The sequence below is a fragment of the Synechococcus sp. LTW-G genome, assembly GCF_054459035.1.
This window is the reverse complement of record NZ_JBTKYW010000002.1, coordinates 115343-168528: the sequence shown is the minus strand read 5'-3', so window position 1 is coordinate 168528 and position 53186 is coordinate 115343. Positions and strand designations below refer to the sequence as shown.

Sequence of the window (53186 nt, the reverse complement as noted above, 5' to 3'; positions counted from 1 at the left end):
GACCCATTCCCCTGCTTCGGCATGCGTCTTTCCCTGTCCCTCAACGGCCGGCTGCTTCGGCTGGCTGCAGCCCTTCCGCTTGCTGCCCTGGGCTGGTCTGCGCTGCCGACCGCCGCTCTGGCCGGCAATGAAGCCGGTTCCAAGGGAGCACAGATCTATTGCTTCATGCGCAGCAGCGGCAACAATCACGAAGTGAGCTGGAAAGCGGCCTACGCGGTCATCAAGCGTCAGAGCGCCTCGGTCTTCAAGACCTCGCCTGAACACGCCGCGGTGATGATCACCGAAGCCGTCGTCGCCGATCCCGGCAAATACAACGACTGCGGTCGCTACCTGGGCGATCTCTACGTCAAGGCGGTGGACACCAACGAAGAGAAGAGCCAGTCCACTCACCCCGACAGCACCAACCGAACCAGCACCAGCTCCGGCATCACCAGTGGCACCGGCGCCGGCGGCAGCTCGAACCGCTACGCCTACTGAGGCTGATGGCAACCCGCACCCGCTCCTGGCTACCGCCATCCCTGGGGGCGGGTCTGCTCTGGCTCGTCCTCAGCAGCTGCAGCGCTCCACCCGAGCCCGGCCAGAGTCAAACCAAGGTTGATGACTGCCTACGCAACGTCAACCTTGATCGGTTGCCGGCCTTGCTGAAGCACTGCGATGCGGTAGTGGTGGCCTTCCCTCAACACCCGCAACCCCGCAATGAGCGGGCCCTGCTGCTGAAATTGGCGGGCAAGCCACAGGAGGCCTGCCGCGACAGCCTCAAAGCCGCGGCCCTGGTGAAAGAAGGCAAACACCCCGTCGACGCCCTGATGCGCGACGAGATCGACTTGCGGCGGCGCAACTGCATCCGCCTCACCACTGATCGAGCAGCTGCTGCACCATCCGCGGCAGCGGCTGACGCTCCAGCTGAGCCTGGCCGCGACTGAGCAACAGGGCAATGCGCTCGGCCTTATCGGCAATCAGTCCGTCCACCAGCTGATCCGCGACGCCAAGCTGAAGCCAATGGCACTCCAGGGTCCCCTGCATACCAATGCGGTGGCAACGGTCCTCGGCCTGCTCGGCATCGCCGGGGGTCCAGGGTCTCTCCAGCAGGACCACATGCTTGGCCCGATGCAGGGTGAAGCCCAGGCCTCCAGCGCCGTAGGTGCTGATCAGCAGCTGCTCGTGGCCACCCTGAAAGCGATCCACCACACCTTGGCGCTCTGCGGCGGCCAGGCGTCCGGTCAGCAGGGCACCCCCCAGTCGCTGCTGCAACAACTGGGCCGCCGCCACAAAGGCCGTGAAGACCACAACGGCCTGCCCCTCGGCCTGCAGCCTGGCCAGCAGGGCGGCGGCGGCGGGGAGCTTGTACTCCGAGCCGATCTGACGCAGGGCGGTCAGTACGGCTAGGGCCTCGGCATCGCGGCGCACCAAACCCGCAGCGGCGCGGCGGCGATAGTCATCGACCTTCAGTTGCAGGCGGTGCTGAAAGCCCTGACCCTCCGACTCCGACAGGCTGACGGGAAGCATCTGCCGGCGTTTCGGGGGGAGATCCAGACAGTCCTGTTTGCGGCGATGCAGCAGCAGGGGCCTGACCAGGCGCTGCAGCTCCGGCAGGTGGGTGGCCCCGGTCGCACTCCACTGCCGGGTGCCCGAGCGTTCATGCCAATGGCCAAGGCAGTAGCGCTCCTCGAAGGCGCGCTGGTCCTTCGCCAGGGGGTGGCCGATGGCCGCCAGCAAGGGGAACAGCTGCGCTGGGCGGCCGTTTTTCATCGGAGTGCCGCTGAGCAACCACGCCACCCGCAGCCGCGGATGGCGCGCCAGACGCAGGAAGGCCTGGGTGCGCGCAGCGGACAAGTTCTGGGCGTAGTGGGCCTCGTCCGCGATCAGAACCGTGCCGGCCTCCGGCAGCTCCTGTGGGAGCGCCGCCCAACTGAGCAGGGTGACCTGCAGTTGCAAGGCCGCCGCCTCCTGGCGCCAATGGCGATGGAGGCCCGTGGGAGCGATCACCACCACGCAGCAATCCGCCGCCCGGACCATCGCGCGCGCGGCCACGAGCGCCGTCAGGGTTTTTCCCAAGCCCATGGCATCGGCCAACACCGCACCACGGCGCGCCAGCAACCAGCGCACCGCCGCCCGCTGATGGGCAAACAACTCCCGGCCGTCCGGCAAGGGTTCCCCTAGCCCGGCGCTGGCAATCAGCTCGCGATGGGGCGGCAGAGGGGGCAGAGGCTGCTCGAGCCAGCTGCACCACTGGGGCAACGGCGGCTCCATCGCGAAGCGCTTGCCGAAGTGCTGACGCAGGACCAAGGCCGCTTCCAGCGGGAACTCCCAGCAGCCCTGCTTCGAGCGCCAAAAGCCTCGGGGGCGCACCGCCCTGAGCTGGGCCTGGGTGACCGCATCAAAGGGCAGAACCAACTCGATGGCCCCTGATGCTCCCAACCGCATCAGGCAGCGCGAGGTGCGTTGCTGGGCCGTCTGAGCTGGGGCAGCAACTCATAATTTAGCGAAGCTCAGGGCGGGCGCAACAGCTGCAATAAGCCTTGCAAAATGCATCGTTCGACACATTGACATCCCAGCCACTCAGGTCAGACTCCCTGCAACCGAATTGTTCGGATGCACAGCAGGGATGCCGTTTTCCTTGAAGACTTGTGCCCCAAACTTCGTGTTCGCAGATGGAGACAATCCCTCCACACTTACACCGGAAAAACGTGCATCTACTGCGGCAAACCTTCTGAGTCTATTGATCACGTTTTTCCGCAAAGTCGCGGTGGCTTAAGCGTGACAGAAAACTGCGTTCCCGCTTGCCTGGCCTGCAATGGCCGCAAGAGCGACGCTGACGCGTTCGAGTGGTACCGGCAGCAGCGCTTCTACGACCCCCGCCGAGCCATGGCCATCCGCGCCTGGACCGACGGTGACCTGCGCCTGGCCCTGCGCCTGCTGCAGTGGGCGAGCCCAGGCGCCATTCCCGCGCCCGCAGCGCCGGACTCCGGCTTCAATCCCATGCAGCCGTACCTGCAGGCCGCCTAAGTCACCAGATCCGGCAGGCCGCAGCGCCGTTATGGCGCTGGCAAATCTCCGCCTGAGCCTGGGGCTGATCGGGAGCCAGCAGCAGGGCCGAGAACAGCGTCAGCGCCAAAGCCGTCAGGCCAATCAGGCGACGCGGGGCGCCAACCTGCGAACGCCGCCGAGGACGCACACGCCCAGGGACCTGGCCCACGAAGGAGGACCCAAGAGGGGCGGGGAAGCAAGATGCAGTCATTAATCAGCGGGCGAGTAATACAGGTGTACTCATGACGGCTCGCGGTGTCAACCCCTCCTCCCGCGTGCTGGTCCTCGGCGGGGGATACACAGGCCAGCGCTTTGCCGATGCAGCCAGAGCGCGCGGGGCCCAGGTCTGGCTGACCTCACGCTCGATCAAAGAGGGATCTCAATGGCTGCACTTCAATGCGGGCGAGGGGGCCGTCCCGCAGATTCCTGAAGGCCTCAGCCATGTGCTGATCACCCTTCCGCCCAACAAGAACGGCGACGACGACGCCTACAACCTTCTGGGGGAGTCCCTCCGGCACCAGCCCCTCCAGTGGGTGGGTTACCTATCGACCACGGGGGTCTACGGCGACACCCAAGGACGCTGGGCCGATGAACAGAGCCCGACAGAGCCAAGCCTTCGCCGCAGCCAATCCCGCCTGCAGTGCGAGCAACGTTGGCTGGCCAGCGCTCTCCCCCTACAGAGTTTTCGGCTGCCCGCGATCTACGGACCGGGTCGTTGCCCCTTCCAGCAGCTGCAACAAGGCCAGGCCCGCTTGATCCACAAGCCCAAGCAGGTGTTCTGCCGGATCCATGTCGATGACATCGTTGGCGCCTTGCTGCACTGCTGCGGCCTACCCCCGGAGGCCAGGCCAGCGGTGCTCAACGTCAGCGACGATCTGCCCTGCCCCTCGAGTGAAACGCTCGGCTATGCCGCCCACCTGCTGGGTTGCAAATTGCCGGCCGTACGCAACTTCCGCGACGCCCAGGCAGAGATGAGTGCGATGGCCCTGAGCTTCTGGGCCGACAACCGCCGCGTCAGCAATGCGCGGCTGTGCCAGGACCTGGGCTACCAACTGCGTTACCCCAGCTATCGGGAAGGATTTGCCGCCAGCTGGGAGGAGGAGCAGAACCGTCCCAAGTGATGGAATAACCCTTAGATGCGGTTTGCGCCTGAACCCGCCGGACCTTGATCCGGGTCCGGAACGAACGGCACCCCGGCATCGTGGAAGAGACGATTCCAGTGCAACTCCACCCAGCCGTTCTGCACACCCTTCACCAGGGCAAAGCCCATCCCGATCAGCAACAGCCAACGCAACATGGGTGATCCGCCAAGCGACAGCAACGCTAAGCGCCCCCGCTTGATCGTCTCCCTTGGCGATCCCGCCGGCATCGGAGGCGAGGTCACGCTCAAAGCCCTGGCCCGCTGGACCCCCGCTGGCCAACCGCCGCTGCTGGTGGGTTGCCGCCGCTGGCTGGAGGAGACCTACACGCAACTCAAGGGGCAAACAGACGCCCCCCTGGCGGACCCCGCCCAGCTCGAGATGGTGGATTGCCCGCTCGAGCAACCCGTCAAACCAGGGACCCCCAGCGCCATCAGTGGTGAAGCCAGTTTCCGCTGGCTCACCCAGGCCGTTGAGCTGGTGCAACGGGGCTCCGGCCAAGCCCTTGTCACTGCCCCGATCGCCAAACAGCACTGGCACGCGGCAGGCCATGACTACCCCGGCCAAACCGAACGCTTGGCTGAGCTGGCTGGAGCCAAGGAAGCCTCGATGCTCTTCACCGCCCGCTCCCCCCAGAGCGGCTGGCGGCTCAACACCCTGCTCGCCACCACCCACATTCCGCTTCAGCAGGTTCCCCAAGCCCTAAACCCTGAGCGGGTGCGCGCCAAGCTCGACGTCTTACTGGCCTTTTGCCGTCGCTTTCGCCACGAGCCGACCCTGGCCGTCGCAGGACTCAACCCCCATGCGGGCGAGGCCGGACGTCTTGGACGAGAGGAGCGGGACTGGCTTGAGGCCACGCTTGAAGAGTGGAGCGCGCGGCACCCTGAGGTGACCCTGCTGGGGCCACTTCCACCTGACACCTGCTGGCTAAGCGCGGGCATGGCCTGGCAGCAGGGCGGACGAGCTCCCGATGGCTTCCTCGCGCTCTACCACGATCAGGGCCTGATCCCCGTCAAGCTGCTGGCCTTTGACCAGGCGGTCAACACCAGCCTGGGCCTGCCCTTTCTTAGGACCTCACCGGATCACGGAACCGGGTTCGACATCGCCGGCCTTGGCATTGCCCGCGCAGCCAGCATGGTGGCGGCCTTGGAGGCCGCTGAGGACTTGGGCTAGGCGGGTTTCACCCGCATCAGCACCTGGCCAAATTCAACCGGGGTGCCGTTCTCGACCAGGATCTCCACCACCTCACCGCTCACCTCGGACTCGAGCTCGTTCATGAGCTTCATCGCCTCGAGGATGCAGACGGTCTGGCCGACATTGATCTTGGCGCCGAGCTCCACGAATGCCGACTCGCCGGGAGCAGGGGAGCGGTAGAAGGTCGCCACCATCGGAGCGGTGATCTCAATCAGATCACTGCGGGCCGCAGCGGCGGCCGGGGGAGCCGCGGAGGGGGCAGCGGCAGGTGCGGCTGCAGCGGGAGCCGTAACCGGAGCGGCAGCTTGCATCACAACCTGGGGCTGGACCCCCGGAAGATTGCGACGCAATTCCAAGCGGAAGTCATCACCTTCGAGCTTGAGCTCTTGGATGTCGCTGTCCCCAAGCAGGGCAATCAGCTCACGCAGCTGGTTGTGGTCAAGTTGCATGGGATCAGTTCTCGCGGCCCAGGTAGCTGTCGGTGCGGGTGTCGATCTTGATCTTTTCGCCGATCGAGAGGAACAAGGGAACCATCACCTGAGCGCCGGTCTCGACGATGGCGGGTTTTGTGCCGCCCGTGGCGGTATCGCCCTTCACACCGGGGTCAGTTTGGGTGATTTCCAGAACAACGGAATTCGGGAGTTCCACTTCCAAAGGCTTCCCGTTCCAATAGACGACATTCACCTCCATGCCTTCCTTGAGGTACTTGCGCTGATCGCCGATCTGCTTGGCGGTCAGACGGGTCTCCTCATAGGTGGACATGTCCATGAAGACAAAGTCATCAGCCTCCATGTAGGTGTGCTGAAGCACAGCCTTCTCGAGAACCGCCTGGGGAACGGTTTCACCAGCGCGGAAGGTTTTCTCAACGACGTTGCCGGACTGCACGGCCTTGAGCTTGGTGCGGACAAAGGCGGAGCCCTTGCCGGGCTTCACGTGCAGGAACTCAACAACGCGCCAGACCTGACCGTCGATCTCGATCGTCGTGCCGGTACGAAAGTCGTTGCTCGAGATCATTCCGGCATAACGGTTCAGGCGGGATTGTACGGCTGTGGCAGAGTCCCGGCAGAGACAAGGCTGCAGCATGGATCTGAAGCGCTGGCTGGATCGCTGGGTGCCCGCCCTGCTGATCGCAATTGCTTTCGCTGCCTTCCCGCTGGTGCCACCGGCCCAGGCTGCGCTGCCGCCTGGCAATGCCGTCAAGGATCCCGCTGCCATCCTTCGTAACGCTCTGCCGATCGACCAGTCGGATCTACAGACGTTGCAGCACAGGCTGGAGAGCACCAGCGACGACCTCAGAGCCAAGCGCTGGAGCGCCCTGGTCAATACGGTCAATCGGAGTCAGGCGCTGCTCAAGACCCGCGCCGACTCCATCGTGGCAAGCCTGCCGGAAGCCAAGCAAGCCGAGGGGAAGACCTTGATGGCCGCCCTGCAAAGCCAGATGGAGACCCTCGTGGAGAGCAGCGAGAGCTCTGACCGCGATCGATTCCTCGATGACCGGCGCGCTGCCCTCAGCACCGTCGGGGACCTGGAGGCACTGCTCGTGGGTGACTTCCCTTTCCAAATCCCCAGCGAGTTCGACGCCCTGCCCAGGCTGCTGGGCCGCGCCACCGTTGAGATCGAGACCACCAAAGGGATGCTTACCGCTGTGGTGGACGGCTACAACGCACCACTGACTGCCGGAGCCTTTGTGGACCTGGTGAAGCAAGGCTTCTATGACGGACTGCCCTTCACCCGAGCCGAGGACTTCTACGTTCTCCAGACCGGAGACCCCAAGGGTCCTGAGACCGGCTACATCGACCCCAAGACCAAGGGCGAGCGCCAGGTGCCGCTGGAGATCAAGGTGCCCGGTGAAGCCGAGCCCTTCTACAACGCCACCTTTGAAGACCTGGGCCGTTTCGAAGCCACGCCGGTCCTTCCCTTCGCGACCCTCGGGACCATGGGTTGGGCCCACTCGGATGAATCCCTCGCCGATGGTTCCTCCCAGTTCTTCTTCTTTCTCTACGAGGCCGAACTAACCCCCGCAGGCCTGAACCTCGTCGATGGCCGCTACAGCGCCTTTGGTTACGTGGTGGATGGGTTTGAGGTGCTCGAGGAACTGGGCATCGATGACGGCATCGTCCGCGCCCGACTGCTCGACGGAGCCGAGAACCTCAAAGCCCACGCCTAGATGCGACTCGATCAGCTCGGCGAATGGGAGCTGATCGACCGGCTCTCGGCCTACGCGCCCCCCGGCCAGCTGGCTGACGACGCGGCGATCTTGCCGGGAGCCGTGGTGGTCAACACCGACGTCCTGGTGGACACGGTCCACTTCAGTGACGCCACCATGTCGGCCCAGGACTTGGGCTGGCGGGCGGCAGCGACCAACCTCTCCGACCTAGCGGCCATGGGATGCAGCGACGTGATCGGCCTCACGGTTGGCCTCGTGGCACCAGGAGCAACCCCCTGGAGCTGGGTCGATGGGGTCTACCAGGGACTCTCCGAAGCCCTGGCTCGTTTTGGCGGCACCTTGCTCGGCGGTGACTGCAGTAGCGGCAGCCAGCGCCTCCTCGCCATCACGGCCCTTGGCCGGCTGGGGCCTGGCGCCATCCGCCGCGGCGACGGCCAACCGGGCGATTGGCTCGTGAGCACTGGCCCCCATGGCCTCAGCCGCTTGGGGCTAGCGCTGCTGCAAGGCGAGCGCATTGCAGCGATTCCTGAGGCCCTGCGGGAGCGCGCCATACAAATCCACCAAAGGCCGCTCCCTCGGCTCGATGCCATCCCAGCCCTCGAAGCAAGCCAGCCCCAGGGGACCCCATGGCGGGTCGCTGGCACCGACAGCAGCGATGGCCTGCAGCGCGCGCTGCTGAACCTGGCCAAGGCCAGTGGCTGTGGGGCACAACTACGGCGCACAGGCCTGCCCCTGGACCCCGCCATGGCGCCGCTCGCCGATGCAGAGCGCTGGTGCCTGAATGGGGGCGAAGACTTTGAGCTGGTCCTCGCCCTGGAGCCGACCTGGGCCGAGCGGCTCTGCGCTGCACTACCGGGCTGCCAGGTGATTGGCGAACTGGTGGAGCACTCCTCCCCAACCCTGACCTGGAGCGAGACCGGGCTGCCCCTTCAGGAGAGCGATCCGGGCTACCGGCACTTCAGCTGATCGCACAACCATCAAAAAGCCGCCCCGAAGGGCGGCTGATGGAAAGAGGTTGAGCGGGCGCTCAGATCACTTCCAGTTCTTGGCAACGATCTCGGCCAGATCAACGACGCGCTGGCTGTAACCCCACTCGTTGTCGTACCAGCAGATGACTTTGACCATGTTGCCGCCCATCACCAGGGTGAGGTCGGAGTCAACGATGGTGCTCTCATCGGTACCGGCGTGGTCGCTGGAGACCAGGGGCAGGTCGGTGTACTTGATGATGCCCTTCATGCCGTTCTCGGAGGCGGCCTTGAGCACTGCGTTGACCTCCTCTTTGGTGGTCTCGCGGCTCATCTCGAGCACCATGTCGACGACGGACACGTTGGGGGTGGGGACGCGCAGGGCGATGCCGCTGAGCTTGCCCTTCACCTCGGGGTAGACCAGAGCCACGGCCTTGGCTGCACCGGTGCTGGTGGGAACAATGTTCACAGCAGCAGCGCGGGCGCGGCGCAGGTCACGGTGGGAGGCATCGAGGATGCGCTGGTCACCGGTGTAGCTGTGGGTGGTGGTCATCGTGCCTTTGACGATGCCGAAGGCCTGATCCAGGACCTTGACCACAGGCGCCATGCAGTTGGTGGTGCAGCTGGCGTTGCTGAGGATGTCGTAATCCTCGTGGCGGTACTGATCGGCGTTCACGCCCACCACAAAGGTGCCGACCTTGTCGCCCTTACCAGGGGCGGTCAGGATCACCTTCTTGGCACCGGCTTCAAAGTGCTTGCTGGCGCCGACGTCGTCGTTGAAGACACCGGTGGATTCGATCACCAGATCCACGCCCCACTCCTTCCAGGGGAGGTTGGCGGGGTTGCGGTCATAGAAGGTCTTGATCGTCTTGCCGTTGATGACGATCGTGTTCTCGGTGGTGGTCACCTCTGCATTACGCAGTGGGCCGAGCATCGAGTCGTACTTCAGCAGGTGCGCGTTGGTGTTGGTGTCACCGGAGCCGTTGATGCCGACAATCTCGATACCGGTATTGCTTCCGCGGCTCAGCCAGCAACGCATGAAGTTGCGACCGATGCGGCCGAATCCGTTGATCGCAACCTTCAGGGTCATGGCGTATGGCGGGCGAACCCGCTAGCAAGGAGGATTTGGCCGCCGATCATACCGAAATTGCCTGACCCTCCCCATCTGGGGACAAAAGGTCACCACCTGTCAAAAGCACTCAAATCGTGCTTGAGAAGAGGACAAGCGACCCGTTCGGTCTTAATTTCTGGCCAGGCTTGGATACGCCATTGGTCCTGACGCTTGATCGCCACCAACCTCTCCATTTCATTGGAGTTGGCGGCATCGGCATGTCTGCCATCGCCGGGATCCTGGCGGACCGCGGCCACAGCATCAGCGGCTCCGACCCCAGGGACAACGCCGTGCTGCAGAACCTGCGCAGCCGCGGTGTCCGGGTGTTTCGCGAGCAAAGCCCCGCCACCATCGACGCCATTCGCAGCGGCACCTCCTGCCCACCTGCCGTCGTCGTCAGCTCTGCTGTGCCGGCGAACAACCCAGAACTATTAGAAGCCGAGCGCGCCGGGCTGAAGGTCTGGCACCGCTCAGATGTCCTGGCGGCTTTGATTGCCGCCCAGCCCTCGATCTCCGTGGCTGGCAGCCACGGCAAGACCACCACCAGCACCCTGGTGGCCAGCCTGCTGCACGCCACCAACCACGACCCCACGGCCGTCATTGGTGGGGTGGTGCCCGCCTTCGCCAGCAACGGCCGCAATGGCGATGGCCCCTTGTTGGTGGCGGAAGCGGATGAGTCGGATGGCTCCCTGGTGAAGTTCCAGTCCTGGCTTGGTGTGATCACCAACCTCGAGCTGGATCACACCGACCACTACAGCGATCTGGCCTCCCTGATCACCACCCTCCAGCGCTTCGCCAAAGGCAGCGAACAGCTGCTGGCCAACCGCGACTGTCCGGTGCTGCGGGAACACTTTCAAGCCCACCACTGGTGGTCCATCCAGAGCAGCGAAGGGGTGGACTTCGCGGCTATCGCCGATGAACTCGATGGCGACGGCACCCTGGCCACCTTCTATGAGCAGGGAGAGGCCCTCGGGCAATTCCGGCTGCCCTTGCCCGGGCTCCACAACCTGAGCAACGCCGCGGCCGCCATGGCCGCCTGCCGTCTCCATGGCGTCTCCTTTGCCGAGCTGCAACGGGCCGTGGAGGGCCTCCAGGCCCCTGGACGCCGTTTCGACTACCGGGGTAATTGGTGCGGCCGCCAGGTGGTCGACGACTACGCCCATCACCCGAGCGAGGTGCAGGCCACCTTGGCGATGGCCCGCCTGATGGTCAGCAGTGGGCGCAGCCCCTTGCCAGAGGCGCCCCAACGGCTCCTGGCCGTCTTTCAGCCGCACCGTTACAGCCGGACGGCGGAGTTCCTCAGCGACTTTGCCCAGGCCCTGAGTCAGGCCGATGCCGTGCTGATCGCCCCCCTCTATGCGGCTGGCGAAGCGCCGATTCCAGGAATCTCCAGCGCGGCCCTCGCCTCTGAAATCCAGCGGATTGCCCCTGGGCTACCCGTCAGCGCCTTCGATGACCTGGAGACCCTGGCGGATGCCATCGGCCAAACCAGCCAAGCGGGCGACTTGGTGCTGGCCATGGGTGCCGGTGATGTCAACAGCCTTTGGAGTCGCCTGGAAGGCCGCAGCGATCCCGCCGCCGCCCTTCCCCTTGTGGCCTAGCGATGGCCCTCTCCCTCCCCCTGGGGCTGCGTTCGGCGGTTGCTCTGGCCGACTACACCACCTGGAAAGTGGGGGGAGCAGCCGATTACTTCGCTGAACCAGAGTCAACGGACGAGCTACTCGCCCTGCTGCGCTGGGCTTTATCCCAGGGCTGCATCCAGCGGGTCATTGGCGCAGGCTCCAACCTGCTGGTCAGCGATCAAGGACTGGAGGGACTCACCCTCTGCACCCGCCACCTTCAAGGGGCTGACCTGGAGGACAGCAGCGGCCTGATCGAAGCCCAGGCGGGAGAACCGATTCCCACCCTGGCGCGGAGGGCGGCGCGGGCCGGCCTCTCGGGCCTGGAGTGGGCCGTGGGCATCCCAGGAACGGTGGGGGGCGCGGCGGTGATGAATGCAGGCGCCCAAGGGGGCTGCACCGCCGACATCCTCGAGAGCGTCACGGTGGTGGACCCGGAGCAGCCCAGCCAGACCCACACCATCCCTGCCGCAGCACTGGACTTTGACTACCGCCATAGCCGCCTTCAAGCGGAACCCCTGGTGGTCCTCTCAGCTCGCTTTCGCCTCTCCCCCGGCCACGATCCCCGCAGCGTCAGCCAGCGCACCAGCGCCAACCTCCACAGCAGAACCAGCACTCAGCCCTACCAGCAACCCAGCTGCGGCAGCGTCTTTCGCAACCCCGAACCGCAGAAAGCCGGACAACTGATCGAAGCCCTCGGCCTCAAGGGATTCAGCCTGGGCGGCGCCCAGATCTCCCCGATCCACGCCAACTTCATCGTCAATACCGGCAGCGCCAGCGCGGGGGAGATTGATCAACTCATTGCCCTGGTCCAAGAGCGGGTGATGGAGCAGCGCAGCATCACCCTCCACACCGAGGTGAAACGGCTGGGACGCTTCGAAGACCTCGCCCTGGCGGCGTAGCCTGCGCCCACTTCAACAGTGCAGGCATGGCCGGTTTCGGTCTCCCCAATTTCGGCCAGCTCACCGAAGCCTTTAAGAAGGCCCAGCAGATCCAACAGGACGCCGCCAAGCTCCAGGAGGAGCTGGATGCGATGGAAATCGAGGGGCAAAGCAGCTGCGGCCGGGCCAGCGTTTGGCTCTCGGGTAACCAGCAACCCCTGAAGGTCCGCCTCGACCCTGTCCTGCTCGCCGAGGGCGCCTCCACAACAGAAAACGCCACCCTCGAGGCCCTGCGCTCGGCCTACGACAACTCCACCGGGACCATGAAAGAGCGGATGGAAGAGCTCACAGGCGGGCTCAACCTGAACCTGCCCGGCATGGGCTAGGCCTAGCCCTCCTCATCGGGCTCCTCCTGCCGCAAACGGCGCCTTGAGCTCTGACGCAGGCGCTGATCGAGCAGGGGCTCCTGCTTTCCTCCCCGCTGCTTCAGGCCGCCACTGCGGGGGCGGGGTTGGCGCGCCACCTGCTGCTGCACGGACTCCAGGCAGTTGAGATACAGACCATGGCGATCCCAATCGCTGCCGACGGCGCAGCCCGGATCGCCCTGATGCAAGCAATTTTTGAACTGACAGGCCGAGCTCTCGAGCCGCTGCCGAATCTCCGGGAAGAGGCTCCCCAGCTCCGTGGGCTCGGCCGGCAAGGACGGTCGGTTAAAGCCCGGTGAATCCGCCAGCAGGGCACCGGGCTCCACCGGGAACAGTTCCACATGCCGCGTGGTGTGCCGTCCCCGCTGCAGGCGGCCGGAGACGGCACTCACCCGCAAACGCAGCTGCGGCAACAGGGCGTTGATCAAGCTGCTCTTGCCCACCCCCGATGGGCCACACAGCACTGAGACCCCCGGTTGCGCCAGACGCTCCCGCAGCGCAGCCAGACCAAGCCCACTCTGGGAGGAGACCAGCTGGGGGACATACCCCCAAGCCGTGAGCCGTTCACGCCACTGCTCTTGTTCCGATGCGCCCAGCAGGTCCGCCTTGGTGAGCACCAGCTCCACCGCCACACCCGTCCGCTCCGCCGTCAGCAAAAAACGGGTGAGTTGCAATGGATCCAACTCCGGCTGAGCCAACGCCGCCACCACCACCACCCGGCTGCAGTTCGCCACGGCAGGACGCTCCAGCAGGCTGCTGCGGGGGGCCACGGCCGCAATCGCCGCCCGGGCTTCCGGCCAGTCGATGCCCTCCACCTCGACCCGATCTCCAACGCAGATCTGCTGTCCGGTCTTGCCCAGCCGCGTGCGGCGCACACAGAGCAGTTGGTCCACCCCTCCGGGGCCAGGTCGATCCAGTTGCACCCGGCAGAAGTTGGCCTCGAGTGCCATCACCAGGGCTTCAGCCACAGCGACAGATCAACAAACGCACCGCCCCGGGTTCCAAGGCCTCCAGCTCAACGCGATGTCCGGCCTCCCGCAAGCCGCTGGCCACCATCGCCTCGGGCTCTCCGGCATCCAAATCAACCTGAAGCCACTCGCCTGCGGACAGCTTCTCGAGGGCCAGTTTGGTGCGAATGAAATTGAGCGGGCAGGGGGTACCGCGTAGGTCGAGCTGGGTCATCACTGACCTAGCCAAACAAACCGCCGAACAGCCCGCTCTTGTGGGGATGCTTCTGCCCCTTGGCCGTGTGGTGCCCTGCCAACTGTTCGAGCAGCTCACGCTCCTCGCGGTTGACCTTGGTGGGGAGCTGCACCTTGATCTGGATCAGATGGTTGCCGCGCGCCACGGGATTGCCCAGCTTCGGAACACCCTTACCCGTCAGGGTCAGGACCGCTCCGGGCTGGGTGCCTGCCGGAATCTCCAACTGCTCAGGACCATCGACGGTCTCCACCTCAATGGTGTCGCCGAGGATCGCCTGGAGGTAGTTGACCGTCACCTCGGAGTGGATGTTGATCCCGTCGCGGCGGAGGCTCGGGTGGGACTGAACCGTCAGGAAGACGTAGAGGTCGCCGGCGGGGCCGCCCCGCTGTCCGGCGTTGCCCTCGTCGGCCACCCGCAGCCGCGTGCCGGTGTCGACACCCGCCGGGATATTGATGCGCAGCTTTTTGCGAACCTGCTGCAGGCCCTGGCCGCCACAGGCGCCACAGGGATCGGCAATCACCTGGCCAGTTCCTTCACAGGTGGGACAGGGCGCCACCTGGGTGAAGCTGCCAAAGGGCGTCCGCGTCGCGCGGCGAACCTGGCCTGCACCACCACAGGTGCCGCAGCTGGTGGGACCGCTGCCACTCTTCGCCCCGGAGCCACTGCAGCTGTTGCAGGTCTCCAGGTGACGGATCTGAATTTCCTTCTCCTGACCAAAGACCGCTTCGCTGAAGCTGATGGTCAGGTCAAACCGCAGGTCATCTCCCTGGCGGGGACCGCGGCGACGGGCACCACCGGCGGAGGGGCCACCCATGCCCCCGCCGAAACCGCTGAAGAAGGTTTCGAACAGGTCAGCGAAGCCCCCCATGTCGCCCATGTCGGGCATCCCCGCGGCGCCGCCCAGGCCGGCTTCGCCGAACTGGTCGTAACGAGCCCGGGTCTGGGGATCACTCAGCACCTCATAGGCACGGCCGATCTCCTTGAACTTGTCCTCCGCGCCGGGATCTTTGTTGATGTCCGGGTGGTACTGACGCGCCAGGCGGCGATAGGACCGCTTGAGCGTGTCCGCATCAGCGTCGCGGCTGACCCCAAGGAGGTCATAAAAATCGGCCATGCTCAGCCCTCTTCGGAGGGTGCAGCGTCATCCGTGGAGCTGGCCGGTGCGGCATCACCACTGGGGCCTGGACCCATCGAGACTTTGACCAGGGCGTGCCGCAGCACGCGATCGTTCAGGTGATAGCCCCGCTGCAGTTCAGCGATCACCAGGTCCTCGGCGTGCTCGTCGCTGGGTTCCCGCAGAACCGCCTCATGGAGGGTGGGATCGAAGGGCTCGCCTTCAACCCGCATCGGTGAGACGCCCAACTGCTTGAACACATCGACCAGTTGCTTGTAGAGCCCCTGGTAGCTGCGGTGGATGGCCTGGGCCTCCTCGGCCTGGGGATCCAGCTGCTGGCGGGCCCGCTCGAAGTTGTCCACCACCGGCAGGATCTCGCTCAGGGTGGAGCAGGCGATCAGGGTGCGCTGGTCCTCTTGATCGCGGCTCTGGCGCTTACGGAAGTTGTCGAAGTCCGCCGCAATCCGCATGTACTGACTGCGGACGCTCTCGTGCTCGGCCTTCAGGGCCGTCAGCTCGGCCTCCAGTTCTCGGACCCGCTGTTCGGGATCGGCGCTGGGCTCAGCCGCCACCTCAGCCGGGGCCGAATCCACTGCAGGAGTGGCTTCTGGCGCTGCCGCGGCCTCAGCTGGGGCCGGGGCGGAGTCCTGGGGAAACGGAGTCGCGTCGCCGCTCATGCTGACCGAACCGGAGATCTGATCTAGACATGTTGATGTGAAGGGGCGCCACCCCACAAGCGGCGGAAGCCCGCACCTCCTCGGCGGAGCGGCTGATGACAGCAAGCGCCAGCACCATTCCCCAGCGACCGGTGGCCGAGGCCCAAACCCCTGAGCAGCAGCGACTTGAGGTCGAATTACTGCTCCAGGAAGCCGTCCTCACGCGCTCTGAACTAAGCGCCGCCGGAGACGCGCGCTGGAGCTGGCATCCGCGACTGACTCAGGAGAGCTGCAGGGATCTCGGCTGCCTTCCCGTGGCCTACGCCAACAACAGCCTGACGGTGGCCGTGCCAACCCACTGGGGCGCCGAGCAACGCCAGACCCTCCGCGAGGCATGCCCCGAGGGACCGCCCCTGGCACTGCGATTGGCTCTCCAAGGGGACCTGCAAACCGTCCTGAATCAACCTCCACCCCCCGCCACGCCGGCCGCGGTTTCAGCTCCGCAGGAGGCGCCCAACCGGATCTCCCTGTTTGAGGACCTGAAGCTCGAGGGCCCCCTTGAGGAGGCTCCCGAGGACAGCCTCAGCGAGTTGGATGTCGAAGCCAGCCTGAAGGCCTCCAACGCCTCACCGGTGGTGAGCCTGGTGGACCGGATCCTGGTGCAAGCGCTCGAGCGCAGTGCCAGCGACATCCACCTGGAGCCGCAAGAGGACGGACTTCTGATTCGCTTGCGCCAAGACGGGGTGCTCGAGCCGCTGGAGAAGCTGCCGAAACAACTGACCCCCGCAGTGACCTCCCGCCTGAAAATCATGGCGGACCTAGACATCGCTGAGCGCCGGCTGCCCCAGGACGGCCGCATCCGGCGGCGTTATCAAGGTCGCCTGTTTGACCTGCGGGTGAGCACCCTGCCCACCCGCTATGGCGAGAAGGTCTGCATGCGCCTGCTGGATAGCGGCGCGACGCACCTCGGCCTCGACCGCCTGATCAGCGAGCCCGCGGCCCTGGCCAGCGTCCGGGAGATGGGCAGCAAGCCCTTCGGAATGCTGCTGGTGACCGGGCCGACGGGATCAGGCAAGAGCACCACGCTCTATTCGCTGCTCGCGGAACGCAATGAGCCCGGGATCAATATCTCCACGGTCGAGGACCCGATCGAATACACCCTCAAGGGCATTGCCCAAACCCAGGTCAACCGTGAGAAGGGCTACGACTTCGCCATGGCCCTGCGGGCCTTCATGCGGCAAGACCCCGATGTCCTGCTGGTGGGGGAAACCCGGGACCGTGAAACGGCCAAAACCGCCATCGAGGCGGCGCTCACCGGCCACCTGGTGCTGACCACCCTCCACTGCAACGACGCCCCCAGCGCCATCGCCAGGCTCTCGGAAATGGGCGTGGAGCCCTTCATGGTGAGCGCCTCCCTGATCGGAATCGTCTCCCAACGCCTGGTGCGGCGGGTCTGCCCGGACTGCCGGCAGCCCTATCACCCCAGTGAGCAGGACCTGGGCCGCTTTGGCCTGTTTGCCAGCAACGAGCAGGCGATCACTTTCTTCAAGGCCAAGCGCTTGCAAGCCAGTGACAGCAACCCCTGCCCCAGCTGCCAGGGGCTGGGATACAAGGGCCGGGTTGGGGTCTACGAGGTGCTGCGCGTCAACGACACCCTCGCCAGCGCCATTGCCCAGGAGGCCAGCACCGATCGGCTGCGCAAGCTCGCCATCGAGAACGGCATGAAAACCCTGTTGGGTTACGGCCTCGACCTGGTGCGCCAAGGGGAAACGACCCTCGAGGAAATCGAGCGGATGATCCTCACGGACTCCAGCCTGGAAACCGAGCGCCGGGCCAAGGCCCTGCACACGATCACCTGCCAGGGCTGCGGGGCGGGGATGCGGGACGAGTGGCTGGAGTGCCCCTATTGCCTGACCCCCCGGCAACTGCATTAAGCAACGCCATTGCCAGCCCCTGACGGGCTTCCCACACTGAGGACAGCCACTGGCCCCGCGAGCTGCATGGAGCTCCAGATCGAACAGTTGATGGAGGAGCTGGTCGAGGCGGGTGGCAGCGACTTGCACCTGGCGGCAGGCCAACCGCCCTACGGCCGCTTCAGTGGGGCGCTCAAACCGATGCGGGAGGAGCGGCTCAGCGAGGACCTCTGCAACCGGTTGATCTTCTCGATGATCAACAACGCCCAGCGCAAGCAGCTGGAGCAAACCTGGGAGCTGGACTGCGCCTATGGCCTCAAAGGCGTCTCCCGCTTTCGGGTCAATGTCTACCGCCAGCGGGGGAGCTATGCGGCCTGTCTGCGGGCCCTCGGCAGCACAATCCCCAGCCTGGAGAGCCTGGGCCTACCGCCCATCGTCGAGGAAACCAGCCGCCGCCCCAGGGGTCTGGTGCTGGTGACCGGTCCCACCGGCTCAGGCAAAACCACGACGCTGGCGGCCCTGCTGGATCACATCAACCGCAGCCGCGCCGAGCACATCCTCACGATCGAAGATCCGATCGAATTCACCTACCGCAACGACAAAAGCGTGATCCACCAGCGCCAGCTGGGGGATGACACCCGCAGCTTTGGCGCCGCCCTGCGCGCCGCCCTGCGGGAGGACCCCGACGTGATCCTGGTGGGCGAAATGCGAGATCTGGAAACGATCCAGTTGGCCATCACGGCCTCAGAGACGGGGCACCTGGTCTTTGGCACCCTGCACACCAGCTCGGCGGCGCAAACCGTCGATCGCATGGTGGATGTCTTCCCGCCAGAGCAGCAAACCCAGATCAGGGTTCAGCTCAGTGGCTCCCTGGTGGGGGTGTTCTCGCAGACCCTCTGCAAACGCCAGAACCCCAAACCCGGGCAATTCGGGCGGGTCATGGCCCAAGAAATCCTGATCAACACCCCGGCCATCGCCAACTTGATCCGGGAGGGCAAAACCGCCCAGCTCTATTCCCAGATCCAAACGGGCGGCCAGCAGGGGATGCAAACCCTCGAGCGCGCCCTGGCGAACCTGGTGCAGGCCGGAGCCGTCGAGCGCAGCGAAGCCCTCGCCAAAGCGAGCAAACCCGATGAGCTGCAGCGGCTCCTGGAGGGCTAGTGCCCCAGTTCAGCGCCACCTACACCAATCGCTCCGGTCAAACCCGGACGCTGCAGTTGCAGGCCAGTGATCTCAGCCGCGCCCGGCGGGACCTGAGGCGCCGGGGCATCGTCGCCACCAGCCTGGAGCTCGCCGCAACCACACCCAACGCCGCGGCCGGGAGCACGGTCTTTGGGATGGATCTCTCCAGCCTGCTGGAGGCCAAACCGGGCATTCGCGAGAAGGCGCTCTTTGCCAACAAGCTCGCGGCGCTGGTGGATGCGGGAGTCCCGATCGTGCGCAGCCTCGATCTCATGGCCCGTCAGCAGCGCATGCCGCTGTTTAAGCGGGCACTCACCGCCGTCAGCACGGACGTGAACCAAGGGGGCAGCCTGGGGGCAGCACTGCGCTCCTGGCCGCGGGTGTTCGACAAGCTCACCATCGCCATGGTGGAAGCCGGAGAGGCGGGGGGCGTACTGGACGAAAGCCTGCGCCGCCTGGCCAAGTTGCTCGAGGGCAATGCCCGGCTGCAGAACCAAATCAAGGGCGCCATGGGCTACCCCGTGGCCGTGCTGGCGATCGCGATCCTGGTGTTCCTGGGGATGACGATCTTCCTGATCCCCACCTTCGCTGGGATCTTCGAAGACCTGGGGGCTGAACTCCCCCTCTTCACCCAAATGATGGTCGACCTCAGCGCCTTGCTGCGGTCCTCCTTTTCGCTGTTCCTGGCCCTGGCAATCGCTGTGGGGGTCTGGATGTTTGGCCGCTACTACGCGACCGCCAGCGGGCGCCGGCGCGTGGATGGACTACTGCTGAAACTGCCGCTCTTTGGCGACCTGATCCAGAAAACCGCCACGGCCAAGTTCTGCCGCACCTTCAGCTCCCTAACCCGCGCGGGGGTGCCGATCCTGCTGTCCCTGGAGATCGTGCAGGAAACAGCTGGCAACGCCGTGATTGCCGACGCCATCGTCGGCTCCCGTCAGGACGTGCAGGAGGGCATCCCACTGAGCGTCGCCCTGGAGCGCAAAAAGGTGTTCCCGGAGCTGGCCTTGAGCATGCTCGCCATCGGCGAAGAAACCGGCCAGATGGACGCCATGCTCTCGAAGGTGGCGGACTTCTACGAAGACGAGGTGGAAGCCGCCGTCAAGGCGCTGACCTCCATGCTGGAGCCGGCCATGATCGTGATCGTGGGCGGCATCGTTGGCTCGATCCTGCTGGCGATGTACCTGCCGATGTTCTCAATCTTCGATCAGATCAACTAGCTCCGGCCGCCGCAATCGCCTGCCCCGCCAACCAGCCGGAACTCCAGCAGTGCTGGAAGTTGAAGCCACCGGTGACGCCATCGACATCCAGGAGCTCACCCACCAGGTAGAGACCCTCCACCTTTCGACTCTCCATCGTGGCCAGGTTGACCTCCCCCACAGGCACGCCTCCGGCGGTCACGAATTCTTCGCCGAAGGGGCCGCGGCCCGCCACGGGGAAACGGCTGCGGCGCAGGGCCTCCAGCAGACCCAACCGCTGACGTTTGGCCAAATCCGCCCAGCGGCGATCGGGCTCAACCCCCTGCTGATCAAGCAGGTGCTGCCAGAGGCGTCGGCTAAGGCCTGGCCAGGGGCGGGCATTGCTGAGCTGACGCTTGGCCTGATCACGCCGGCAGGCCGCGAAGAGTTCTTCCAGCTGCTGCTGGCTGCGGCCGCCGCTCCAATCCACCAGCAGGCTGCCCCGGTAGCCCTCGCCGTGGAGGGCCCGGGCGGCGAAGGCCGTCAGCCGCAGGGTCGCCGGCCCGCTCAGGCCCCAGTGGGTAATCAGCACCGGGCCGCTCTGGCGGAAGCGCTGCCCACCGGCCTCCAGCTCCAGGTCCACCGGATCCATCACGACCCCGGCCAAAGGCAGCAGGGGATTGGGCTTAAAGGCGAGGGTGAAAAGGGACGGAACCGGGGCCACCAAGCCATGGCCCAGGCCTGAAGCCAAACGCCGACCACTGGGGTGACTCCCGGTGGCGAGCACCAGCCGGTCAGTACTGAGATGGATGCCGCTGCGCAGGCCGAGGGCAAACCCACCCGCGGGCCGCTGCTCGGCCTGCTGGAGAGCTTCGCTGTTGCGTAGGGTCACCCCGGCCCGTTCCGCCGCCTGCCTGAGGCACTGAATCACGGCCGTTGAGCGGTTGGCCTGGGGGAACATCCGGCCATCGGCCTCCTCCACCAGCGTCAGCCCGTGGTCGTCAAACCAAGACACGGCATCACCGGCAGCAAAGCGGCTGAAGGGTCCCCGCAGGGCCTTGCCGCCGCGGGGATAGAAGCCCACCAATTCCCGAGGATCCCAACAGGCATGGGTGACATTGCAGCGGCCGCCACCGCTGATCAAAACCTTGCCCAGGGGCTCGGGGGTGCTCTCCAGCACCAGGACCCGCCGCTGACCGGCCTCGGCCGCGGCGATGGCCGCCATGAATCCCGCCGGACCACCGCCCGCCACCACCAGGGACCAGTGCTCAGAACGGGGGGGCATCAGCGTGAAAGGCGAGCATGGGGTGATGCCCGATTCGCTGCTGAACGGGGCCTACCGCTTCAGTGTGGCTCCGATGATGGACTACACCGATCGGCACTTCCGGGTGCTGATGCGGCAGATCAGCCGCCGGAGCCTGCTCTATACCGAAATGGTGGTGGCCCAAGCGCTCCACCACAGCGAACGGCGGGACCGGCTGATTGACTTCGATCCAATCGAGCATCCGATTGCCCTGCAGGTGGGCGGGGATGACCCGGTGCTGCTGGCCGAGGCCGCGCGCATTGCCGCGGACCGGGGCTACGACGAGATCAACCTCAACGTCGGCTGTCCAAGCGAAAAGGTCCAGAAAGGGCGCTTTGGCGCCTGCCTGATGGCCGAGCCCGAACAGGTGGCCCGCTGCATCAGCGCCATGGCCCAGGCCTCGCCGCTACCAGTCACGGTGAAGCACCGCATCGGCATCGATGAGCGGGATTCCTATGGCGAGCTACTGGCCTTTGTCGACACGGTGGCCGCGGCCGGGGCGCAGCGCTTCATCGTGCACGCCCGTAAGGCCTGGCTCGAGGGGTTGGATCCCAAGCAAAACCGCACCATTCCTCCCCTGCGCTACGAGCTCGTGCATCAGCTCAAGGCGGACCGGCCCCAGCTGACGATTGAACTGAACGGAGGCCTGCTGGAGCTCAGCAGCTGCCTGGAGCAGCTCGAGGCCGTGGATGGGGTGATGGTGGGCCGGGCCGCCTACGACCACCCGCTGCGCTGGGCCACGGTGGACGGGGACCTGTTTGGCGACAGCAGCCAACCGGTCGCCAAGGCTTCCACGGTGGTGCGGGGCCTGATTCCCTATGCCGAGCGCTGGTGCGGCAGCGGCGGGCGGCTCTGGTCCATCGCCCGGCACCTGGTGCAGGTGGTGGAAGGCGTCAGCGGCGCCCGCCATTGGCGCCGGGACCTGGGCCAGGCCGCCGGCCAACGGGATGCAGGACCTGAGGTGTTCGAGCGGGCTGCGCGGCAGCTGGAGGAGCGCGGGCTCTAGCGGCTCAGCTCCGCCAATCCAACCAAGGCAATCCCGGCAAGATCGCCGGGGTGCTGCGCCGATAACTGAGGTACTCAGGATGGAGCGGCACGAGGAAACGCTCCTCCCGCCGCGCTTTGCCGCCCAGCACCGCGGCCAGGGCCAGGAACAGACCCAGGTGGAACAGGCTGCCGAGGGCCAGGGCCACCCCGAGCTCACAGAGCAACACGGCTTGATACAGCGGATGGCGGCAGCGCCCATAGGCCCCGGTCGTCACCAAAGCGGCCCCGGGCTTGGGATCCGGCAAGGGCGTCAGGCTGGGTCCCAAGCGCCAGAAGGCCTGGGCGGCCAGCGCCAGGCCGACCAAGAGCAGCAAAACTCCGCTGGCAGCCAGCGGCAAAGGCCAGGCATAGCCCCAGCTGCCAGGGGCCGGCCAGGCCGGCAACAGGGTGGCTGCGATCAACAGCAGCTGGGCGAGCAGCCACCACTCCCCATGGCGGTTGTCCAACCAGCCGCCCCAGCTGAACTGCCAGCCCTTAAGTGGGGATTTCGGCGAGGGGGTCGAGGTCTGGTCCATCACTCTTTCCAGCCAGGACCAGTCTGAGCAGGATCGGTGCCAGGAAGGTGGTGCCAATCACCATCAGCAAGATCGCTGCCTCCAGGGCCGGGCTGAGCAGCTTGGCCTGGGTACCAAGCCCTAGGAAGATCAGGCCCACCTCACCGCGGGGCATCATCCCCAGACCCACCACCAGACGGTTCGTGGGTTCCTTGGAGACGAAGGTCCAGCCGGAGACGACCTTGCCCAGAATCGCCACCACCAGCAGGAAAGCAGCGATCACAAGACCGGCGCGGTTCTCGGGGTCCAACGGATTGAGCACCGAGAGATCCATGCCGGTGCCGATCAAGACGAAGAAGATCGTGGCGAAAAGGGCCACCACCGGCTTGACCGCCGCCTCGATCGCATGGGTGTGGTTCGACTTGCTCAGGATCAAGCCCGCGGCAAAGGCACCCAGGGCCGCCTCCAGGCCAATGGCCGTAGCAGCGAAACAGCACAGGGTGAGCACCACAAACGAGGCCACCACCACATCGCCTGGGGCCTTGAGGCGATCAATCAACCAGTCGAAACCAGGCGCCGCGGTGCGGCTCAGGCCAATGGCAGCGACCACAAACACCACGGCCGCGGCCAGCAGCTTGAGGATCGGGCCCAGCTCCAGGCTGCCACCGCCAGCGATGCTCACCACCACCGCGAGGATGACGATGCCGAGGATGTCGTCCAGGACGGCGGCGCCGATCACGATCTGCCCCTCCCGGGAGCGCAGCATCTTCAGCTCACCAAAAACACTCGCTGTGATGCCGATGCTGGTGGCCGTCATGGCCGCCCCGGCAAACACGGCGGGGATCACCTCCACGTGGAAGAGCGCCATCAAGCCGGCTGTGCCAAGGGCAAAGGGCACTGCCACGCCGGCGACAGCCACGGTGATCGCTTGGGCACCGACGGCCACGAGCTCATCGAGGTCGCTTTCGAGACCCGTCAGGAACAGCAGGGCAAAAAGGCCCAAGGTGGCCACGGCCTGCAGGCTCGGGAAACTTTCGTTGTAGACCTCGCCGACCAACTGGGGCGGCACATCCGCAAGCGAGCCCATCAGCTGGAGCGCCCAATTGGCCACTGCCGCCTGGGTCTCCGGCGGCACGATCAGGTGCAGGCCAGAGGCACCGATGATCACGCCGGCGATCAGCTCACCAAGGATGGTGGGCAACTGCCAGCGCACCAGCAGTTCCGCCAGTAGGCGAGCGGCCACAAAAATCACCAAGAAGCGGCCAACCCCAATCAGGGTTTCGACCACCTCGAGCTGATGGGCGCCGATCTCCGGCATAGCTGTCGTGAGTGATTCCGAACGAGAGTCTCGCCCGACGGCGCCATCTCCTGTGACAACGGCTACTTTCCGGCCAGGCATCAGCAGCTGGAGCCATGGCCACGGATTCCGCCCATCTCAGGCCAGCAGAGGAGTTTGAGCGACTGGACGCCTGGTGGCGGGCCGCCAACTACCTGGCGGTGGGAATGATCTACCTCCAAGACAACCCGCTGCTGCGGGAACCGCTGAAGCCGGAGCACATCAAGAACCGCCTGCTCGGTCACTGGGGGTCAAGCCCAGGCCAAGCCTTCATCTGGGCCCACGTCAATCGGGTGATCCAACGCCACGGGCTCAATGCGATCTATCTCTCCGGTCCGGGCCATGGAGCCCCGGGGGTACTTGGCCCCACCTACCTGGATGGCTCCTATTCGGAGATCTATCCCGACAAGTCCCAGGACATAGAAGGGCTCAAACGCTTCTTCAAGCAGTTCTCCTTTCCCGGGCACATCGGTAGCCACTGCACCCCGGAGACCCCTGGTTCGATCCATGAAGGCGGCGAACTGGGCTATGTGCTCTCCCACGCCTGCGGTGCGGTCTTCGACAACCCGGACCTGATCGCCATCGCCTGTGTGGGCGATGGGGAGGCGGAGACCGGCCCCCTGGCCACCAGCTGGCATATCAATAAGTTCCTCAACCCGATCAGCGATGGGGTGGTGCTGCCGGTGCTGCACCTGAACGGCTACAAGATCGCCAACCCAACGCTGCTGGCACGGATTCCCAAGGAGGAGCTCAGCAGCCTGCTGCGGGGCTACGGCTGGGAGCCGCTGTTTGTGGAGGGCAGCGAGCCCCGGGCCATGCACCAAGCGATGGCCGCGGCGATGGATCAGGTGGTCTCCCGGCTCCAATCGATCCGCCAGCAGGCCGAGGCAGAGGGCGGCGCAGCGCATGCCAGTCGGCCGATTTGGCCGATGATCGTGTTGCGCTCCCCCAAGGGTTGGACAGGGCCTGAGGCGCTCAACGGCCATCGGATTGAAGGGTCCTGGCGCGCCCATCAGGTACCCCTGCCGAACCCCAAACAAGACCCCGCCCAACTTCAGCAACTGGAGGCCTGGCTCAAGAGCTATCGCCCCGAAGAACTCTTTGATGACGAGGGACGACTGCGACCCGAACTGCAGGCTCTCTCACCAAGCGGCACCCAGCGCATGGGCTCCAACCCCCATGCCAACGGGGGGCGACTGCGCCAGCAACTGACCCTGCCGGATCGCGAACGGTATGCGGTGCCGGTCGCCGAACCCGGAGTCAGCCGCCATGGCAACACCGCCGCCCTCGGGGAACTGCTGCGGGATGCAATCGCCGACAACCCGAACAACCTGCGGGTGTTCGGCCCCGACGAAACCGCCTCCAACCGGCTGCAGGCCATCTACGAGCGCAGCAAAAAGGTCTGGATGGAGGAACTACGCCCCGAGGACAGCGATGGCGGCGAGCTAGCCCGGCAGGGACGGGTGGTGGAGATGCTCAGCGAACACACCCTGGTGGGGATGCTCGAGGGCTATCTCCTGACCGGCCGCTACGGCCTGTTCCACACCTACGAGGCCTTCGCCCACGTGATCGCCTCGATGTTCAACCAGCACGCCAAATGGTTGGAGAGCTGCCGCCACCACGCGCCCTGGCGCGCCTCAATCGCCCCCTGGACCTGCCTGATCTCCTCCACGGTCTGGCGGCAGGACCACAACGGGTTCACCCACCAAGACCCGGGCTTCATTGATCTGACCGGCAACAAGAGCGGCGATGTGGTGCGGGTCTACCTGCCGGCCGATGCCAACTGCCTGCTGGCCGTGGCCGAGGAGGCCCTCGTCGAGCCCGACGTCTGCAACCTCATCGTCAGCGACAAGCAAGAGCACCTGCAGTACCTCTCCCTCGAGCAAGCCCGCGCCCATGTGGCCAAGGGCATCGGCCTCTGGAGCTGGGCCAGCAACGACCACGTCCGCGGTGAACCCGATGAGCCAGACGTCGTGATGGCATGCGCCGGTGACATCCCCACCCAGGAGACCCTGGCGGCCGTGGCGATCCTGCGCCGGGAGCTGCCTGAGCTGCGGGTCCGGGTACTGAACGTGGTGAAACTCTTTGCCCTGACCGAACCGAGCGAGCATCCCCACGGCTTAAGCGATCGGGATTTCGACACACTCTTCACCACAAATCGCCCCGTGCTGTTCAACTTCCATGGCTACCCCTGGTTGATCCACCGGTTGACCTACCGGCGCCGCAACCATGCCAATTTCCACGTCCGCGGATACAAGGAAAAAGGCAACATCAACACCCCGCTTGAACTGGCGATGAACAACCAGATCGACCGGTTCAGCCTGGTGATTGATGTGATCGACAGAGTTCCGGGGTTAATGTCCCGCGCTGCTCACATCAAAGAGCAGATGAAGGAATCGATCCTGGCGAATCGCGCCTACGCGCACGAGCACGGGATGGATGCCCCGGAGATCAGTCACTGGCAGTGGAGCACTGCAGTCCCAACCGAGCTGGCCTGATGAAAGAGCAATCGCCGCGTCAACTGCAACTGCCCACGCCCGGTTGCTACGCCGATCCCGACCGCAGCGGCTTGGCAGCCGATGACGTGTTCGACGGCATGGCCGAACACCTCTTCTACACATTGGGAAAGCTGGCTCCAACCGCCAGCCGCCACGACCTCTATCTGGCCCTCAGCCACGCGGTTCGCGACCGCTTGATGACCCGCTATCTGGCGGGCATTGAGGCGATCCGAGCCACCCCGACCCGGGTGGTGGCCTATCTGTCAGCGGAATTCCTGATCGGCCCCCAGCTGGGGAACAACCTCCTGATGCTCGGCATCCAGGAGGCGGCGACCGAAGCCCTGCGCCGCTTCGGCATCGACAGCCTCGAAGAGATCCTTGAGGTGGAAGAAGAGCCAGGCCTGGGGAACGGCGGCCTGGGTCGCCTGGCGGCTTGCTACATGGAGTCCCTGGCGAGCCTGGAGATCCCCGCCACGGGCTACGGGATTCGCTACGAATTCGGGATTTTTGACCAGCTGATCCGGGACGGCTGGCAGGTCGAGATCACCGACAAGTGGCTCAAGGGCGGCTGGCCCTGGGAAATCCCCCACCCCGATCAGGCCTGCTTCGTCGGCTTCGGCGGACGCACCGAGAGCTACCGGGACGAGCGCGGCAACTACCGCGTGCGCTGGATCCCCGATGAGCACGCCATTGGTGTGCCCCATGACGTGCCCGTGCTCGGCTACCGGGTGAACACCTGTGATCGCCTGCGCCTCTGGCGCGCCGACGCCAGCGAAAGCTTCGACTTCTATGCCTTCAACATCGGCGACTACTACGGCGCCGTTGAGGAAAAAGTGGGGAGCGAAACCCTCTCGAAGGTCCTCTATCCCAACGACGGCACCGATGAAGGCCGTCGCCTTCGCCTGAAGCAGCAGCACTTCTTCGTGAGCTGCTCGCTCCAGGACATGCTGCGCAGCCTGGAGCAGCGGGGCATCCCGGTCGAGGAATTCCCCGACCATTGGTCTGTTCAGCTGAACGACACCCATCCGGCCATCGCCGTGGCCGAGTTGATGCGTCTGCTGATCGACGACAAGCACCTGACATGGGAACAGGCCTGGGACATCACCTGCCGCTCCGTCGCCTACACGAACCACACCCTGCTGCCGGAAGCGCTGGAGAAATGGGGCCTACCCCTGTTCGGCTCCCTGCTACCTCGGCATCTGGAGCTGATCTACGAAATCAATCGCCGCTTCCTGCAGAGCGTTCGCCTGCGCTATCCCGGCAACGAAGTGCTGCTGCGCAAGCTCTCGATCATTGATGAGGACGGTCAAAAAGCGGTTCGCATGGCGAACCTCGCCACCGTGGCCTCGCACCACATCAACGGTGTGGCCGCCCTCCACAGCGAACTGGTCCGCACCAAGTTGTTCCCCGAGTTCGCGGAGCTCTGGCCGGAGAAGTTCACCAATGTCACGAACGGCGTGACCCCCCGGCGCTGGGTCGCCCTCTCCAATCCCCCCCTGCGCAAGCTGCTGGCCGAGAGCATCGGTGAAGGTTGGGTCTCGGATCTCGATCAGCTCAAACAGCTCGAGCAGTACCAACACGACAGCGGCTTCCTGGAGCGCTGGGAGCAAACCAAGCTCTCCAGCAAGCGGCAGCTGGCCAACTACATCCACCGCCAAAGCGGACTGCTGGTGGATCCCTCCTCGATGTTTGACGTTCAAGTCAAACGAATCCACGAGTACAAGCGCCAGCACCTCAATGCCCTGCAGGTGATTGCCCAGTACCTGCGGATCAAGAACGGCCAGGCCCAGGACATGGCCCCCCGCACCGTGATTTTTGGCGGCAAGGCGGCCCCTGGCTACTACATGGCCAAGCTGATCATCCGCTTCCTCAACGGGATCGCCGAGACGATCAACTCAGACCCCGACATGGACGGGCGGCTGCGGGTGGTCTTCCTTCCCGACTACAACGTGAAGCTGGGCGAGCGGGTGTATCCAGCCTCGGACCTCTCGGAGCAAATCTCCACCGCCGGTCTAGAGGCCTCCGGCACCGGCAACATGAAGTTCGCCATGAATGGGGCCCTGACCATCGGCACCCTCGATGGCGCGAACGTCGAGATCCGCGAACAGGTGGGAGCCGAGAACTTCTTCCTCTTCGGCATGACCGAAACCGAGGTGGCCCAACTCCAGAGCGAGGGCTATCGCCCCTGGGAGCACATCGCCAAACTGCCCGAGCTGCAGCAGGTGCTGAAGCTGGTGGAGCAGGGCCACTTCAGCGGCGGCGACGGTGACCTCTTCCGCCCCCTGCTGGAGAACCTGACGGGCCGCGATCCCTTCTGTGTCTTGGCCGACTTCAACGACTACCTGCGGGTGCAACAGCAGGTCAGTCAGGCCTGGGCCGATCGCCACGCCTGGAACCGGATGTCCCTGCTGAATACGGCCCGCACCGGCTTCTTCTCCTCCGATCGCTCGATCAAGGAGTACGCCGAGCGGATCTGGAAGGCCGAGGCCTTCCCCGTCACGATCACCTGCAACCTCGACGAGTAAGGAGCAAGCGGCGCCGTGGCGCTTCTGGTGCTGAATCTGGGCAGCTCCAGTCTCAAGGCAGCCGTCTTTGACGCGGCAGGAGAGCGGCGGCTCTGGAGCGACTCCCGTTCGGGTCTGGAGCTCACAGCGGCCCTCGACACCTGGCTCAAGCCGGCTCTGGCCCCCTGGTGGGGCCGGCTTGAGCGCGCGGGCCACCGAGTTGTCCATGGCGGCGAGGTCTTTCGCGAACCCACGCCCATCAACGCCGCAACGCTGGCGCAGCTCGAGACCTTAAGCCCGCTGGCACCGCTGCACAATCCACCGGCTCTGGAGGCGATGCGCTGGCTCCAGCAGCAGCAACCCCTACTGCAGCAATGGGCCTGCTTCGATACGGCCTTTCACGCGACCCTGCCGGAGGCGGCCTATAGCTATGCCATCCCCCTGGCGCTGCGGAGCCGGGGCTACCGTCGCTTTGGCTTCCATGGACTCAACCACCAACACGTGGCCCGGCAGGTCGCGGGGCCTCGGCTGATCAGCGTTCACCTGGGGGCCGGCTGTTCCCTGGCGGCCATCGCCGATGGCCGCTGCCTAGACACGACTATGGGCTTCACCCCGATGGAAGGGCTGGTGATGGCCACCCGCAGCGGATCCATCGACCCTGGCCTGCTGCTGGCGCTGCTGAAGGACGGGATGGCGGCAGCCGAACTGGAGGAGCAACTCAACCACCAAAGCGGACTCGCCGGTCTCTCCGGCCTGAGCGGCGACTGGCAGGAGCTGCGCGGGGCGGCTAAACGGGGCCACACCGGCGCCCAACTGGCACTCGCGGTCTTCCTGCACCGGCTGAAAGCGGGAATTGCCGCCATGGCCGCCAGCCTGGGGGGCGTCGATCAGATCGCCCTATCCGGAGGAATCGGCGCCAATGACACCGCCCTGGCTCGGCAGCTGGAGACGGAGATGGGCTGGCTCGGAAAGCCCCAGTGGTTGCAAATCCCCGCCGATGAGGAGGGGATGATTGCTTGGCTGATCAGCGATCCGGAAGATCGGGGGTTTGATGCAGCAAACGGTTGAGGCGAAGGCGATCGGCGTTCAGCGGATCGGGAGCCAACTCACCGGCGATCTCGCGGAACTTCTGCTCAACGGGCTCAGGAACGCGCACATCAAAGATGCGCTCCATCAGGGCCTCGATCGAGAACAGGTGGGCGTTGATGTTCTCGAGATCGCTGACGGCCTGCTGGAGAGCATCCTGCGCCGAGGCTTCTTGGGGGCCTCCGGCAGCGGCGGCGGCAGGAGCAGAATCAACACCCGGCTCAGGGGTGGTCTTCTGTAGATCCTCGAGGACCCGACCAGCCAGGGTGCGGAATGACTGCAGGGCAGCCCAGCTCAACTCCTGTTGCTGACGCAGCGTCGGGTTCTCCCGAATCAGTCGGTCGTGCTCCCGATAAAAGCGCTGACAGTCAGGGCATTGGCAGGGCTCTTCCGGCACCGCAGTCCCTTCATTGGTCAAGTCCAATCATGACACCAGGACGACTCAGAAATAAAGGGAATCTGAATTTGGCGTCTTAAGCGGCCAGGGAGTCCCCGGAATCACTGGCGTCCTCAGTGGCTCCTGGGATGGGGATCTCGATCGAGCTCACCACCTGAATGACGTCACGCAGGCGCATGGAGTCGGCAAACCAGGCCATGGCCTGATCGGTGTCCCCATCGCTGACCGCCTCATTGGCGCTGTCCTCATGGGCCTCGGCCAGGAGGGCTAACCAGCAGAGGCAGCGGGCCTGGATCACAGAGAGGTCGAGGCCGTCCGGGAGGCTGTCGACGATGCGCTCACTCTCCTGTTGCACCAGTAGCCGCAGCCTGAGATCATGCAGCTGTGCCATGGCCGTGTGGCGATTGGCACCACGCTAGCGGCAGTGGCAACATTCAGCACGCCACTACCGGTAGCGGTCAATACCCCTGCGCGAATCAAAGACGGGGCTGGCGGGACTCGAACCCACGACCTACGGTTTAGGAAACCGTCGCTCTATCCGGCTGAGCTACAGCCCCCCAGGTCGCCATTATGGGGTTTGAAAGCAGGCGAGGTGATCGCGACCGGGACACGCCCAGGCCCTCGGGCTGGTGGAACGGACCGGTTGAGGAAAGTCCGGGCTCCCCAATGGCCAGGCTTGCTGGGTAACGCCCAGTGCGGGTGACCGTGAGGAGAGTGCCACAGAAACACACCGCCGATGGCCCTTCGGGGATCAGGCAAGGGTGCAAAGGTGCGGTAAGAGCGCACCAGCAGCATCGAGAGGTGCTGGCTCGGTAAACCCCGGCTGGGAGCAAGGCCTAGGAACAACGGTTGGCCATGACACCCGTTCCGCTTTTCTTGCGCCGCTTGAGGCCATCGGTAACGGTGGTCCCAGACAGATGATCGCCCCCGCGAAAGCGGAGAACAGAACCCGGCTTACGTCCTGCTTTCACCCCAATGAACGCTGAGCGCCACGCCCAACTGCTGCAGTTCCTTCAAGGCCTGGGCCTGACAGCCCCCGCGGAGATGGACCTGGAGCGGCTGGATGAGGCCCTCACCCACACCTCCGCAGGGCTCAGCGTCAACCACGAAAAACTGGAATTTCTTGGCGACGCCGTCCTACGTCTGGCGGCCTCGGAATTCCTTGAACAGCACTATCCGAACCTGAGCGTCGGACAAAGCTCAGCGCTGCGGGCCCAACTGGTCAGTGACCGCTGGCTGGGGGAACTTGGCCAAGCGGTGGACATCGACGCTGTTTTGCGCATCGGCCCAACGGCCGCAGGAGACGCCAGCGCGCGCGAGACCCTCAGGGCCGAAGCCTGTGAGGCCTGCATCGGCGCGCTCTATCGCCTTTGGGGGGACCTGACGCCGGTGCTGCTCTGGCTCACCCCCCACTGGCAATCCACCGCCAAGGCCTTTGAAGCCGATCCCCACCTGCACAACTGGAAATCGGCCCTGCAGGAATGGAGCCAGGGCCAAAAACGAGGCCTACCGGATTACCGCTGCCAAGAGATCAGCCAAGTCCACGCTGATCCCCGGCGGTTTCACTGTCAGGTGAGCCTGGGGAAGACGACCCTCGGTGAGGGCTGGGGACGCTCGCGCCGGCAAGCCGAACAGGAGGCAGCTCGGGTGTCCCTAGAGAAGCTCAGGCCCGCTCAAGAATCTTGAGGGGCATGGTGACGAGCTTGTCCCAGTTGCCGCCTTCAAACAGCACGGCTGCGTTGCTGCCGCTGATGCGCTGCACGAAACCTTGGTAACCGTTGTAGATGGAGCGCCCATCGCGCACCACCACCGTGGAGCCAGGCAGGATCGGCAGGGAATCAGCCATGGGAAGGCCCAGTCGCCCGGTCATTATCGAGGCTGAGGTGTGGCCCTTGGGCTGATGGAGCAACAACCCGAGCTGCTGGTGGTCGGAAAGATCGTTGCCGCCCAGGGACTGCGCGGTGAACTGCGGGTCAATCCCCTCAGCGATTTCCCCGAACGTTTCACCCAAGCCGGCCCCCGCTGGCTGCGCGCACCGGCCCAGAAGCGGGGGCCCGCGCCAGAACCCCATCAAATTCAATTGCTCTCCGGGCGCCAGCTCCCCGGCAAAGAGCTGTTTGTGATACTGATCGAGGGCATCAACGACCGCAGCAGCGCTGAGGCCTGCGTGGGCCAGGAGCTCTTGGTGCCAAGCGATCAGCGCCCAAAACTGGCCAAAGGCGAATTTCACCTGCTGGATCTGGTGGGACTGGAGGTGCGGCTGCTGGAGTCGGGCACGCCCATCGGCCAGGTCCAAGACCTGCTCCATGCAGGCAACGACCTGCTCGAGGTCCAACTCAGCGGCAAAAAACAGCCCCTCTGGATTCCCTTTGTCGACTCAATTGTTCCCCGGGTGGAACTCGAAGAGGGGTGGATTGGCATCACCCCCCCGCCGGGATTACTGGAGTTGGCCGACCCAAGCCCAGAGGACAGACAGAGCTAAACCAGCACCACGGGGACAAGCGAAAGGAGCCGGCATGGTCTGAAATAGACCAACGGAAAGCTGCGTCGGCGGCTCCATACGAGCGAGCACCATGACCGCCCTTGTACCTGTCATTCTTTGCGGCGGGACTGGCACCCGCCTCTGGCCTCTGTCACGTGCGAGTTATCCCAAGCAGTACTGGCCCCTCGGCGGCAGCGGCGAAGAGACCCTGCTGCAGCAAACGCAGCAACGTCTTGAGGGGCTCAACGACCTCGGAGCACCGTTGCTGATCTGCAACGACGACCACCGGTTCATCGTCGCCGAGCAGATGCGTCAGATCGGCATCGCACCTGGGGCGATCCTGCTGGAACCGATGGGCCGCAATACGGCCCCCGCAGTGGCCGTAGCAGCACTGCAGGCCACCGCCCAGGGTGATGACCCGCTGTTACTGATCCTGGCCGCAGATCACGTCATCCGTGACGCCGACCATTTCCGTAAGTCGATTGAAGCTGGTCGACCGGCGGCCGAAGCGGGACAACTGGTGACCTTTGGCATCGTGCCCACCGCTCCAGAAACCGGTTACGGCTACATCGAGGCCGCTGCCCCTCTCGAGGACGGGTCTCTGACGCCCGTCCCGATTGCACGGTTCGTAGAGAAGCCCGACAGAGCCACTGCCGAACAGTTTCTGGCCAGTGGACGCTTCACCTGGAACAGCGGCATGTTCCTGTTCAAAGCCAGCGCGATGTTGGCGGAATTAGAGCGACTCGCTCCAGAAGTGGTGAGCTGCTGCCGCGCTGCACTGGACCAAGACGAGGCCGATCTCGATTTTCTACGGCTCGATCCAGAGGCCTTCTCCCAGTGCCCGGATGTGGCGATCGACGTTGCCGTCATGGAGAAAACCCAACTAGGTGCTGTCCTTCCCTTGGCTGCTGGCTGGAGTGATGTGGGTAGCTGGAGTGCCCTTTGGGAAACCTCAGACCGCGATGAAAACGGCAATGTGCTGCGCGGCCGAGTGATCAGCGAGAACAGCCGCAACTGCTACCTACGCAGTGAGCACCGACTGATCGTCGGTCTTGGCGTGGAAGACCTGGTGGTCATTGAAACGGACGACGCCGTGTTGATCGCTGACCGCACCCAAGCTCAGAACGTCAAAACGATCGTTCAGCAACTGGAAACCGAGGGCAGTCCCGAAGGCAAGGCGCACCGCAAGATCTATCGACCCTGGGGCTCCTACACCGGCGTGGTGGAAGACAACCGCTGGCAAGTGAAGCGGATCTCCGTCAAACCAGGGGCCAGCCTGTCGCTCCAGATGCACCACCATCGCGCCGAACACTGGATTGTTGTGAAAGGGACCGCCTTAGTCGAGCGCGATGGTGAACAGCAACTGCTGGGGGAGAACCAAAGCACCTACATCCCGCTGGGTTGTAAGCACCGGCTCACCAATCCAGGCCGGATTCCCGTGGAGATGATCGAAGTGCAAAGCGGCGAGTATCTCGGCGAAGACGACATCGTTCGCTTTGACGATGTCTATGGCCGCAGCGACCGTTCCCTCAAGGCCGCCTAAATGACCACTTCCATGCCTTCGACGGCTGATCTATTGGGTCAGCGGCGCCGCATCCTGGTCACTGGTGGCGCTGGTTTCATCGGTGGCGCCGTGGTTCGGCGGCTGCTGCGGGAGAGCGACGCCCTGGTGTTCAACCTCGACAAAATGGGGTACGCCAGTGATCTGAGCTCGATCGAGACCACCCTGGCGGAGCTGGGTCAAGCCGACGCCAAGCGACACCAGCTGCTGCGGGTGGATCTCAAGAATGCCCAGGCCGTTGAAACGGCGGTGCGAGCGGCGGACCCAGACCTGGTGATGCATCTGGCTGCCGAAAGCCATGTGGATCGCTCGATCTCTGGACCGGCTGAATTCATCGACAGCAATGTCAACGGCACCTTCAACTTGCTTCAGGCCGTGCGCGGCCACTATGAACAGCTGAGCCAGGCCCGCCAAACCCAGTTCCGTCTGCACCACATCAGCACCGACGAGGTCTTTGGCTCGCTGGGGGCAACTGGGCGATTCTCAGAAACCACCCCCTACGACCCCCGTAGTCCCTACTCCGCGAGCAAGGCTGCCAGTGATCACCTGGTCCTGGCCTGGCATCACACCTACGGTCTACCGGTGGTCCTCACCAACTGCTCGAACAACTACGGGCCCTGGCAGTTCCCCGAAAAACTAATTCCAGTGGTCACACTCAAAGCGGCCTCTGGTGAATCAATCCCGCTCTACGGCGATGGCTTGAACGTGCGGGATTGGTTGTATGTGGAGGACCATGTGGATGCACTACTGCTGGCCGCCTGCCGCGGCGAGTCAGGGCGCAGCTACTGCGTGGGTGGTCACGGCGAGAAAACCAATAAAGAGGTCGTCGAAGCCATCTGCGCCCAGCTCGATCGCCAACAGCCAGGCGACACGCCCCATGCCGATCTGATCACACCCGTGACAGATCGCCCAGGCCACGACCGGCGCTATGCCATCGATCCAACCCGGATCAGTTCAGAACTCGGCTGGAGCCCCCGACACAACGTCGAAGAAGGTCTCGCAGCCACTGTCCAGTGGTACCTCGAGCATCAGCACTGGTGCCAAGCCGTACGCCAACGGGCTGAATACGACGGTGGGCGCCTCGGACTCACTCCACGGTGACACTCTTGGCAAGATTGCGAGGCTGATCGACGTCCAGGCCCCGGTGGGCTGCGATGTGATAGCTCAGCAGCTGCATCGGAACAATGGTGACGAGGGGGCTGAGCAACTCATCCACCTCCGGTACGGGCAGCAGGGTGTCGAACAGCTCGGCATCCGGGCAATTGGGGGCAACGCCCACCAATTGGGCATCGCGGGCCTTGGCCTCTTGGGCATTGCTGAGGACCTTGTCGAAGACGGTGCCTGGGACGGCGATCGAGACCACGGGCACCCGGGCATCCAGCAGAGCGATCGGGCCGTGCTTCATCTCGCCGGCGGGGTAGCCCTCGGCATGGATGTAGCTGATCTCCTTGAGCTTCAGCGCACCCTCAAGGGCAATCGGATAGTTGATGCCGCGGCCCAGGAAGATCACATCCTGGGTGTCCGCGAACAGATGGGCCATCTGCTCGCAGCGGCCGTCATGGTCATCCACCAAGCTGCGCAATTGCTGTGGAAGATCCCGCAGACCAGCCGTCAGCTGCTGCAGGGCTTCGGCGCCGAGAACCCCAGGCCGTCCAGAGCGACGTTCGGCAAAGGCAATGGCCAACCCGTAGAACGCCAACAACTGACCCAGGAAGGTCTTGGTGGCGGCCACGCCCACCTCGATGCCGGCACCGATGTCGAGGATCTGATCAACCATCCGGCCCAGGGAGCTTTCAGGGCGGTTCGTGATCCCCAGAAGACGGGGGGCGAAGGCCGGATCGGCAACGGCTCGGCGCCGCTCCTGCTCCATCGCGAGAGCAGCCAAGGTGTCTGCCGTTTCACCCGATTGGGTCACACCGATGGTGAGGGTGTTCGGCGCCAGCGGTGGCGGGGCGTAGCGGAATTCGCTGGCATAGAACACGCTGGTCGGAATCCCGGCCAGCTGCTCAAGGAGATAGGCCCCCACCAAGGCGGCATGGCGGCTGGTGCCGCAGGCGAGAACCTGGATGCGCTCAATCCCTTCAAACACGCTCTCATCGAGCGGCAAGGCCACCCGCGCGGATGCATCGGGGAGATGGCGAGCGACCCAAAGGGCGGCGGTCTCGGGCTGCTCATGGATTTCCTTGAGCATGAAGTGACGGAAGCTGCGCTTGTCCGCCACGTGATCCGTGCCGCTCAGGAGCGTGGGAGCCCGCTGCACCCGCGCTCCGGCCTCGTCATAGAGCTCGATTCCCAGGGGGGTGAGCAGCGCCACCTCCCCGTCTTCCATCGGCAGGATCGTGCGCGTAAAGCCAGCCAGGGCCGGGGTGTCACTGGCGCAAAGGAATTCCCCTTCCCCCAGGCCAATCAGCAACGGCGCTGCTTTACGGGCTACCACCAGGGCACCCGGGAGCGCAGCCCAAACCACGGCCAAGGCGTAGGCCCCGTGCAGCCGCGGCAAAACCGCTTGCACGGCCTCAAGCAGGAGCTGGGGAGAGGCTGCGTGGCCCAGGGCCTCCAACCGATCGAGCTCTTGGCTCAGCAGATGGGGAATGACCTCGGTGTCCGTGTCCGAGCGGAAGACCACACCCTTGGCCTGGAGCTCCTCACGCAGGCTTCTGTAGTTCTCGATGATCCCGTTCTGCACCACGGCCAGACGACGGGGACCATCAAGGTGGGGGTGGGCATTGCGTTCTTCCGGCTTGCCGTGGGTCGCCCAACGGGTGTGGCCAATGCCGCACTGCCCCTGGGCCCCCTGCGCCTCAAAACGAGCCGTTAGGTTGGCGAGCTTGCCTTCAGCGCGCAGACAGGCCAAGCCGGACTCGTCCGCCACCGTGGCGATTCCCGCGGAGTCATAGCCCCGGTATTCGAGCTGACGCAGACCCTCCAAGAGGAGCGGTGCCGCCTCGCGCGAACCAATCACCGCAACGATGCCGCACATAGCGCCTGGAACCAATAAAAAAGCCCGGCTGGGCCGGGCTTGAGCTTATGGGAGCTGGGCTCAGTAAGCCAGGCCCATGGAGCGGGTGGTTTCGTCGCCGAGGTAGACGCGAATGGAGAGGAAGTCGGTGGGACAAGCGGTCTCACAGCGCTTGCAACCGACGCAATCTTCGGTGCGGGGAGACGAGGCGATCTGGCCGGCCTTGCAACCATCCCAGGGCACCATCTCGAGAACATCGAGAGGACATGCCCGAACGCACTGGGTGCAGCCGATGCAGGTGTCGTAAATCTTGACGGCGTGGGACATGTCGTCTGTGGACGCGACGCCCAAGGTACCCATGGCAATCAGCATCCAAGCCACAGGCCTCCCTGGCCGTCATCCTTGTTCATACGGGGGGTGCCTGGCACACATACCCGTAGGATGCGGCGTCCGACACTCCGGCCATGTCCCAGGAAGCGATCTTCGAGAAAGTCCGCTCGATCGTTGTTGAGCAGCTGAGCGTTGATGCCGGCGAGGTCAAGCCCGAATCCAACTTCCAGAACGATCTGGGCGCTGACTCCCTCGACACCGTTGAACTCGTGATGGCCCTGGAAGAGGCCTTCGATATCGAGATTCCCGACGAAGCCGCTGAAGGCATCGCCACCGTTGGCGACGCCGTCAAATACATCCTGGACAAGCAGGCCTGAGGAAGGAATTGATGGTGGAGGGTCTCCGCCGCGTCGTCGTCACCGGCCTTGGCGCGGTCACACCAATTGGTAATGACGTCGCTTCCTACTGGGAAGGACTGAGTAGCGGTCGTAACGGGGTTGCGCCGATCACCCTGTTTGACGCGTCTGCCCATGCCTGCCGCTTTGCGGCTGAGGTGAAGGATTTCGATCCCTCCGCCTACATCGAGCCCAAAGAAAGCAAGCGCTGGGATCGGTTTTGCCAGTTCGGGGTGGTTGCCGCCAAGCAGGCCGTTGCCCATGCAGGTCTAACCATCGACGACAGCAACGCCCATCGGATCGGAACCGCGATCGGTTCTGGCGTGGGCGGTCTTCTGATGATGGAGACCCAGGCCCACGTGCTGGCAGACAAGGGTCCATCTCGGGTGAGCCCTTTCACCGTTCCGATGATGATCCCAAACATGGCCACTGGCCTGACGGCGATCGCCATTGGCGCTAAGGGCCCCAGCAGTGCTGTGGCTACGGCCTGCGCCGCCGGCTCCAATGCCATCGGTGATGCCTTCCGGTTGATCCAGCTGGGTCAAGCCGATGCGATGGTCTGCGGTGGCGCCGAATCGGCCATCACCCCTTTGGGAGTGGCTGGATTCGCCAGCGCCAAGGCTTTGTCATTCCGCAACGACGATCCGGCAACCGCCAGCCGGCCCTTCGATGCCGAGCGTGATGGCTTTGTGATCGGCGAGGGCGCAGGCGTGCTGGTTCTTGAGAGCCTCGAGCACGCCCAGGCCCGCGGGGCCGAGATCCTCGCTGAGGTGGTTGGCTACGGCATGACCTGTGATGCCCACCACATCACCTCACCCACCCCCGGTGGCGTGGGCGGGGCTGAGGCCATGCGCCTGGCTCTTCAAGACGCACGCATCGAGGCCGATGCGGTCGACTACGTCAACGCCCACGGCACCAGCACCCCGGCCAATGACTCCAACGAGTCCTCGGCGATCAAGTCCGCGCTCGGGGATCGGGCCAAGCAGATTCCCGTGAGCTCGACCAAGTCGATGACCGGTCACCTGCTGGGCGGCAGCGGCGGCATTGAAGCCGTTGCCGGGGTCCTGGCAATTGGCCACAACGTGGTGCCGCCTACGATCAACTACCAAAATCCGGATCCGGCCTGTGATCTGGATGTCGTTCCCAATCAGGCCCGGGAACACAAACTGAACGTGGTGCTTTCGAATTCCTTTGGGTTCGGCGGCCACAACGTTTGCCTGGCGTTCCGCCGGTTCACCTAGCCCGCGGTCTTCCCCGCCCGTACACCCTCCCTTACCCGTAACCCATGGTCGTCGCTCCCGCTTCTGTCGACACGCTCTGCGTCAACAGCATCCGCTTCCTGGCCGTCGACGCGATCAACAAGAGCAACTCCGGCCACCCCGGACTGCCCATGGGTTGCGCTCCCATGGCCTACACCCTGTGGGACAAGTTCCTCAAGCACAACCCCAAGAACCCGAAGTGGTTCAACCGTGACCGCTTTGTGCTCTCGGCCGGCCACGGCTGCATGCTGTTGTACGCGCTGCTGCACCTGAGCGGCTACGACTCGGTCACGATCGAGGACATCAAGCAATTCCGCCAGTGGGGCTCCAAGACCCCTGGTCACCCCGAGACCTTCGAAACCGCCGGCGTCGAAGTCACCACCGGTCCCCTGGGTCAGGGCATCGCCAACGCTGTCGGCCTGGCCATGGCCGAGGCACACCTGGCGGCCAAGTTCAACAAGCCCGACTGCACGCTCGTGGATCACACCACCTACGTGATCATGGGCGACGGCTGCCACCAGGAAGGTGTCAGCGGTGAAGCTGCGTCCCTGGCCGGTCACCTGGGCCTGGGCAAGCTGATCGCCCTGTACGACGACAACCACATCACCATCGACGGAAACACCAACGTTTCCTTCACCGAGGATGTGCTGAAGCGCTACGAGGCCTACGGCTGGCACACCATCCACGTCGCCGACGGCAACACCGACCTGGGTGCCATTGCCAAGGCGATTGAAGAGGCCAAGGCCGTCACCGATCGTCCTTCGATGATCAAGGTGACCACCACCATCGGCTACGGCTCCCCTAATAAGGCCAACACCGCCGGTGTGCACGGTGCCGCTCTGGGGGCTGACGAAGCCGCCGCGACCCGACAGAACCTGGGTTGGAACTACGGCGAATTCGAAGTTCCCCAGGAGTCCTACGACCAGTGGCGCAAGGCCATCGAGCGTGGCGCCGCCGCTGAGGCCGCCTGGAATACCACCCTGGCTGACTACCGCAGCAAGTACCCAACCGAAGCCGCTCAGTTCGAGCGTCAGCTGCGTGGTGAACTGCCCCAGGGCTGGGATGCAAACCTCCCCAGCTACACCCCTGACGACAAGGGTGTGGCCACCCGGATGCATTCCTACAACTGCCTGAATGCCATCGGCCCCAACCTGCCTGAGCTGATCGGTGGTTCGGCTGACCTGACCCACTCCAACCTCACCGACATCAAGGGTGAGTCCGGTTTCCAGAAGGGTGCCGAGGGCAACCGCTACCTGCACTTCGGTGTGCGCGAGCACGCCATGGGAGCCATCCTGAATGGCCTCGCGTATCACGGCAGCGGCCTGGTCCCCTACGGCGGCACCTTCTGCGTCTTCGCGGGCTACATGGTGGGCGCCATGCGCTTGTCCGCCCTGAGCGAACTGGGCGTGATCTATGTCTTGACCCACGACTCCATCGGCCTGGGTGAAGACGGCCCCACTCACCAGCCGATCGAGACCCTCGCCAGCCTGCGTTCGATCCCGAACATGCTGGTGATCCGCCCTGGCGACGGCAACGAAACCAGCGGTGCTTACAAGGTGGCCGTGGCCAACCGTCACCGCCCCACCGTGCTGTTCCTTAGCCGTCAGGCGATGGCCAACCAGGCCAACTCCAACGCCGACCACGTGGCCAAGGGTGGTTACATCCTTGAGGACAGCAACGGAACCCCCGATCTGATCCTGATCGGCACCGGCACCGAGCTCGACCTCTGCGTCCAGGCCGCTGCCCAGCTGCGCGCCGAAGGCAAGAACGTCCGCGTGGTGTCCATGCCCTGCGTGGACCTGTTCGAAGAGCAGGACGCTGCCTACCGCGAGAGCGTACTTCCCGCAGCCTGCCGCAAGCGCCTGGTGGTCGAGGCCTCCAGCAGCTTCGGCTGGCACAAGTACACCGGCTTCGAAGGCGACACCGTCTCCATCGACCGCTTCGGTGCTTCCGCACCTGGCCCTCTGCTGATGGAGAAGTTCGGCTTCACCGTCGACAACGTGGTCGCCAAGGCCAAGGCCCTCGGCTGATTAGGCAAGAGTCATTGATTCCACTCAAAGCCCCGCCGATGGCGGGGCTTTTTTGTGTCCACACAACCTGATGCATCAGCAATAAAAAAACCCGGGCTTTCGCCCGGGTCCTGAACTCAAACAAGAAGCGTGGAATTAAACAGCAGCGACTTCACTATTGCTCTGCTGTTCAGCAAGGACTTTCTCAAGCCCCTCTAGATCTTCTTCCGTGATCTTGGTCTGCATCGGGCAGTGCTTGGGTCCACACATCGAGCAGAACTCAGCCTGCTTGTAGATATCAGCCGGCAGGGTTTCGTCGTGATACTCACGGGCCCGTTCGGGATCCAAGGAAAGTTCGAACTGCTTGTTCCAGTCGAAGGCGTAGCGGGCGCGGCTCAGCTCGTCGTCACGATCACGAGCACCGGGGCGGTGACGGGCGATGTCGGCGGCGTGGGCGGCGATCTTGTAGGCGATCAGGCCTTCACGCACGTCCTCTGCATTGGGCAGACCCAGGTGCTCCTTGGGGGTGACGTAGCAGAGCATCGCCGTGCCATGCCAGCCGGCCATGGCCGCACCGATCGCTGAGGTGATGTGGTCGTAACCGGGGGCGATGTCGGTGACCAGAGGACCGAGCACATAGAAGGGTGCCTCGTTGCACTCCTCCATCTGCTTTTTGACGTTGAACTCGATCTGGTCCAACGGCACGTGACCAGGACCTTCGACCATCACCTGAACGTCATGCTTCCAGGCGCGACGGGTCAGCTCGCCCAGAGTCTTCAGCTCAGCCAGCTGAGCGGCGTCAGAGGCGTCGTGCTGACAACCAGGACGCAGAGAATCGCCCAAGGAGAAGGTGCAGTCGTAGCGCTTGAAGATCTCGCAGATGTCGTCGAAGCGCGTGTAGAGGGGGTTCTGCTTGTGGTGATAGAGCATCCACTGGGCCAAGATCCCGCCGCCGCGGCTGACGATCCCGGTCAGGCGGCCCTTGACCTTGGGCAGGTGCTCAATCAGCAGACCGGCGTGGATCGTCTGGTAGTCGACGCCCTGCTGGCAGTGCTTCTCGATGATGTGCAGGAAGTCATCTTCCGAGAGACGCTCGATCGAGCCATGGACGCTCTCGAGGGCCTGATACACGGGCACCGTGCCGATAGGCACCGGGGACGCATTGATGATTGCCGTGCGCACCTCATCGAGGTTCACGCCACCGGTGGAAAGATCCATCACGGTATCCGCGCCGTACTTCACGGCCAGCTCCAGCTTCTTGACCTCTTCAGAGGCATCGGAAGCATTGGGGGAGGCGCCGATGTTGGCGTTCACCTTGCACTTGGAGGCGATGCCGATCGCCATCGGCTCCAAGTTGGGGTGGTTGATGTTGGCCGGGATGATCATGCGGCCGCGGGCCACCTCTTCCATGACCAGCGACTCGGGCAGGTTCTCCCGCTTCGCCACGTAGGCCATCTCTTCAGTCACCACCCCCTGTCGGGCGTAGTGCATCTGGGAGACATTGGCTTGACCTTTGCGCTTTTCGATCCAGGCGCTACGCATAACCGCTATGGCGTTGGGCGGGGGCGCAACCTGAGTGTCTCTTCTCACTTCCCTGCGCCGGCATGACCCGGATCAGGTTCGGAGGGTGTGATCTCAGCCCCCGCAATGGGAGGCACCCCTAGTGACTGCCAAAACCTAGCAAGTCTGAGACTGCAGCCCGTTCAAGGCTGCCGCAACCACGCGGTGATCACTGTCCTGCTGCAGGCCCTGCAGCACCTCGCGGGCCTCGCTGCTGCCTTCCCGCACAAGACGGCCCAAGATTTCGGTGCCGCCCACCCGGACCGTGCCATCGGCCTCGGACACCGCCAGGCGCGCCAACTCAAGCAACTGCTCAGGGGCAATCTCTGGGTGCTCCGCCACAGCCGAGAGGATGCTGCAGTGGATCAGCCACTCGCTCTCGGACTGGAACGACTCCAGCAGCAGCGGCCAGGCCCGATCAATCCCATGGCTCACCAGCGCATTGGCCGCTTCGGCGCGCACGGCCACCTCAGGGTCGTGCTTCAGCGTGCGAACGAGAGGCTCCCAACCCGCCGCCGTGGGCTTGTGCCCCAGGCCCGAGCAGCTCAGTTGCCGCATGATCATGTCGCTCTGCTCGAGACCCAGCAGCAGCAGCGGCTCGGCCTCCTCGGCGCTGGCCTGGACCAGGCTGGCCAGGGCAGGACGGGCCTTGCCGGGGTTATCGGAGGCGATGGCCTCGCGCAGGTCGTCGAAGTTCATCGGCACACTCTGCCTCTACTGCTGGTCCCGCAGGGTCTGCAGGATCGCCCGGCGGCGGCGGCGCCAGCTCCAGGTGCTCTGGGCCAACAGGGCCAAGCCAATCAAAAGGGCCGGTAGGGCCTGCAGGCGATCCGGCCCCTGGCGCAACAACACCCCAGCCAGGCCAATCAGCACCAACAACAGTGTTGAGCAGGCCAGCAAATTGCGGATCATGAGGCTGCTCGCTCCAACCAACGCAGCAGGCTGGCGCTGAGCACCTCAACGCCCACCCCGACCGCGGCCTCGTCGGCCGCGAAGGTGTTGCTGTGGAGCGGTGTGCAGCCCTTCGGCCCAGCTACTCCCAAGCGAAACATCGTGCTGGGGGTGTCCCGCTGCAGCTCCGCAAAGTCCTCAGCACCCAGGGAAGGCTGCTCGAGCCACTCCACCTGGGACCGGCCCAGCAGTTCCACCGCCTCATCCGCCAACAGCTGGGTGAGTTCGGGGTCGTTGTGGACCGGCGGGGAGATGCAGCGGTAGCGCACCCGGGCCTCGCCGCCATAGCCCTTGCAGATGGCCTGCACGGTCTCCTCAATCCAGCCCGGCAGCTGTGCGTGCAACCCCAAATCCAAGCAGCGGACCGTTCCAAGCAAACGGACGTGATCGGCAATCACGTTGAAGGCCTTGCCTCCTTCGATCCGCCCGAAGCTGACCACCACAGGGTGCAACGCGTCCAAGCGGCGGCTGATGGCCTCCTGCAAACCACTCACCACCCGAGCCGCGATCCAGATGGCATCGGTGCTCTGGTGGGGCCGCGCACCATGGCCACCCTCACCCAAGACCTCCACCTCTAGCTCCCCAGCAGCGGCGGTCAGGCTGCCGCTGCGCACCCCGACCGTCCCCACCGGAAGACTGGGGAAGACATGCACACCAAACAGGGCATCCACACCCTGCATCGCCCCATCGGCCACCATCCAGGCCGCCCCTTGGGCGGTCTCCTCCGCGGGTTGAAACAGCAAGCGAACCGTGCCGCCCAGCTGCTCGGCCAGGGGCGTCAGGATCCGAGCCACGCCCAAGCCGACGGTGGTGTGGATGTCATGGCCGCAGGCATGCATCAGGCCCTGGTTCAACGAGGCATAGGGCAGGCCCGTTCGCTCCTCCACCGGCAGCGCATCCATATCCACCCGCAGGGCCACCACGGGGCCACCGCTCGGACCCAGTTCCGCCAGCACCCCCGTGCGGCCCACCCCTTCTTGGACACGCCAACCCAGCTTGCGCAACTCGCCGGCCACCAAAGCGGCGGTCTGATGCTCATTGCCGCTGAGTTCCGGATGGGCATGCAGATGCCTGCGAATCGCCAGCAGCTCCTGCTGGGCGGCCTGGACCTCCGCCTTGAGCTGATCGCGGGAGAGCAGATCGGGCATCAGCTGCTCAAGGCCAAAAAGTCAGACAGGGCTTGGACCGGAACCGGCGGCCAGCGCCGAATCTCCAAGAGCCATTCTGGCTGGCGGTAACGCGGATCCAAGCCCGCAGCCGAAGCCCAATGGCTCTCGGCCTCTCCGGACTCGCCCTTTCGCCAGAGCAGCGCCGTCAACGCCGCCCTCGCGTCAGCGAAAAGCGGATAGCGGCGAATGATGCTGCGCAACTCCTTTTCGGCCAACTCCAACTCCCCGAGTTGAAAGTCCGCCAGGGCCGTGCTCGAGCGGGCCATCGCAAAACCTGGACGGGCCTCGGCTGCCTGATCAAAGCTGCCGCGGGCCTGCTGCCAGTTCCCTTTGGAGCCCTGGACATTGCCCAGGTTGTAGAGAGCCGAGGCATCTGTTCCGCGCTCGAGGATCCAGCGGTAATCGGCTTCAGCGGCGTCCCACTGCTTCAGAGCTTCTTCAGCGGTGCCGCGGTTCAGGTGGGGATCGGCATTATTCGGATCGAGCTCCATCGCCTTGGACTGGTCAGCAATCGCCGCCTCAGGGGCCCCTAGGGCTAGCTGGATGTTGCCGCGATTGCTCCAAGCCGCGGCGTCCTCGGGCGCCAGCTCCAACACCTGATTCCAAAGATCCAGAGCCTGGGGAAAAGCCCCCTCACGACTCGCCGTCAGGGCCTGATCAAACAGCTGGGGCAGGCTCAACTGCACCGCCAGCAAAATGGCCAGAAGCGCTGTCATGCCGCCTGATCCTGCAGGTGATCAATGCCCGCCTGGGTGATGACACGGCCGCGGGGAGTGCGCTGCAGCAGGCCCTGCTGCAACAGGAACGGCTCCACCACCGATTCCAAGGTGACGGGGTCCTCACCCAGTCCGGCCGCGAGTGTGTCGAGGCCCACCGGCCCACCGCCATAGCCGCTGTGGAGCAGATCTAGAAGGCGCCGGTCGCTGGCATCCAAGCCGCGGCCGTCCACCCGATGCAGGCTCAAGGCCTGCTGCACCAGCTCAGCGCTCACCCGCGCATGGCCGCCGACGGAGGCCACATCGCGCACCCGCCGCAGCAGACGGTTGGCGATGCGCGGGGTGCCCCGGCAGCGGCGCGCCACCTCCAGAGCAGCCTCTTCCGCCAGATCCAAGGCGAGCAAACCGGCCGCCCGCTGCACGATCGCCTGCAGATCCTCCAGTCCGTAGAACTCCAGCCGCTGGATCAGACCGAAGCGATCCCGCAGGGGTGAACTCAAGGAACCCGCCCGCGTCGTCGCCCCCACCAAGGTGAAGGGGGCCAAGGGAATCGTGCGGGTCCGGGCCGTCGTGCCCTTGCCGACCGTGAGATCGAGGCGAAAGTCCTCCATCGCCGGATAGAGCAGTTCTTCGGCGACCCGCGTCAGGCGGTGAATCTCGTCGATGAACAGCAGCTCCCGGGGCTGGAGATTCACCAGCAAGCCAACGATGTCGCGGGGACGCTCGAGGGCAGGCGCACTGGTGATGCGGCACCGCACCCCCAGCTCCTCGGCCAGGACCATCGCCATGGTGGTCTTGCCCAGGCCCGGAGGGCCGTAGAGCAGCACGTGATCCAGGGCTTCGTCGCGGGCGCGGGTTGCCTCAATCGCAATCCCAAGAACCTGCTTGAGCTCGCTTTGGCCGATGTAGTCGGCTAGCTGTTTGGGCCTTAGGGAATCTTCTCGCTGGAGCGGCTTCTCTTGCTCACTGACGGCAGGATCCACCAACCTCGGGGCCGGCTGACGCGGCGCTGTTGATCCCGAAGAAACGATGGCCATCGCCCGAGGGTATCGGCAGCGGACGACCACCGGCTAGCGGATCCATCCCTAGGGTCACTGGATTGAGATCGCGGCGCCATGGCTAAGGGCGGGGGCAAAAAGAACGCCAAGGCCCTTCGGGACGCCGCCAACAAATTGCTGGCGGACAACCGCTTTGCGCGGCACCAGTACGAAATCCTCGAAACCCTCGAGTGCGGCGTCGAGCTGATGGGCACCGAGGTCAAGTCAATCCGGGCTGGGCAGGTCAACCTGCGGGATGGCTTCTGCCTGATCCGCAAGGGACAGCTGCAACTGCACAACGTCCATATCTCCCCACACACCCACGCCGGTGCCTACTTCAACCACGAGCCCCTCCGGACTCGCCGGCTGCTGGCCCACCGCAAAGAGATCGACAAACTGCGCATCGCCGTTGATCAGAAGGGCCTCACCCTGATTCCTCTCAACATCCACCTCAAGGGCTCCTGGATCAAAGCCACCATCGGCCTAGGCAAGGGCCGCAAGCTGCATGACAAGCGTCAGGAAGAGCGGCGCAAGCAGGACATCAAGGACGCCAAAAAAGCCATCGCCCGCTACTGATTCGGGTCAACCCGCAGGGAGAGCGTCAAGCTCGCCGAGGACAATCCGTCATTGCTGATCAGGACCTGAACCGGGGAGCGTTTGACCTCCCCAAGGCTCACCACCCGCAGTGGTCCACGCGCCTCAAGCAGCTGTCCATCGGCGGCGAAGACGCTCATCTGCATCAAGGCCGATCCCCTCACGCCAAGGACCAAGCGACTGCCAGGCGGAACCTGAATCGGGAACACCCGGGCACCCCCAGCCGGCACCCAGGCAGAGACGGTCTTGGTGCTGTTGCGCTTCCCCTCGATCAGCTCGATCTGCAGGTTGCCCAGGGCTTGTTCGGCGGCGGCATACCAGAGCTGCCGAAAGGGCTCCGCGGGGATCTCGGCAGCCTGGGAGCCGTTCAGCAGGTTGAGCGCGCTCCCAGAGACCAACTTCTGGACCACCTCCGGGCTGAGTCCCTGAGCCACGAGGCCCTGCTGACGGCGATTCCAATCGGTGGCGGTGAGATTGCCCAAGCGCGGCCGCAAGGGCAGCGGCAACTGCTCCACGCGGCTCAGCCAGTCCTCAGCCAGTTCACTCCACACCATGCGCAGGGGTGCATCCGCCTGGCTATCCGATGGCAGCCGGCCGCCACGCTCCAGAAAGCTGGCATCCACCAACTTGAGGAACCAGCGGCGATCCACCTGCAGGGCCCGCAGGCGATTGAGCAACTGCTCCCGCTGATTGATCTCCGCCGCCGGCAAGCTCGAGCGGAGCCGAAAGCTGGGAAGCGCCATTGGGCTAGTGACCTTCCCCCGGCTCAAGACCAACCAACCCAAGGCGGTCCCAACCAACGCCGCGAACACCAGGGCAACCACCACCGGCCAAAGCCGTCCTTCCGCGTCCTGCTCCTGCTGCCGCTTGCGCCGCCGCGATGGGGTGGAGTGCCTCACCAGCGGGATTGGAGCAGGTACTGCGGGAGTGAAGTGTTGAAAGGCCGCCAGAGCAGCGGCCGCTGAAGGGAAACGCAGCTCAGGCCGATCGCTACTCAAGGCCTGCAGGGGACCAATCGATACCAAGGCTGCCGCGGCCTCAGCACCCAGCAAGGCTTGGGCGCACTCGCCGAGAGCCAGCAAATCCCGCTGGGGATCCCACGGGGCTGGCTGCTCCAGGGCTAGGGGGACGGGCAGCCCATCCGCCGATCGCCTCAGGAGTTGGGACGGCGACCAGTCCCTGCAGGAGAGACCATGGCTGTGCAGCAAAGCCATCAGGGGCAAAAGCTGCCGCAACAGCTCCAGGACCTCTGGGATGTCGAAGGTCTGTCCACCCTCCAGCAAGGCCTGAAACGACTCCCCCTCCTGCCACGGGCGCGGCAGCCAGAGCTCCCTATCGCTATTGATCAGATCGGCAAAGCGAGGCAGCTGGGGATGCAGGACCCCCTGCAGCTGTAGCCAGCGCTTGCTCCACTCCTCCCGCTGCTCATCGCTCAGCCCGCTCAGATGGAGAAGGTGCACCGACGCATCGGCTGCCGCTTGATCACTGGCCAGCCACCGGTTCTCCGCAAGGGATCGCTCGAGTCGATAGCGACCGCCGATCAGCGCCCCTGGCTCCAACCTCGGATCGTCTTCCACCAATGTGGATCAGGCCGCGCGCTCAGGTTGCTCCAGACCTTTGCCCTTCAGCCACTCACCGTCATAAAGCCGTGACCGATAGCGATCGCCGCTGTCGCATAGGACCGTGACGATGGTGTGTCCGGGCCCCATGCGACGTGCTGTCTCGACGGCCGCCGCCACATTGATGCCGACGGAGCCGCCGAGGAACAGGCCCTCCTGCCAGAGCAGGTCGTAGATCGTTTGAAGAGCGTCCTGATCGTGGATCCGGACCGCGTCATCCACCGGCGCCCCCTCCAGGTTCGCGGTCACGCGACTGTTGCCAATGCCCTCGGTGATCGAGTTGCCCTCGCTGCTGAGTTCGCCACTGGTGGCCCAGCTGTAGAGGGCGCTGCCGTGGGGATCAGCCAAGACACAGCGCAACTGCGGCTTTTTCTCCTTCAGATAAAGCGCCACGCCGGCATAGGTGCCACCGGTGCCGGTTGCCGCCACCCAGGCATCCACCTTGCCGCCGGTTTGCTCCCAGATCTCGGGTCCAGTGGTCTTGTAGTGGGCGCGGCGGTTGGCGAGGTTGTCGAACTGATTCGCCCAGACCGCGCCGGGAATCTCTTCGGCAATGCGGCCTGAGAGACGGACGTAGTTGTTCGGGTCCCTGTAGGGCACAGCCGGAACCGTGCGCACCTCAGCCCCCAGGCTGCGCAAGAGGCCAATCTTTTCGGCGGATTGGGTCTCGGGGATCACGATCACCGCCCGGTACCCGCGGGCATTGCAGAGGTGCGTCAGGCCAATGCCGGTGTTGCCTGCCGTCCCTTCCACCACGGTGCCGCCCGGCTTGAGCAGACCCTGCTCTTCGGCCTCCAACAGAATCCCAAGGGCTGCTCGGTCCTTGACGGAGCCACCGGGGTTCATGAACTCGGCTTTGCCGAGGATCTCGCAACCGGTCAGAGCACTGAGGGCATTCAGACGAATGAGCGGGGTCTGGCCCACTGCACCGACGAAGCCGGATGCGATCCCCGGAGTGCTGGCGCCCATGCCCATTTCTGCGTTACGGCGATCGTAGAAGCGTTGATGCAGCAAGGTTGAGCTTCTAGGGTCCGTTCAGCGGAAGCCGACGGAATGGTGACGACCTCAGCTGCCGCAGTCTTGCCGCGTCTGCAGGAAATCCGCCGGGCGACCGAGCAACTGATCGTGGGCTTGCAACCGGAGGACCTCTGCCTGCAGGGGATGCCCGACGCGAGCCCAGCGAAGTGGCACCTCGCCCACACCACCTGGTTCTTTGAAGAGTTCCTGCTGAGCCAGCTGGAGGGCTACGACTGCGCCGATAGCCGCTGGCGCTACCTGTTCAACAGCTACTACGAGTCGGTGGGCGAACGGCACGCCAGACCGGAGCGTGGCCTCCTGACCAGGCCTTCCATCGCTGAGGTGCTGGCCTGGCGCCAACGCGTCACCGCTGCGCTAATGGCCGAGCTCGATCACCTACCGGCCGCCCTGGTGGAACTGGGGCTGCAGCACGAGCAGCAGCACCAGGAGCTGCTGTTGATGGATCTGCTGGATGGCTTCAGCCGCAATCCCCTGGAACCTGAAGCAATCGCCGAACCCGAAGCGGACTACGAGGCCAGCTGGGCTGACCAGGGTCCCCAGGGCTGGCAACACTTCGAGGGAGGCCTCGTGGAGATCGGCCTCGATCCGGCGTCGGGACAATTCCACTTCGACAACGAAGCCCCCCGCCACCGGGTCTGGCTGGAGCCCTTTGCCATCAGCCAACGGCTGGTGAGCAATGCCGAGTACGCCGCCTTCATCTCCGACGGGGGCTACAAGCGCGCCGACCTCTGGATGAGTGAAGGCTGGGCCCATGTGCAGGGCCGGGGCTGGCAAGCTCCGCGCTACTGGCGGGGCGAATGGGAGTTCAGCCTCGCGGGCCGCAGGCCGCGCCATCCCGATGCCCCAGTGCGGCACATCAGTTGGTTCGAGGCCGATGCCTACGCCCGCTGGGCCGGGGCCCGCTTGCCCGAAGAGGCCGAATGGGAGCTCGCGGCCACCAACGACCAGCTGGCACAGGTCTTCGGCTGCCTCTGGCAGTGGACAGGCAGCCCCTACCGGCCCTATCCCGGCTTTGCGCCTGCCGCTGGGGCCATTGGTGAGTACAACGGCAAATTCATGAGCTCACAGTTCGTGCTGCGGGGCAGCTGCTTTTTGACACCGGCCGGACACAAGCGCCTGAGCTACCGCAACTTCTATCCACCCCACAGCCGCTGGATGGCCAGCGGAATTCGCCTGGCGAAGGGGGTGCAGCGATGACCAGCACCCTGCAACGCAGCGGCGTCCCGGAACTGCTGGATCTCCATCCCGCCGCCGCGGACATGCGCCAGCTGGTGATCGAGGGTCTGAGCCAAACCCCCAAGCAACTTCCCGCCTGGTTTCTCTACGACGCAGAGGGATCGCGGCTGTTCGACCTGATTTGCCAACAGCCCGAGTACAGCCTGACCAAGACCGAGACAGCCCTGCTCGAGAACCAGGCTCAGGCGATGGCCGCGGCCCTCGGGGAGGGCACCCTGGTGGAGTTCGGAGCCGGCAGCGCCCGCAAGGTGGGGCCACTGCTAGAGGCGTTGGAGCAGCCGGCCTACGTCGCCCTGGACATCAGTTCCGACCATCTGGCTACGGCCTGCAGGCGCCTGCAAGGGGACCATCCCGGTGTGCCGATGTTGGGCATCTGCTGCGACTACAGCCAACTGGAGCAGCTGCCGAGCCATCCCCTGCTGAAAACGCAACGGCGCCTGGGCTTTTTCCCGGGCAGCTCCCTCGGCAACTTCACCACCGCTGCCGCCGAAGCGCTCTTGCGGCAATTTCGGCGGCTACTCGGTCCCCGTGGAACCCTGCTGATCGGCATCGATCAACCCAAAGCAACCGAACGGCTAGAGGCGGCCTACGACGACGCCGCAGGGATCTCGGCGCGCTTCGCACTCAACCTGCTCCAACGGCTCAATCGTGATCTGGACTGCGATTTCGACCTGGACCAGTTCCGCTACCAGGCCCGCTGGGTGCCTGAGGCCAGCCACATCGAGATGGCCCTGATCAGCCAGCGGGAGCAGACGGTGCAGGCCTGCGGCCGCAGCTGGCACTTTGCGGCGGGCGAAGGCCTCGTCACCGAAACCAGCCACAAGTACAGCCCAGAGGCCTTCCTGGACCTCGCCGCCCGGGCCGGCTGGAGCAGCGAAGCCCGCTGGAGCGATCCCCGCGGCGACCTGTCGCTGCACCTGCTGAAGCAGGCAGACTGAACGCCCTCACGGAACTGCGATGGCGAGGGAAGATCAGAGGCGAGCGTCCCGGGAACTGCGGGAAAACCTGATTGCCCAACTCGAGGAGCTCTACGGCGAGGCCTTTGAGCAACTGACCACCCAAAACCTCGGAGAGGGCGCCATTGCCCGCCTCACCCAACTGCTGCTGCGCTCGCGGGAAGCGGCAATCACCCCTCTGCAGGAGGAGATCGAAGCCCCGCTGATCACCCGTCCTCCCTCGGCGTGAGTTCCTGGTCCTGGTGGGATGAGCTCGAAGACAAGCTCGAGCAGCAGCTCGAGGCCTTCCTGAGGTCCCACCCCGAACAAAGCGCACGGCTACGGGAGGAGCTGCTCAGCGAGGCCGCCCAACTGCGGCGGACCCTGCTGGAACTTGCAGCGGAGATCAAGCAGTGGCAAGGGCGCATGCAACGGGCACAAGCCGCTGGTGCCCATGACCTGGCCAAGCGGGCGCAGGATCACCTGGATGGACTGATGCAGCAGGGACGAGACCACTGGCAGCGCTTGGAAGCCATCGGCCAGGAACTGCAGCAGCGCCCGGCCCAAACCCAACCGAGACCCGCCCCCAGTCCCAGCGACAACCTGGATGCGGCCTGGGCCCGCTTTGAAACCGAGCAGGCCCTCGAAGAGCTACGCCGGCGGCAGGGGCTCTGATGGGGTTTCTACTCTCGAAACTGGGGCTGGGCATGAAAAAGGCCCCTGAAGCGGGGCCTTGATAGATCACTTCTTCGGTTCGGGGGGAACCAGGCTCACGCCCTCGGGCGGCGGAGTGGGATCGGGATCGGCAATCAACATGTGCTGCAGAACGATCTCGGGGCGCTCGCTATCGCGCCAACGGATCCGATAGGCGGGCATCTTGGTCCCACGGCTGGTGGT

General features: G+C 64.8%; 56 protein-coding genes, 1 tRNA gene, 1 other RNA gene and 1 riboswitch (1 of these 59 cut by a window edge). Of the genes, 30 read left to right on the top strand and 28 right to left on the bottom strand.

Annotation, left to right across the window (positions count from 1 at the left end):
- The first annotated feature begins 21 nt into the window (after positions 1–21).
- Together ACXIQ9_RS04810 and ACXIQ9_RS04805 are read left to right on the top strand one after the other, a co-directional pair.
- The gene (locus ACXIQ9_RS04810) at positions 22–477 is read left to right on the top strand and encodes a DUF6554 family protein (protein ID WP_459015926.1); all 456 of its coding nucleotides are present in this window, start codon (positions 22–24) and stop codon (positions 475–477) included.
- Between the two features lie 5 nt (positions 478–482).
- Positions 483–923 carry a hypothetical protein gene (locus ACXIQ9_RS04805; RefSeq protein WP_459015925.1) on the top strand — a complete coding sequence of 147 codons (441 nt, stop codon included), beginning with the start codon at positions 483–485 and terminating at the stop codon, positions 921–923.
- Here the strand turns inward: ACXIQ9_RS04805 and ACXIQ9_RS04800 are convergent.
- The gene (locus ACXIQ9_RS04800) at positions 850–2424 is read right to left on the bottom strand and encodes an SNF2-related protein (protein WP_459015924.1); all 1575 of its coding nucleotides are present in this window, start codon (positions 2422–2424) and stop codon (positions 850–852) included. The genes ACXIQ9_RS04805 and ACXIQ9_RS04800 overlap by 74 nt on opposite strands.
- Positions 2425–2592: 168 nt before the next feature.
- On the opposite strand from ACXIQ9_RS04800, the gene ACXIQ9_RS04795 reads away from it, so the two are divergent.
- On the top strand, positions 2593–3006 hold the full coding sequence (locus ACXIQ9_RS04795; protein WP_071777926.1) for an HNH endonuclease: 414 nt from the start codon (positions 2593–2595) through the stop codon (positions 3004–3006).
- Between the two features lies 1 nt (position 3007).
- On the opposite strand, the gene ACXIQ9_RS04790 is transcribed toward ACXIQ9_RS04795, so the two are convergent.
- Positions 3008–3175: a hypothetical protein gene (locus tag ACXIQ9_RS04790; protein ID WP_010313959.1), complete on the bottom strand. Its 168-nt coding sequence runs from the start codon at positions 3173–3175 to the stop codon at positions 3008–3010.
- Between the two features lie 94 nt (positions 3176–3269).
- Here ACXIQ9_RS04790 and ACXIQ9_RS04785 point away from each other — a divergent pair, with 94 nt between their 5' ends.
- On the top strand, positions 3270–4148 hold the full coding sequence (locus ACXIQ9_RS04785; protein WP_459015923.1) for an SDR family oxidoreductase: 879 nt from the start codon (positions 3270–3272) through the stop codon (positions 4146–4148).
- 11 nt (positions 4149–4159) lie between these two features.
- Here ACXIQ9_RS04785 and ACXIQ9_RS04780 read toward each other — a convergent pair whose 3' ends face one another.
- On the bottom strand, positions 4160–4324 hold the full coding sequence (locus tag ACXIQ9_RS04780) for a hypothetical protein (protein WP_010313963.1): 165 nt from the start codon (positions 4322–4324) through the stop codon (positions 4160–4162).
- Here ACXIQ9_RS04780 and pdxA point away from each other — a divergent pair.
- On the top strand, positions 4323–5339 hold the full coding sequence (gene pdxA, locus ACXIQ9_RS04775; protein WP_459015922.1) for a 4-hydroxythreonine-4-phosphate dehydrogenase PdxA: 1017 nt from the start codon (positions 4323–4325) through the stop codon (positions 5337–5339). The two genes, ACXIQ9_RS04780 and pdxA, sit on opposite strands and share 2 nt — an antisense overlap.
- On the opposite strand, the gene accB is transcribed toward pdxA, so the two are convergent.
- Both accB and efp read right to left on the bottom strand, forming a co-directional pair.
- Complete coding sequence (gene accB, locus ACXIQ9_RS04770; RefSeq protein WP_459015921.1) at positions 5336–5809, bottom strand: acetyl-CoA carboxylase biotin carboxyl carrier protein; 474 nt, start codon at positions 5807–5809, stop codon at positions 5336–5338. The two genes, pdxA and accB, sit on opposite strands and share 4 nt — an antisense overlap.
- A gap of 4 nt (positions 5810–5813) precedes the next feature.
- On the bottom strand, positions 5814–6374 hold the full coding sequence (efp, locus tag ACXIQ9_RS04765; RefSeq protein WP_010313969.1) for an elongation factor P: 561 nt from the start codon (positions 6372–6374) through the stop codon (positions 5814–5816).
- A 67-nt stretch (positions 6375–6441) separates the two neighbouring features.
- Between efp and ACXIQ9_RS04760 the strand changes: the two genes are divergently transcribed.
- A complete protein-coding gene (locus ACXIQ9_RS04760) occupies positions 6442–7527 on the top strand; it encodes a peptidylprolyl isomerase (RefSeq protein ID WP_296421047.1) in 1086 nt (361 codons plus the stop codon).
- The gene (gene thiL / locus ACXIQ9_RS04755) at positions 7528–8493 is read left to right on the top strand and encodes a thiamine-phosphate kinase (protein ID WP_459015920.1); all 966 of its coding nucleotides are present in this window, start codon (positions 7528–7530) and stop codon (positions 8491–8493) included.
- A 66-nt stretch (positions 8494–8559) separates the two neighbouring features.
- Here thiL and gap read toward each other — a convergent pair whose 3' ends face one another.
- Complete coding sequence (gene gap, locus ACXIQ9_RS04750) at positions 8560–9582, bottom strand: type I glyceraldehyde-3-phosphate dehydrogenase (RefSeq protein ID WP_010313976.1); 1023 nt, start codon at positions 9580–9582, stop codon at positions 8560–8562.
- A 179-nt stretch (positions 9583–9761) separates the two neighbouring features.
- On the opposite strand from gap, the gene murC reads away from it, so the two are divergent.
- Genes murC through ACXIQ9_RS04735 form a run of 3 tightly spaced genes read left to right on the top strand, consistent with a single transcriptional unit; the run spans position 9762 to position 12489 of the window.
- Positions 9762–11204, top strand: coding sequence for a UDP-N-acetylmuramate--L-alanine ligase (murC, locus tag ACXIQ9_RS04745; RefSeq protein ID WP_459015919.1), 1443 nt, complete (start codon positions 9762–9764; stop codon positions 11202–11204).
- A 2-nt stretch (positions 11205–11206) separates the two neighbouring features.
- Positions 11207–12124, top strand: coding sequence for a UDP-N-acetylmuramate dehydrogenase (murB, locus tag ACXIQ9_RS04740; protein WP_459015918.1), 918 nt, complete (start codon positions 11207–11209; stop codon positions 12122–12124).
- A gap of 26 nt (positions 12125–12150) precedes the next feature.
- Positions 12151–12489: a YbaB/EbfC family nucleoid-associated protein gene (locus ACXIQ9_RS04735; RefSeq protein ID WP_459015917.1), complete on the top strand. Its 339-nt coding sequence runs from the start codon at positions 12151–12153 to the stop codon at positions 12487–12489.
- A 2-nt stretch (positions 12490–12491) separates the two neighbouring features.
- On the opposite strand, the gene rsgA is transcribed toward ACXIQ9_RS04735, so the two are convergent.
- From rsgA to grpE, 4 genes are read right to left on the bottom strand one after another with little or no spacing between them, the layout of a single operon-like run.
- Entirely contained in the window at positions 12492–13496 is a 1005-nt protein-coding gene (gene rsgA, locus ACXIQ9_RS04730) for a ribosome small subunit-dependent GTPase A (RefSeq protein WP_459015916.1), read from the bottom strand.
- The gene (locus tag ACXIQ9_RS04725) at positions 13489–13710 is read right to left on the bottom strand and encodes a sulfurtransferase TusA family protein (protein WP_459015915.1); all 222 of its coding nucleotides are present in this window, start codon (positions 13708–13710) and stop codon (positions 13489–13491) included. Before ACXIQ9_RS04725 ends, rsgA begins: the two co-directional genes overlap by 8 nt.
- Positions 13711–13717: 7 nt before the next feature.
- Positions 13718–14845 (bottom strand): molecular chaperone DnaJ, encoded by a 1128-nt coding sequence (dnaJ, locus tag ACXIQ9_RS04720; RefSeq protein WP_029626065.1) that lies wholly within the window; start codon positions 14843–14845, stop codon positions 13718–13720.
- 2 nt (positions 14846–14847) lie between these two features.
- Positions 14848–15522: a nucleotide exchange factor GrpE gene (grpE, locus tag ACXIQ9_RS04715; protein WP_296415483.1), complete on the bottom strand. Its 675-nt coding sequence runs from the start codon at positions 15520–15522 to the stop codon at positions 14848–14850.
- 95 nt (positions 15523–15617) lie between these two features.
- On the opposite strand from grpE, the gene ACXIQ9_RS04710 reads away from it, so the two are divergent.
- The 3 genes from ACXIQ9_RS04710 to ACXIQ9_RS04700 all read left to right on the top strand — a co-directional run bounded on the left by ACXIQ9_RS04710 (position 15618) and on the right by ACXIQ9_RS04700 (position 19816).
- Positions 15618–17435, top strand: a complete 1818-nt coding sequence (locus tag ACXIQ9_RS04710; protein ID WP_459015914.1) for a GspE/PulE family protein — start codon at positions 15618–15620, stop codon at positions 17433–17435.
- A 66-nt stretch (positions 17436–17501) separates the two neighbouring features.
- Complete coding sequence (locus ACXIQ9_RS04705) at positions 17502–18575, top strand: type IV pilus twitching motility protein PilT (RefSeq protein ID WP_010313994.1); 1074 nt, start codon at positions 17502–17504, stop codon at positions 18573–18575.
- A complete protein-coding gene (locus ACXIQ9_RS04700) occupies positions 18575–19816 on the top strand; it encodes a type II secretion system F family protein (protein ID WP_296415490.1) in 1242 nt (413 codons plus the stop codon). The genes ACXIQ9_RS04705 and ACXIQ9_RS04700 overlap by 1 nt, the downstream gene beginning before the upstream one ends.
- Here the strand turns inward: ACXIQ9_RS04700 and ACXIQ9_RS04695 are convergent.
- Entirely contained in the window at positions 19809–21059 is a 1251-nt protein-coding gene (locus ACXIQ9_RS04695; RefSeq protein WP_459015913.1) for a BaiN/RdsA family NAD(P)/FAD-dependent oxidoreductase, read from the bottom strand. The two genes, ACXIQ9_RS04700 and ACXIQ9_RS04695, sit on opposite strands and share 8 nt — an antisense overlap.
- A gap of 25 nt (positions 21060–21084) precedes the next feature.
- Between ACXIQ9_RS04695 and dusA the strand changes: the two genes are divergently transcribed.
- Entirely contained in the window at positions 21085–22083 is a 999-nt protein-coding gene (dusA, locus tag ACXIQ9_RS04690) for a tRNA dihydrouridine(20/20a) synthase DusA (protein ID WP_459015912.1), read from the top strand.
- Between the two features lie 4 nt (positions 22084–22087).
- On the opposite strand, the gene ACXIQ9_RS04685 is transcribed toward dusA, so the two are convergent.
- Positions 22088–22639: a methyltransferase family protein gene (locus tag ACXIQ9_RS04685; protein WP_459015911.1), complete on the bottom strand. Its 552-nt coding sequence runs from the start codon at positions 22637–22639 to the stop codon at positions 22088–22090.
- Positions 22599–23936 (bottom strand): cation:proton antiporter, encoded by a 1338-nt coding sequence (locus tag ACXIQ9_RS04680; RefSeq protein ID WP_247476580.1) that lies wholly within the window; start codon positions 23934–23936, stop codon positions 22599–22601. The genes ACXIQ9_RS04685 and ACXIQ9_RS04680 overlap by 41 nt, the downstream gene beginning before the upstream one ends.
- A gap of 95 nt (positions 23937–24031) precedes the next feature.
- Here ACXIQ9_RS04680 and ACXIQ9_RS04675 point away from each other — a divergent pair, with 95 nt between their 5' ends.
- From ACXIQ9_RS04675 to ACXIQ9_RS04665, 3 genes are read left to right on the top strand one after another with little or no spacing between them, the layout of a single operon-like run.
- On the top strand, positions 24032–26452 hold the full coding sequence (locus tag ACXIQ9_RS04675; RefSeq protein ID WP_459015910.1) for a phosphoketolase family protein: 2421 nt from the start codon (positions 24032–24034) through the stop codon (positions 26450–26452).
- A complete protein-coding gene (locus tag ACXIQ9_RS04670; RefSeq protein WP_459015909.1) occupies positions 26452–28977 on the top strand; it encodes a glycogen/starch/alpha-glucan phosphorylase in 2526 nt (841 codons plus the stop codon). The genes ACXIQ9_RS04675 and ACXIQ9_RS04670 overlap by 1 nt, the downstream gene beginning before the upstream one ends.
- Before the next feature lie 15 nt (positions 28978–28992).
- Positions 28993–30024, top strand: coding sequence for an acetate/propionate family kinase (locus ACXIQ9_RS04665; protein WP_459015908.1), 1032 nt, complete (start codon positions 28993–28995; stop codon positions 30022–30024).
- Here the strand turns inward: ACXIQ9_RS04665 and ACXIQ9_RS04660 are convergent.
- The 3 genes from ACXIQ9_RS04660 to ACXIQ9_RS04650 all read right to left on the bottom strand — a co-directional run bounded on the left by ACXIQ9_RS04660 (position 29981) and on the right by ACXIQ9_RS04650 (position 30996).
- Complete coding sequence (locus ACXIQ9_RS04660) at positions 29981–30439, bottom strand: hypothetical protein (RefSeq protein WP_459015907.1); 459 nt, start codon at positions 30437–30439, stop codon at positions 29981–29983. The genes ACXIQ9_RS04665 and ACXIQ9_RS04660 overlap by 44 nt on opposite strands.
- A gap of 76 nt (positions 30440–30515) precedes the next feature.
- On the bottom strand, positions 30516–30830 hold the full coding sequence (locus ACXIQ9_RS04655; RefSeq protein ID WP_010314013.1) for a hypothetical protein: 315 nt from the start codon (positions 30828–30830) through the stop codon (positions 30516–30518).
- 92 nt (positions 30831–30922) lie between these two features.
- Positions 30923–30996: transfer RNA gene (locus tag ACXIQ9_RS04650), tRNA-Arg, on the bottom strand.
- A gap of 23 nt (positions 30997–31019) precedes the next feature.
- Here ACXIQ9_RS04650 and rnpB point away from each other — a divergent pair.
- An RNA gene (gene rnpB, locus ACXIQ9_RS04645) (RNase P RNA component class A) lies at positions 31020–31411 on the top strand.
- A 3-nt stretch (positions 31412–31414) separates the two neighbouring features.
- Positions 31415–32125 (top strand): ribonuclease III, encoded by a 711-nt coding sequence (gene rnc, locus ACXIQ9_RS04640; protein WP_459015906.1) that lies wholly within the window; start codon positions 31415–31417, stop codon positions 32123–32125.
- Here the strand turns inward: rnc and ACXIQ9_RS04635 are convergent.
- On the bottom strand, positions 32103–32285 hold the full coding sequence (locus ACXIQ9_RS04635) for an NAD(P)H dehydrogenase subunit NdhS (protein ID WP_459015905.1): 183 nt from the start codon (positions 32283–32285) through the stop codon (positions 32103–32105). The genes rnc and ACXIQ9_RS04635 overlap by 23 nt on opposite strands.
- Positions 32286–32339: 54 nt before the next feature.
- On the opposite strand from ACXIQ9_RS04635, the gene rimM reads away from it, so the two are divergent.
- The 3 genes from rimM (at position 32340) to rfbB (ending at position 35583) form a co-directional block, all read left to right on the top strand.
- On the top strand, positions 32340–32921 hold the full coding sequence (gene rimM, locus ACXIQ9_RS04630; protein WP_459015904.1) for a ribosome maturation factor RimM: 582 nt from the start codon (positions 32340–32342) through the stop codon (positions 32919–32921).
- A gap of 91 nt (positions 32922–33012) precedes the next feature.
- On the top strand, positions 33013–34464 hold the full coding sequence (locus ACXIQ9_RS04625; RefSeq protein WP_459015903.1) for a mannose-1-phosphate guanylyltransferase/mannose-6-phosphate isomerase: 1452 nt from the start codon (positions 33013–33015) through the stop codon (positions 34462–34464).
- Positions 34465–35583 (top strand): dTDP-glucose 4,6-dehydratase, encoded by a 1119-nt coding sequence (rfbB, locus tag ACXIQ9_RS04620; RefSeq protein WP_459015902.1) that lies wholly within the window; start codon positions 34465–34467, stop codon positions 35581–35583.
- Here rfbB and glmS read toward each other — a convergent pair.
- Entirely contained in the window at positions 35570–37462 is a 1893-nt protein-coding gene (gene glmS, locus ACXIQ9_RS04615) for a glutamine--fructose-6-phosphate transaminase (isomerizing) (protein ID WP_459016091.1), read from the bottom strand. The genes rfbB and glmS overlap by 14 nt on opposite strands.
- Before the next feature lie 60 nt (positions 37463–37522).
- The gene (psaC, locus tag ACXIQ9_RS04610) at positions 37523–37768 is read right to left on the bottom strand and encodes a photosystem I iron-sulfur center protein PsaC (RefSeq protein WP_006850103.1); all 246 of its coding nucleotides are present in this window, start codon (positions 37766–37768) and stop codon (positions 37523–37525) included.
- Between the two features lie 137 nt (positions 37769–37905).
- Between psaC and acpP the strand changes: the two genes are divergently transcribed.
- The 3 genes from acpP to tkt are packed head-to-tail and all read left to right on the top strand — an operon-like array spanning position 37906 to position 41455.
- Entirely contained in the window at positions 37906–38148 is a 243-nt protein-coding gene (acpP, locus tag ACXIQ9_RS04605; protein ID WP_010314088.1) for an acyl carrier protein, read from the top strand.
- An 11-nt stretch (positions 38149–38159) separates the two neighbouring features.
- Entirely contained in the window at positions 38160–39407 is a 1248-nt protein-coding gene (fabF, locus tag ACXIQ9_RS04600) for a beta-ketoacyl-ACP synthase II (RefSeq protein ID WP_010314090.1), read from the top strand.
- Positions 39408–39451: 44 nt separating this feature from the next.
- Complete coding sequence (tkt, locus tag ACXIQ9_RS04595; protein ID WP_459015901.1) at positions 39452–41455, top strand: transketolase; 2004 nt, start codon at positions 39452–39454, stop codon at positions 41453–41455.
- A gap of 135 nt (positions 41456–41590) precedes the next feature.
- On the opposite strand, the gene thiC is transcribed toward tkt, so the two are convergent.
- The 6 genes from thiC to ruvB all read right to left on the bottom strand — a co-directional run bounded on the left by thiC (position 41591) and on the right by ruvB (position 46867).
- Positions 41591–42976: a phosphomethylpyrimidine synthase ThiC gene (gene thiC / locus ACXIQ9_RS04590; RefSeq protein WP_459015900.1), complete on the bottom strand. Its 1386-nt coding sequence runs from the start codon at positions 42974–42976 to the stop codon at positions 41591–41593.
- A gap of 32 nt (positions 42977–43008) precedes the next feature.
- A riboswitch (TPP riboswitch) is annotated at positions 43009–43106 on the bottom strand.
- Between the two features lie 5 nt (positions 43107–43111).
- Positions 43112–43693, bottom strand: a complete 582-nt coding sequence (locus ACXIQ9_RS04585) for a HEAT repeat domain-containing protein (protein ID WP_459015899.1) — start codon at positions 43691–43693, stop codon at positions 43112–43114.
- Between the two features lie 15 nt (positions 43694–43708).
- Positions 43709–43906, bottom strand: coding sequence for a DUF3188 domain-containing protein (locus tag ACXIQ9_RS04580; protein WP_010314098.1), 198 nt, complete (start codon positions 43904–43906; stop codon positions 43709–43711).
- Positions 43903–45093 (bottom strand): amidohydrolase, encoded by a 1191-nt coding sequence (locus tag ACXIQ9_RS04575; RefSeq protein ID WP_459015898.1) that lies wholly within the window; start codon positions 45091–45093, stop codon positions 43903–43905. Before ACXIQ9_RS04575 ends, ACXIQ9_RS04580 begins: the two co-directional genes overlap by 4 nt.
- Positions 45093–45830: a tetratricopeptide repeat protein gene (locus tag ACXIQ9_RS04570; RefSeq protein WP_459015897.1), complete on the bottom strand. Its 738-nt coding sequence runs from the start codon at positions 45828–45830 to the stop codon at positions 45093–45095. Before ACXIQ9_RS04570 ends, ACXIQ9_RS04575 begins: the two co-directional genes overlap by 1 nt.
- Positions 45827–46867 (bottom strand): Holliday junction branch migration DNA helicase RuvB, encoded by a 1041-nt coding sequence (ruvB, locus tag ACXIQ9_RS04565; protein WP_424175402.1) that lies wholly within the window; start codon positions 46865–46867, stop codon positions 45827–45829. The genes ACXIQ9_RS04570 and ruvB overlap by 4 nt, the downstream gene beginning before the upstream one ends.
- Before the next feature lie 78 nt (positions 46868–46945).
- Between ruvB and smpB the strand changes: the two genes are divergently transcribed.
- The gene (gene smpB, locus ACXIQ9_RS04560; RefSeq protein WP_010314107.1) at positions 46946–47443 is read left to right on the top strand and encodes an SsrA-binding protein SmpB; all 498 of its coding nucleotides are present in this window, start codon (positions 46946–46948) and stop codon (positions 47441–47443) included.
- Here the strand turns inward: smpB and ACXIQ9_RS04555 are convergent.
- Positions 47437–49038 (bottom strand): serine/threonine protein kinase, encoded by a 1602-nt coding sequence (locus ACXIQ9_RS04555; RefSeq protein WP_459015896.1) that lies wholly within the window; start codon positions 49036–49038, stop codon positions 47437–47439. The genes smpB and ACXIQ9_RS04555 overlap by 7 nt on opposite strands.
- A 9-nt stretch (positions 49039–49047) precedes the next feature.
- A complete protein-coding gene (locus ACXIQ9_RS04550; protein WP_424174403.1) occupies positions 49048–50049 on the bottom strand; it encodes a cysteine synthase A in 1002 nt (333 codons plus the stop codon).
- Positions 50050–50133: 84 nt separating this feature from the next.
- Between ACXIQ9_RS04550 and egtB the strand changes: the two genes are divergently transcribed.
- Genes egtB through ACXIQ9_RS04530 form a run of 4 tightly spaced genes read left to right on the top strand, consistent with a single transcriptional unit; the run spans position 50134 to position 52964 of the window.
- Positions 50134–51315, top strand: coding sequence for an ergothioneine biosynthesis protein EgtB (gene egtB, locus ACXIQ9_RS04545; protein ID WP_459015895.1), 1182 nt, complete (start codon positions 50134–50136; stop codon positions 51313–51315).
- Positions 51312–52292: an L-histidine N(alpha)-methyltransferase gene (egtD, locus tag ACXIQ9_RS04540; RefSeq protein WP_459015894.1), complete on the top strand. Its 981-nt coding sequence runs from the start codon at positions 51312–51314 to the stop codon at positions 52290–52292. The genes egtB and egtD overlap by 4 nt, the downstream gene beginning before the upstream one ends.
- Positions 52293–52311: 19 nt before the next feature.
- Entirely contained in the window at positions 52312–52539 is a 228-nt protein-coding gene (locus ACXIQ9_RS04535) for a hercynine metabolism small protein (RefSeq protein WP_247476554.1), read from the top strand.
- Positions 52536–52964, top strand: coding sequence for a hercynine metabolism protein (locus ACXIQ9_RS04530; protein ID WP_459015893.1), 429 nt, complete (start codon positions 52536–52538; stop codon positions 52962–52964). The genes ACXIQ9_RS04535 and ACXIQ9_RS04530 overlap by 4 nt, the downstream gene beginning before the upstream one ends.
- A 66-nt stretch (positions 52965–53030) precedes the next feature.
- Here ACXIQ9_RS04530 and ACXIQ9_RS04525 read toward each other — a convergent pair whose 3' ends face one another.
- Positions 53031–53186, bottom strand: the 3' portion of a protein-coding gene (locus ACXIQ9_RS04525; protein WP_010314125.1) for a hypothetical protein. The gene runs 108 nt beyond the window's last position; 156 of the gene's 264 nt are visible here — the last part of the coding sequence; its start codon lies beyond the right edge, outside the window — the gene reads right to left on this strand; its stop codon occupies positions 53031–53033.

What these genes read in the sequence shown, in the direction of transcription:
- ACXIQ9_RS04810 (WP_459015926.1), top strand. Translation starts at nt 22, where the DNA reads ATGCGTCTTTCCCTGTCCCTCAACGGCCGGCTGCTTCGGCTGGCTGCA.
- ACXIQ9_RS04805 (WP_459015925.1), top strand. Translation starts at nt 483, where the DNA reads ATGGCAACCCGCACCCGCTCCTGGCTACCGCCATCCCTGGGGGCGGGT.
- ACXIQ9_RS04800 (WP_459015924.1), bottom strand. Translation starts at nt 2,424, where the DNA reads ATGCGGTTGGGAGCATCAGGGGCCATCGAGTTGGTTCTGCCCTTTGAT.
- ACXIQ9_RS04795 (WP_071777926.1), top strand. Translation starts at nt 2,593, where the DNA reads ATGCACAGCAGGGATGCCGTTTTCCTTGAAGACTTGTGCCCCAAACTT.
- ACXIQ9_RS04785 (WP_459015923.1), top strand. Translation starts at nt 3,270, where the DNA reads ATGACGGCTCGCGGTGTCAACCCCTCCTCCCGCGTGCTGGTCCTCGGC.
- pdxA (WP_459015922.1), top strand. Translation starts at nt 4,323, where the DNA reads ATGGGTGATCCGCCAAGCGACAGCAACGCTAAGCGCCCCCGCTTGATC.
- ACXIQ9_RS04780 (WP_010313963.1), bottom strand. Translation starts at nt 4,324, where the DNA reads ATGTTGCGTTGGCTGTTGCTGATCGGGATGGGCTTTGCCCTGGTGAAG.
- accB (WP_459015921.1), bottom strand. Translation starts at nt 5,809, where the DNA reads ATGCAACTTGACCACAACCAGCTGCGTGAGCTGATTGCCCTGCTTGGG.
- efp (WP_010313969.1), bottom strand. Translation starts at nt 6,374, where the DNA reads ATGATCTCGAGCAACGACTTTCGTACCGGCACGACGATCGAGATCGAC.
- ACXIQ9_RS04760 (WP_296421047.1), top strand. Translation starts at nt 6,442, where the DNA reads ATGGATCTGAAGCGCTGGCTGGATCGCTGGGTGCCCGCCCTGCTGATC.
- thiL (WP_459015920.1), top strand. Translation starts at nt 7,528, where the DNA reads ATGCGACTCGATCAGCTCGGCGAATGGGAGCTGATCGACCGGCTCTCG.
- gap (WP_010313976.1), bottom strand. Translation starts at nt 9,582, where the DNA reads ATGACCCTGAAGGTTGCGATCAACGGATTCGGCCGCATCGGTCGCAAC.
- murB (WP_459015918.1), top strand. Translation starts at nt 11,207, where the DNA reads ATGGCCCTCTCCCTCCCCCTGGGGCTGCGTTCGGCGGTTGCTCTGGCC.
- ACXIQ9_RS04735 (WP_459015917.1), top strand. Translation starts at nt 12,151, where the DNA reads ATGGCCGGTTTCGGTCTCCCCAATTTCGGCCAGCTCACCGAAGCCTTT.
- ACXIQ9_RS04725 (WP_459015915.1), bottom strand. Translation starts at nt 13,710, where the DNA reads ATGACCCAGCTCGACCTACGCGGTACCCCCTGCCCGCTCAATTTCATT.
- dnaJ (WP_029626065.1), bottom strand. Translation starts at nt 14,845, where the DNA reads ATGGCCGATTTTTATGACCTCCTTGGGGTCAGCCGCGACGCTGATGCG.
- grpE (WP_296415483.1), bottom strand. Translation starts at nt 15,522, where the DNA reads ATGAGCGGCGACGCGACTCCGTTTCCCCAGGACTCCGCCCCGGCCCCA.
- ACXIQ9_RS04710 (WP_459015914.1), top strand. Translation starts at nt 15,618, where the DNA reads ATGACAGCAAGCGCCAGCACCATTCCCCAGCGACCGGTGGCCGAGGCC.
- ACXIQ9_RS04705 (WP_010313994.1), top strand. Translation starts at nt 17,502, where the DNA reads ATGGAGCTCCAGATCGAACAGTTGATGGAGGAGCTGGTCGAGGCGGGT.
- ACXIQ9_RS04695 (WP_459015913.1), bottom strand. Translation starts at nt 21,059, where the DNA reads ATGCCCCCCCGTTCTGAGCACTGGTCCCTGGTGGTGGCGGGCGGTGGT.
- dusA (WP_459015912.1), top strand. Translation starts at nt 21,085, where the DNA reads ATGCCCGATTCGCTGCTGAACGGGGCCTACCGCTTCAGTGTGGCTCCG.
- ACXIQ9_RS04685 (WP_459015911.1), bottom strand. Translation starts at nt 22,639, where the DNA reads ATGGACCAGACCTCGACCCCCTCGCCGAAATCCCCACTTAAGGGCTGG.
- ACXIQ9_RS04680 (WP_247476580.1), bottom strand. Translation starts at nt 23,936, where the DNA reads ATGCCGGAGATCGGCGCCCATCAGCTCGAGGTGGTCGAAACCCTGATT.
- ACXIQ9_RS04675 (WP_459015910.1), top strand. Translation starts at nt 24,032, where the DNA reads ATGGCCACGGATTCCGCCCATCTCAGGCCAGCAGAGGAGTTTGAGCGA.
- ACXIQ9_RS04670 (WP_459015909.1), top strand. Translation starts at nt 26,452, where the DNA reads ATGAAAGAGCAATCGCCGCGTCAACTGCAACTGCCCACGCCCGGTTGC.
- ACXIQ9_RS04655 (WP_010314013.1), bottom strand. Translation starts at nt 30,830, where the DNA reads ATGGCACAGCTGCATGATCTCAGGCTGCGGCTACTGGTGCAACAGGAG.
- rnc (WP_459015906.1), top strand. Translation starts at nt 31,415, where the DNA reads ATGAACGCTGAGCGCCACGCCCAACTGCTGCAGTTCCTTCAAGGCCTG.
- ACXIQ9_RS04635 (WP_459015905.1), bottom strand. Translation starts at nt 32,285, where the DNA reads ATGGCTGATTCCCTGCCGATCCTGCCTGGCTCCACGGTGGTGGTGCGC.
- rimM (WP_459015904.1), top strand. Translation starts at nt 32,340, where the DNA reads ATGGAGCAACAACCCGAGCTGCTGGTGGTCGGAAAGATCGTTGCCGCC.
- ACXIQ9_RS04625 (WP_459015903.1), top strand. Translation starts at nt 33,013, where the DNA reads ATGACCGCCCTTGTACCTGTCATTCTTTGCGGCGGGACTGGCACCCGC.
- rfbB (WP_459015902.1), top strand. Translation starts at nt 34,465, where the DNA reads ATGACCACTTCCATGCCTTCGACGGCTGATCTATTGGGTCAGCGGCGC.
- glmS (WP_459016091.1), bottom strand. Translation starts at nt 37,462, where the DNA reads ATGTGCGGCATCGTTGCGGTGATTGGTTCGCGCGAGGCGGCACCGCTC.
- psaC (WP_006850103.1), bottom strand. Translation starts at nt 37,768, where the DNA reads ATGTCCCACGCCGTCAAGATTTACGACACCTGCATCGGCTGCACCCAG.
- acpP (WP_010314088.1), top strand. Translation starts at nt 37,906, where the DNA reads ATGTCCCAGGAAGCGATCTTCGAGAAAGTCCGCTCGATCGTTGTTGAG.
- fabF (WP_010314090.1), top strand. Translation starts at nt 38,160, where the DNA reads ATGGTGGAGGGTCTCCGCCGCGTCGTCGTCACCGGCCTTGGCGCGGTC.
- tkt (WP_459015901.1), top strand. Translation starts at nt 39,452, where the DNA reads ATGGTCGTCGCTCCCGCTTCTGTCGACACGCTCTGCGTCAACAGCATC.
- thiC (WP_459015900.1), bottom strand. Translation starts at nt 42,976, where the DNA reads ATGCGTAGCGCCTGGATCGAAAAGCGCAAAGGTCAAGCCAATGTCTCC.
- ACXIQ9_RS04585 (WP_459015899.1), bottom strand. Translation starts at nt 43,693, where the DNA reads ATGAACTTCGACGACCTGCGCGAGGCCATCGCCTCCGATAACCCCGGC.
- ACXIQ9_RS04580 (WP_010314098.1), bottom strand. Translation starts at nt 43,906, where the DNA reads ATGATCCGCAATTTGCTGGCCTGCTCAACACTGTTGTTGGTGCTGATT.
- ACXIQ9_RS04575 (WP_459015898.1), bottom strand. Translation starts at nt 45,093, where the DNA reads ATGCCCGATCTGCTCTCCCGCGATCAGCTCAAGGCGGAGGTCCAGGCC.
- ACXIQ9_RS04570 (WP_459015897.1), bottom strand. Translation starts at nt 45,830, where the DNA reads ATGACAGCGCTTCTGGCCATTTTGCTGGCGGTGCAGTTGAGCCTGCCC.
- ruvB (WP_424175402.1), bottom strand. Translation starts at nt 46,867, where the DNA reads ATGGCCATCGTTTCTTCGGGATCAACAGCGCCGCGTCAGCCGGCCCCG.
- smpB (WP_010314107.1), top strand. Translation starts at nt 46,946, where the DNA reads ATGGCTAAGGGCGGGGGCAAAAAGAACGCCAAGGCCCTTCGGGACGCC.
- ACXIQ9_RS04550 (WP_424174403.1), bottom strand. Translation starts at nt 50,049, where the DNA reads ATGGGCGCCAGCACTCCGGGGATCGCATCCGGCTTCGTCGGTGCAGTG.
- egtB (WP_459015895.1), top strand. Translation starts at nt 50,134, where the DNA reads ATGGTGACGACCTCAGCTGCCGCAGTCTTGCCGCGTCTGCAGGAAATC.
- egtD (WP_459015894.1), top strand. Translation starts at nt 51,312, where the DNA reads ATGACCAGCACCCTGCAACGCAGCGGCGTCCCGGAACTGCTGGATCTC.
- ACXIQ9_RS04535 (WP_247476554.1), top strand. Translation starts at nt 52,312, where the DNA reads ATGGCGAGGGAAGATCAGAGGCGAGCGTCCCGGGAACTGCGGGAAAAC.